At 49.8% G+C, this 57,671-nt stretch carries 50 protein-coding genes, 2 riboswitches and 1 other annotated feature (1 of these 53 running past the window's edge); of the genes, 34 read left to right on the top strand and 16 right to left on the bottom strand.

What is annotated here, in order from left to right:
- Window positions 1–28 precede the first annotated feature (28 nt).
- The 3 genes from JG50_RS0115730 to JG50_RS0115740 all read left to right on the top strand — a co-directional run bounded on the left by JG50_RS0115730 (window position 29) and on the right by JG50_RS0115740 (window position 1,461).
- Complete coding sequence (locus JG50_RS0115730; RefSeq protein WP_033102083.1) at window positions 29–706, top strand: DsbA family protein; 678 nt, start codon at window positions 29–31, stop codon at window positions 704–706.
- Window positions 707–717: 11 nt separating this feature from the next.
- Window positions 718–1,137: a disulfide oxidoreductase gene (locus JG50_RS0115735; RefSeq protein WP_033102084.1), complete on the top strand. Its 420-nt coding sequence runs from the start codon at window positions 718–720 to the stop codon at window positions 1,135–1,137.
- A gap of 93 nt (window positions 1,138–1,230) precedes the next feature.
- Window positions 1,231–1,461 carry a hypothetical protein gene (locus JG50_RS0115740; RefSeq protein ID WP_033102085.1) on the top strand — a complete coding sequence of 77 codons (231 nt, stop codon included), beginning with the start codon at window positions 1,231–1,233 and terminating at the stop codon, window positions 1,459–1,461.
- A gap of 124 nt (window positions 1,462–1,585) precedes the next feature.
- Here the strand turns inward: JG50_RS0115740 and sspI are convergent, their stop codons facing one another.
- Window positions 1,586–1,798, bottom strand: a complete 213-nt coding sequence (sspI, locus tag JG50_RS0115745; protein WP_033102086.1) for a small acid-soluble spore protein SspI — start codon at window positions 1,796–1,798, stop codon at window positions 1,586–1,588.
- Window positions 1,799–2,045: 247 nt separating this feature from the next.
- Here sspI and JG50_RS0115750 point away from each other — a divergent pair, with 247 nt between their 5' ends.
- From JG50_RS0115750 to JG50_RS0115790, 8 genes are all read left to right on the top strand, one after another.
- Window positions 2,046–2,855: a TrmH family RNA methyltransferase gene (locus JG50_RS0115750; RefSeq protein WP_052154400.1), complete on the top strand. Its 810-nt coding sequence runs from the start codon at window positions 2,046–2,048 to the stop codon at window positions 2,853–2,855.
- 67 nt (window positions 2,856–2,922) lie between these two features.
- Window positions 2,923–3,163 (top strand) — a binding site (T-box leader).
- 152 nt (window positions 3,164–3,315) lie between these two features.
- Entirely contained in the window at window positions 3,316–4,317 is a 1,002-nt protein-coding gene (gene pheS, locus JG50_RS0115760; RefSeq protein WP_033102088.1) for a phenylalanine--tRNA ligase subunit alpha, read from the top strand.
- 18 nt (window positions 4,318–4,335) lie between these two features.
- Window positions 4,336–6,756 (top strand): phenylalanine--tRNA ligase subunit beta, encoded by a 2,421-nt coding sequence (gene pheT, locus JG50_RS0115765; RefSeq protein WP_033102089.1) that lies wholly within the window; start codon window positions 4,336–4,338, stop codon window positions 6,754–6,756.
- Window positions 6,757–6,820: 64 nt separating this feature from the next.
- Window positions 6,821–7,069 carry a cell division protein ZapA gene (gene zapA, locus JG50_RS0115770; RefSeq protein WP_033102090.1) on the top strand — a complete coding sequence of 83 codons (249 nt, stop codon included), beginning with the start codon at window positions 6,821–6,823 and terminating at the stop codon, window positions 7,067–7,069.
- 13 nt (window positions 7,070–7,082) lie between these two features.
- A complete protein-coding gene (locus tag JG50_RS0115775) occupies window positions 7,083–7,619 on the top strand; it encodes a CvpA family protein (RefSeq protein ID WP_033102091.1) in 537 nt (178 codons plus the stop codon).
- Between the two features lie 52 nt (window positions 7,620–7,671).
- Window positions 7,672–9,426 (top strand): DNA polymerase/3'-5' exonuclease PolX, encoded by a 1,755-nt coding sequence (polX, locus tag JG50_RS0115780; RefSeq protein ID WP_033102092.1) that lies wholly within the window; start codon window positions 7,672–7,674, stop codon window positions 9,424–9,426.
- A gap of 201 nt (window positions 9,427–9,627) precedes the next feature.
- Complete coding sequence (gene sleB / locus JG50_RS21135; protein ID WP_038020990.1) at window positions 9,628–10,626, top strand: spore cortex-lytic enzyme; 999 nt, start codon at window positions 9,628–9,630, stop codon at window positions 10,624–10,626.
- Window positions 10,627–10,714: 88 nt separating this feature from the next.
- Entirely contained in the window at window positions 10,715–13,075 is a 2,361-nt protein-coding gene (locus JG50_RS0115790; protein ID WP_033102093.1) for an endonuclease MutS2, read from the top strand.
- Window positions 13,076–13,262: 187 nt separating this feature from the next.
- Here JG50_RS0115790 and JG50_RS0115795 read toward each other — a convergent pair whose 3' ends face one another.
- Both JG50_RS0115795 and JG50_RS0115800 read right to left on the bottom strand, forming a co-directional pair.
- On the bottom strand, window positions 13,263–14,387 hold the full coding sequence (locus JG50_RS0115795; protein ID WP_370589259.1) for a S8 family peptidase: 1,125 nt from the start codon (window positions 14,385–14,387) through the stop codon (window positions 13,263–13,265).
- Between the two features lie 576 nt (window positions 14,388–14,963).
- Entirely contained in the window at window positions 14,964–15,167 is a 204-nt protein-coding gene (locus JG50_RS0115800; protein ID WP_033102095.1) for a hypothetical protein, read from the bottom strand.
- A gap of 169 nt (window positions 15,168–15,336) precedes the next feature.
- Between JG50_RS0115800 and JG50_RS0115805 the strand changes: the two genes are divergently transcribed.
- The gene (locus JG50_RS0115805) at window positions 15,337–16,356 is read left to right on the top strand and encodes an aromatic acid exporter family protein (protein ID WP_081943988.1); all 1,020 of its coding nucleotides are present in this window, start codon (window positions 15,337–15,339) and stop codon (window positions 16,354–16,356) included.
- Window positions 16,357–16,499: 143 nt separating this feature from the next.
- Complete coding sequence (locus tag JG50_RS0115810; protein ID WP_033102135.1) at window positions 16,500–17,987, top strand: M36 family metallopeptidase; 1,488 nt, start codon at window positions 16,500–16,502, stop codon at window positions 17,985–17,987.
- Window positions 17,988–17,996: 9 nt separating this feature from the next.
- Here JG50_RS0115810 and JG50_RS0115815 read toward each other — a convergent pair whose 3' ends face one another.
- A complete protein-coding gene (locus JG50_RS0115815) occupies window positions 17,997–18,215 on the bottom strand; it encodes a hypothetical protein (RefSeq protein ID WP_033102096.1) in 219 nt (72 codons plus the stop codon).
- A gap of 98 nt (window positions 18,216–18,313) precedes the next feature.
- Window positions 18,314–19,705: an RsmF rRNA methyltransferase first C-terminal domain-containing protein gene (locus JG50_RS0115820; protein WP_033102097.1), complete on the bottom strand. Its 1,392-nt coding sequence runs from the start codon at window positions 19,703–19,705 to the stop codon at window positions 18,314–18,316.
- A 112-nt stretch (window positions 19,706–19,817) separates the two neighbouring features.
- On the opposite strand from JG50_RS0115820, the gene JG50_RS0115825 reads away from it, so the two are divergent.
- Window positions 19,818–20,516 (top strand): YdcF family protein, encoded by a 699-nt coding sequence (locus JG50_RS0115825; RefSeq protein WP_052154401.1) that lies wholly within the window; start codon window positions 19,818–19,820, stop codon window positions 20,514–20,516.
- A 5-nt stretch (window positions 20,517–20,521) separates the two neighbouring features.
- On the opposite strand, the gene JG50_RS0115830 is transcribed toward JG50_RS0115825, so the two are convergent.
- The 4 genes from JG50_RS0115830 to JG50_RS0115850 all read right to left on the bottom strand — a co-directional run bounded on the left by JG50_RS0115830 (window position 20,522) and on the right by JG50_RS0115850 (window position 25,047).
- Complete coding sequence (locus JG50_RS0115830) at window positions 20,522–21,850, bottom strand: helix-turn-helix domain-containing protein (protein ID WP_033102098.1); 1,329 nt, start codon at window positions 21,848–21,850, stop codon at window positions 20,522–20,524.
- 414 nt (window positions 21,851–22,264) lie between these two features.
- On the bottom strand, window positions 22,265–22,696 hold the full coding sequence (locus JG50_RS0115840) for a hypothetical protein (protein ID WP_033102100.1): 432 nt from the start codon (window positions 22,694–22,696) through the stop codon (window positions 22,265–22,267).
- Between the two features lie 153 nt (window positions 22,697–22,849).
- Complete coding sequence (locus JG50_RS0115845; RefSeq protein ID WP_033102101.1) at window positions 22,850–24,133, bottom strand: BaiN/RdsA family NAD(P)/FAD-dependent oxidoreductase; 1,284 nt, start codon at window positions 24,131–24,133, stop codon at window positions 22,850–22,852.
- Between the two features lie 230 nt (window positions 24,134–24,363).
- Window positions 24,364–25,047 carry a hypothetical protein gene (locus JG50_RS0115850; RefSeq protein WP_033102102.1) on the bottom strand — a complete coding sequence of 228 codons (684 nt, stop codon included), beginning with the start codon at window positions 25,045–25,047 and terminating at the stop codon, window positions 24,364–24,366.
- A gap of 332 nt (window positions 25,048–25,379) precedes the next feature.
- Between JG50_RS0115850 and JG50_RS0115855 the strand changes: the two genes are divergently transcribed.
- The 5 genes from JG50_RS0115855 (at window position 25,380) to trxA (ending at window position 30,131) form a co-directional block, all read left to right on the top strand.
- Window positions 25,380–27,071, top strand: a complete 1,692-nt coding sequence (locus JG50_RS0115855; protein ID WP_033102103.1) for an AMP-binding protein — start codon at window positions 25,380–25,382, stop codon at window positions 27,069–27,071.
- Between the two features lie 150 nt (window positions 27,072–27,221).
- A complete protein-coding gene (locus tag JG50_RS0115860; protein WP_033102104.1) occupies window positions 27,222–27,806 on the top strand; it encodes a TetR/AcrR family transcriptional regulator in 585 nt (194 codons plus the stop codon).
- A gap of 36 nt (window positions 27,807–27,842) precedes the next feature.
- On the top strand, window positions 27,843–28,622 hold the full coding sequence (locus JG50_RS0115865; protein ID WP_033102105.1) for an electron transfer flavoprotein subunit beta/FixA family protein: 780 nt from the start codon (window positions 27,843–27,845) through the stop codon (window positions 28,620–28,622).
- A 20-nt stretch (window positions 28,623–28,642) separates the two neighbouring features.
- On the top strand, window positions 28,643–29,626 hold the full coding sequence (locus tag JG50_RS0115870) for an electron transfer flavoprotein subunit alpha/FixB family protein (protein ID WP_033102106.1): 984 nt from the start codon (window positions 28,643–28,645) through the stop codon (window positions 29,624–29,626).
- A 181-nt stretch (window positions 29,627–29,807) separates the two neighbouring features.
- Window positions 29,808–30,131 carry a thioredoxin gene (trxA, locus tag JG50_RS0115875; protein WP_033102107.1) on the top strand — a complete coding sequence of 108 codons (324 nt, stop codon included), beginning with the start codon at window positions 29,808–29,810 and terminating at the stop codon, window positions 30,129–30,131.
- A gap of 193 nt (window positions 30,132–30,324) precedes the next feature.
- Here trxA and JG50_RS0115880 read toward each other — a convergent pair whose 3' ends face one another.
- Window positions 30,325–31,179, bottom strand: a complete 855-nt coding sequence (locus tag JG50_RS0115880) for a hypothetical protein (RefSeq protein WP_033102108.1) — start codon at window positions 31,177–31,179, stop codon at window positions 30,325–30,327.
- A 105-nt stretch (window positions 31,180–31,284) separates the two neighbouring features.
- Between JG50_RS0115880 and uvrC the strand changes: the two genes are divergently transcribed.
- The 11 genes from uvrC (at window position 31,285) to sdhB (ending at window position 45,075) form a co-directional block, all read left to right on the top strand.
- Window positions 31,285–33,060 (top strand): excinuclease ABC subunit UvrC, encoded by a 1,776-nt coding sequence (gene uvrC / locus JG50_RS0115885; protein WP_033102109.1) that lies wholly within the window; start codon window positions 31,285–31,287, stop codon window positions 33,058–33,060.
- Between the two features lie 186 nt (window positions 33,061–33,246).
- Entirely contained in the window at window positions 33,247–33,738 is a 492-nt protein-coding gene (locus tag JG50_RS0115890) for a replication initiation and membrane attachment family protein (RefSeq protein WP_033102110.1), read from the top strand.
- A 171-nt stretch (window positions 33,739–33,909) separates the two neighbouring features.
- Window positions 33,910–35,385: a phytoene desaturase family protein gene (locus JG50_RS0115895; RefSeq protein WP_052154402.1), complete on the top strand. Its 1,476-nt coding sequence runs from the start codon at window positions 33,910–33,912 to the stop codon at window positions 35,383–35,385.
- A gap of 337 nt (window positions 35,386–35,722) precedes the next feature.
- Window positions 35,723–35,906, top strand: a riboswitch (Lysine riboswitch).
- Between the two features lie 124 nt (window positions 35,907–36,030).
- A complete protein-coding gene (locus JG50_RS0115900) occupies window positions 36,031–37,275 on the top strand; it encodes an aspartate kinase (RefSeq protein ID WP_033102111.1) in 1,245 nt (414 codons plus the stop codon).
- 159 nt (window positions 37,276–37,434) lie between these two features.
- A complete protein-coding gene (locus tag JG50_RS0115905) occupies window positions 37,435–38,394 on the top strand; it encodes an ABC transporter permease (protein WP_052154403.1) in 960 nt (319 codons plus the stop codon).
- 1 nt (window position 38,395) lies between these two features.
- Entirely contained in the window at window positions 38,396–39,322 is a 927-nt protein-coding gene (locus JG50_RS0115910) for an ABC transporter permease (RefSeq protein ID WP_033102112.1), read from the top strand.
- A gap of 14 nt (window positions 39,323–39,336) precedes the next feature.
- On the top strand, window positions 39,337–40,353 hold the full coding sequence (locus JG50_RS0115915; RefSeq protein ID WP_033102113.1) for an ABC transporter ATP-binding protein: 1,017 nt from the start codon (window positions 39,337–39,339) through the stop codon (window positions 40,351–40,353).
- A gap of 106 nt (window positions 40,354–40,459) precedes the next feature.
- A riboswitch (SAM riboswitch) is annotated at window positions 40,460–40,573 on the top strand.
- A gap of 107 nt (window positions 40,574–40,680) precedes the next feature.
- On the top strand, window positions 40,681–41,754 hold the full coding sequence (gene metX / locus JG50_RS0115920; protein ID WP_052154404.1) for a homoserine O-acetyltransferase MetX: 1,074 nt from the start codon (window positions 40,681–40,683) through the stop codon (window positions 41,752–41,754).
- Window positions 41,755–41,898: 144 nt separating this feature from the next.
- Complete coding sequence (locus tag JG50_RS0115925; protein ID WP_033102115.1) at window positions 41,899–42,549, top strand: succinate dehydrogenase cytochrome b558 subunit; 651 nt, start codon at window positions 41,899–41,901, stop codon at window positions 42,547–42,549.
- 16 nt (window positions 42,550–42,565) lie between these two features.
- A complete protein-coding gene (gene sdhA, locus JG50_RS0115930; RefSeq protein WP_033102116.1) occupies window positions 42,566–44,326 on the top strand; it encodes a succinate dehydrogenase flavoprotein subunit in 1,761 nt (586 codons plus the stop codon).
- Window positions 44,323–45,075, top strand: coding sequence for a succinate dehydrogenase iron-sulfur subunit (gene sdhB, locus JG50_RS0115935; protein WP_033102117.1), 753 nt, complete (start codon window positions 44,323–44,325; stop codon window positions 45,073–45,075). Before sdhA ends, sdhB begins: the two co-directional genes overlap by 4 nt.
- An 81-nt stretch (window positions 45,076–45,156) precedes the next feature.
- On the opposite strand, the gene JG50_RS0115940 is transcribed toward sdhB, so the two are convergent.
- The 6 genes from JG50_RS0115940 to JG50_RS0115965 form a co-directional block, all read right to left on the bottom strand.
- Window positions 45,157–46,071, bottom strand: coding sequence for a DUF1002 domain-containing protein (locus JG50_RS0115940; RefSeq protein ID WP_033102118.1), 915 nt, complete (start codon window positions 46,069–46,071; stop codon window positions 45,157–45,159).
- Between the two features lie 393 nt (window positions 46,072–46,464).
- On the bottom strand, window positions 46,465–47,997 hold the full coding sequence (locus JG50_RS0115945) for a fumarate hydratase (RefSeq protein ID WP_033102119.1): 1,533 nt from the start codon (window positions 47,995–47,997) through the stop codon (window positions 46,465–46,467).
- A gap of 113 nt (window positions 47,998–48,110) precedes the next feature.
- Window positions 48,111–48,353 carry a hypothetical protein gene (locus JG50_RS0115950; protein WP_033102120.1) on the bottom strand — a complete coding sequence of 81 codons (243 nt, stop codon included), beginning with the start codon at window positions 48,351–48,353 and terminating at the stop codon, window positions 48,111–48,113.
- A 21-nt stretch (window positions 48,354–48,374) separates the two neighbouring features.
- Window positions 48,375–48,719: a winged helix-turn-helix transcriptional regulator gene (locus JG50_RS0115955; RefSeq protein ID WP_033102121.1), complete on the bottom strand. Its 345-nt coding sequence runs from the start codon at window positions 48,717–48,719 to the stop codon at window positions 48,375–48,377.
- Between the two features lie 307 nt (window positions 48,720–49,026).
- The gene (locus tag JG50_RS0115960; protein WP_033102122.1) at window positions 49,027–49,797 is read right to left on the bottom strand and encodes a hypothetical protein; all 771 of its coding nucleotides are present in this window, start codon (window positions 49,795–49,797) and stop codon (window positions 49,027–49,029) included.
- Window positions 49,798–49,907: 110 nt separating this feature from the next.
- Complete coding sequence (locus JG50_RS0115965; protein ID WP_033102123.1) at window positions 49,908–51,476, bottom strand: alkaline phosphatase family protein; 1,569 nt, start codon at window positions 51,474–51,476, stop codon at window positions 49,908–49,910.
- Between the two features lie 154 nt (window positions 51,477–51,630).
- Here JG50_RS0115965 and JG50_RS0115970 point away from each other — a divergent pair, with 154 nt between their 5' ends.
- From JG50_RS0115970 to JG50_RS18400, 4 genes are all read left to right on the top strand, one after another.
- Entirely contained in the window at window positions 51,631–52,830 is a 1,200-nt protein-coding gene (locus JG50_RS0115970; RefSeq protein WP_033102124.1) for a M24 family metallopeptidase, read from the top strand.
- 268 nt (window positions 52,831–53,098) lie between these two features.
- Window positions 53,099–53,317, top strand: a complete 219-nt coding sequence (locus tag JG50_RS0115975; RefSeq protein ID WP_033102125.1) for a helix-turn-helix domain-containing protein — start codon at window positions 53,099–53,101, stop codon at window positions 53,315–53,317.
- A gap of 358 nt (window positions 53,318–53,675) precedes the next feature.
- On the top strand, window positions 53,676–55,214 hold the full coding sequence (locus JG50_RS19055) for a DNRLRE domain-containing protein (RefSeq protein WP_081943990.1): 1,539 nt from the start codon (window positions 53,676–53,678) through the stop codon (window positions 55,212–55,214).
- A gap of 2 nt (window positions 55,215–55,216) precedes the next feature.
- Window positions 55,217–57,671: the 5' portion of an RHS repeat-associated core domain-containing protein gene (locus JG50_RS18400; RefSeq protein ID WP_052154406.1), read on the top strand. The gene runs 1,385 nt beyond the window's last position; only the first 2,455 of its 3,840 coding nucleotides appear in the window; its start codon is at window positions 55,217–55,219; its stop codon lies beyond the right edge, outside the window.

Consider the following 57,671-nt stretch of genomic DNA (forward strand, 5'->3'; position numbering starts at 1 on the left):
CTTAATTTATTGAGGGAGGTGTGAGGAAATGGCTAATCAGCATAAAAAGAAGAGTTCAGCAAGTACCATCACCATGATTACGATTTTGGTTCTTTTTCTCGCTGTGGGGATTTACGCGATTGTCGCGCCTTTGCTAAGTGACAAAGAGGATAAGGCGGCTGCGATTACATACACCGGAATGCCGCGGATCGGAAGTGCCCAGGCACCGGTGAAAATCATGGAATTCGGCGACTTTAACTGCCCGGTCTGCAAGCAGTTTCATGATGTGATCTATCCGCAGTTGAAAAAAGAATATATTGATACGGGAAAAGCGCAAATGTATTTTACCAGCCTCGAATTCCTCGGCCCCAATTCCGAGATAACGAGCCAAGCGGCAGAATCCGTTTACCGGCAAAACCCCGACGCTTTTTGGAAATTTTATGACGCTGTTTACTCAAATCAGGGAAAAGAAGATCAGAATTGGGCCACTCCCGACTTTATCGTCTCTTTGATCAAACAGAACATCCCTGAAGTGAACGCGGAACAGGTAAGGAAAGATCTGCAAAATAAAACATATGCGCAGCAGGTGAGAGCCCATAACCAATTTGCGCAAAAATTGGGATTCAATTCGGTTCCGACCATTTTCATCAATGGAAAAATGGTGGAAAATCCCTTTGACTACAACGACCTGAAAAAATTGATCAACGATGAACTGAACCAAAAGTGAGTGGGAAAAAGATGAAGAGGTTGTTAAATACGTACGGTATTTATTTTGCTTGGATAGTGGCGATTGTGGCAACCGGAGGTAGCCTCTTCTTCAGTGAAGTGCTTGGTTTCATCCCCTGTACATTGTGCTGGGTGCAACGAATTTTTATGTACCCGCTGGTGATTCTGCTGGGAATTGCCTCCTATCGCACGGACCGGAATATCATTCCATATGTTTTGCCATTAACCATCATCGGTGGGTGTGTTTCCCTGTATCATTATCTGGAGCAAAAAGTGCCGGCTCTGGCGAAAGTGGCCTCCTGTCAGGTCGGAGTCCCTTGCACCCAGGAGTGGATTAACTGGCTTGGATTTATTACGATTCCGTTTTTGGCGCTCATCGCATTTATCCTGATTACTCTGTTTCTTTCCTTTGCCAGAACAGAAAGCGAATAATTGGGTGATGGGGGTTACCATCTGTCCAACCATCCAACCATTTTCTACATACATTAGTAGTGAACTGGATAAGAAAGGAGACAGATCGGTGCCATGAACAAACCCAAACTCAGGGATAAAAACCGCCAGATTACCCCGGTCCAGGCGTTGGATGCGAACCGCAACAAGCCAAAAACCAAGTTGACCAGCGTCTTTTTCGGCGGGTTTGGTTGGGCTTGGTGGATTGTAATCGCCGTTCTGGTGATTATTTTCTTGTTCTTTATCTTCTGGTGGTGGGGATTTGGCGGATTTGGCTGGGGAGGATTTGGCGGGGGATTTTGGTAAAAGATGGGCGGTATCATTTCTTGAGCCTTGTTCTTTTAAAAGGACGGGCTTTTTTTATTGGTTGAGTTTTGGGAAGAAGTGAGCTCGGCAGCCAGGATTTGAACTCACTTCTTGCTTTTCGCATTCAACTTTTGGGCAGGGAATTGTGCAGGGTTTGGATCATCGCTTTCCGGTCATTGGGGTTGCTGTTTTTCCAGATCACTTCAAAGAGAACCCCGAGCCCGGGCAGCAGTTTTTCCTCACCGCGCTGAATGGAATCAACCACAAGCTCTTGCAGTTCTTGTGTATTCATGGTATGAATGTTGTGGATTACTGCACCGCGAATGTCAAAATTCATCATCTGACCTCCTTTTTTAACTAGGATGTGCGGAAAAAAGGACTTTATCCGGAAATTGGATATGTTAGTTAAGGCTGATCGCAAAAATTGGCAGGCGATGCCGTTGATCGTCAGCGGCTGTGCCGGGAAACATTTTGATATGGCCCGGTGTGAGCACAAGGAGCGGTTTGGTTGTACGAGGGAATGGGCAAGGCCCGGGAGAATTTGAAGAAAAATCATAAAACAGGAAGGAACAAGGCGCAGAAGAATGACAAAAATCCGGTTGATTACTTCACAGGCAAATGAACAGGTGAAACAATGGCAAAAGTTGAAAACAAAAAAAGGGAGATTACAGCAAGGGGCTTTGCTGATCGAGGGCGAACATTTAATGGAGGAAGCGCTTAAGGCCGGAATTCCCTTTTTCGCGGTGCTGCTGGAGCAGGGAAAAACCGGTATCACAGAGCCGCTTCTTCACCGTTTTCCGGAACGGGTTCCCGTCTATGAATTGGCTCCTCCCCTTTTTCGCCGCTTGGTTGAAACGGAAACCCCCCAGGGGATTGCCGCGGTTATTCGTCTTCCCGAGTGGTCGCCGGATGAGCTCTTAGCCCGGCAAAAGCAAGAGGCCACCTATCTGCTCCTCGATGCGATCCAGGATCCGGGCAACTTGGGAACGATCATCCGTACGGCCAAAGCGGCGGGAGTCGATGGGATTCTGCTGGGCAAAGGAACGGTTGATCCTTTTAACTCCAAAGCGGTTCGTGCCGCCATGGGCTCCATCTTTCGCATTCCGCTGGTGCAGGCGGATCTGGCTGAGGCGATTGGTATGCTTGGCGAACAGGGGGTGACGGTCGTGGGGACGACACCGCATGCCGGTGTGTATCATTTCGATTATCCCTATTCCAAACGGGTGGCGATTTTATTGGGCAACGAAGGCCGTGGAGTTCACCCTGATTTGCTGGCCCGTGCCGATGTGCAAGTCAAAATCCCCATGCCAGGGCAAACGGAATCGTTAAATGTCTCCTCTGTGGGAGCGATTCTCCTTTTTGAACGCGTGCGTCAGCAATATCAGCATAAGTAGAGGTTGCTGGCTCGCATATGTTCGCTTATAATAATAAAATAATTTTCAGATGGATAATTATTATATTGGCATGGCGATGATGGAGAGGAGTAAGCAGTACGTCCTTGACCAGGGAGAAAGTGCCGTGACTGGAAGCACTTTCAGGAAACGGCTGCCGAAGTTCGCTCTGGAGCTGTCCTTTGAACCAGACGGAATGTCTACAGTAGAGGGAACCGGTGTTGACCGTTATTTCAGTCCAAGAGGAAAAGGAAGGGACTTTCCCTTTTCTTTTCAACAAGGGTGGTACCGCGGAATCTCTCGTCCCTTATGGGAACGGGATTTTTTTATTTTTTGAATCGCATGTCAGGTCGTGGGCCCCCTGGTTTTACTTAACTTTCAGCCTTGGGATGTGAAAATGCAGCTTTGTGTCCCGGGGTTGTGCCGAAAAAAATGAGAGTTTGATGAGAAAGGAGCGTTTTTCATGCGCGAGCGATTGGAAGCTTTGAGCAGTGAGGCGGCTCTGGCGATTCAACAGGTGACTACGCTGGAAGAATTGCGGGAGCTGAAGGTGAAGTATTTGGGAAAAAAAGGGGAACTGACCGGCGTGTTGCGCGGGATGGGCAGTTTGTCGCCCGAAGAGCGCCCGGTGATCGGGAGTTTGGCCAACGAAATCCGCAATCACCTGGATCAGTTGATAACGGGAAAAGAAGCGGCTTTGCAGGCGGCAGCCCTTGAAGAGCAACTGGCAAAAGAGACAATCGACGTCACGCTTCCGGGCGTGAAACGAAATGTTGGTTCGCTTCATCCCCTTCATTTGATCATTGAAAAAATTGAGGATATTTTTGTCGGCATGGGATTTGAAGTCGCTGAAGGACCCGAAGTGGAAACGGATAAATACAACTTTGAAGCATTGAACATGCCGCAGGAACACCCGGCACGCGACATGCAGGATTCATTCTACATCACGCCGGAACTGCTGCTGCGCACGCACACTTCCTCAGTTCAGGTGAGGACCTTGGAAAAGAAAGAAGGATATGTTCCGGTGCGGATCATCTGCCCGGGCAAAGTGTATCGCCGCGATGACGATGATGCCACCCACTCTCACCAATTTACCCAGATCGAGGGTCTGGTTGTTGACCGCGGGGTTTCGATGAGTGAGCTCAATGGCGTCCTGTTGTCGTTTATTGAAAAAATCTTTGGCGAAGGAACCGAAATGCGCTTGCGCCCGAGCTATTTCCCGTTTACCGAACCAAGCGTGGAAGTGGATATCTATCACCCGGAAAAAGGATGGATCGAAATTCTGGGTGCCGGAATGGTTCATCCGCGCGTCCTGGAAAAAGCGGGGTACAACCCGGAACGCTATTCCGGTTTTGCCTTTGGCATGGGAGTTGAGCGAATTGCCATGCTGAAGTACGACATTGATGATATTCGCCATTTTTACAACAATGATTTGCGTTTCCTGCGTCAATTCAAAACGGTGTGAGAGGAGTGTTCAAGTATCATGCTTGTATCTTATGAATGGCTGTCCCAGTATGTGGATCTGGAAGGCATTACGCCGGAGGATATTGCAGAAGAATTGAACCGTACCGGGATCGAAGTGGAAGTGATCTATACGCGTGATCCCGGAGTCAGCGGTGTGGTCATCGGAGAGGTTTTATCCGTCGAGCCCCATCCCCATGCGGACCGCCTCAAAGTCTGCATGGTGAATGTCGGCAAAGGGCAGATATTGCAAATTGTCTGCGGGGCGAAAAACGTCGCAGCCGGACAACGCGTTCCCGTCGCCCTCGTCGGTGCGAAATTGCCGGGCGGTGTTCATATTAAAAAAGCAGAGTTGCGCGGAATCGAATCGAACGGGATGATCTGCTCAGCGAAGGAACTGGGCTTCCCGGAAAAAGTGCTGATGAAAGAGCAGACGGAAGGAATTCTTGTCCTGGAAAAAGAAGCACCGGTCGGCGGGGATATTAAAGAGTACTTGGGCATGAATGACCAGGTGATCGAATTGCAGCTGACGCCCAATCGTTCCGATTGTCTCGGGATGGTCGGTGTCGCCTATGAAATCGCCGCCATCTTTGACCGGGAACTGCGCCTGCCGATGATTACCGAAACGGCGCCGCAGTATGACTCTCCCGTGAATGTTTACATTGAATCGGAAGAAGACTGCCCGTTTTATGCCGTCCAGGTTGTGCATAATCTGCAGGTGGGCCCGTCCCCGCAGTGGATGCAGAACCGGCTCATCTCTGCCGGAATCCGTCCGATCAACAACATTGTCGACATCACCAACTATGTGATGCTGGAAATGGGGCAGCCGCTTCATGCTTTTGATTATGACCGGATCGGCGGAGGCCAGATTGTGGTCCGGCGCGCACAGGAAGGGGAGCAAATCACCACGCTGGATGGAACGGTGAGAACCTGCGACCCGGAAATGCTTCTGATCACCAATGGGGAAGAGCCGCTGGCCGTTGCCGGTGTAATGGGCGGAGAGTCTTCGGAAGTGACCGGGCAGACCGTTTCCGTCCTCATTGAATCAGCTTTCTTCGACCCGATGCTGGTCCGCCAGGGAGCGCGCAAATTAGCCATGCGCACGGAGGCGAGCGCCCGGTTTGAAAAAGGGGTTGACCCGGAACAAATCGTGCCGGCCCTCAATCGTGCCGTCCAGTTGTTGTGCCAGTTGGCCGGAGGCGTTGCCGGTTCGGAGCCGGTTGTGCACAAAGTGGGTGACATCGATGACATTATTGTCGAATTGAGGCACGAGCGGCTGGTCAACCTGCTGGGAGTGCAAATCAGCCAGCCCGAGGTGTTGGATATTTTCCGCCGCTTGCGTTTCCCTGTACGTATGGATGACGGGCTGTATGAGGTTCAGGTGCCGACCCGACGCCCTGATGTGATGATCGAAGTCGATCTGATTGAAGAAGTGGCGAGGATTTTCGGGTATGATCGGATCCCGACCACTTTGCCGTGGGGACAGCAACCGCCGGGCGGTTTGACCAGGGAGCAAAAATTGCGCCGCACCATCCGCCATACGCTCCGCAACATGGGGCTTCATGAGGTCTTGACCTACAGCTTGACCTCCGAGCAAACGGAAGCGGAAGTGGAATCGCTCGAGCCGCAAGCACGGCCGATTCATTTGGCGATGCCGATGAGCAGCGAGCATGCGATTTTGCGTACGACTTTGCTTCCGCAACTGATTGAAACGGCTGCCTACAATATCAATCGCGGAAATGACCGGGTTTCCATCTTTGAATTGGGCCGGACCTATCTCACGTCAGAAGAGCAATTGGAGCAACTCCCGCTGGAACGCTATGAACTGGCCGGCGTGGTTACGGGCAAAAAAGAGCCGTCCATCTGGAAAGAGAAAGAGCTTCCCGCCGGAGATTTCTATGAAGTGAAAGGGATGCTGGAAGCATTGTTCACCCGTCTCGGCGTTTACGGAGTTGAATTCCGCGCTGCCCGGCCAAAAGGGTTCCACCCCGGCAGAACGGCAGAAATGGTGATCGAGGAGCAGGTGATCGGGATTTTGGGTGAAATCCATCCACAGCTGGCCCGGAAATATGATCTCGAACATCCGGTCGCCTTCCAGATTGATGTGGAAAAACTGCTGTCGGCCATTGATGAAGAAATCATCTATGAACCGATTCCCCGTTATCCGGCAGTAACCCGTGATTTGGCTGTCATCGTTGACGAAAACGTGCCCGTAGGGGAGCTGGAAGAAGGAATTTGGGAAGAGGCTGGAGAACTTCTTAAATCTGTATCCTTGTTTGATGTGTTTACAGGAGAGCAAATTGGGGAAGGAAAGAAAAGTGTAGCCTTTTCATTGGTGTACCGCGCTTCAAACCGAACATTGACCGATGAAGAAGTAAATCGGGTGCATGATTCGGTTGTCGCGTTCCTCTCTTCTGCATTTGGTGCAAAGCTGAGACAATAACATCGAAGGGCTGTCGATTCCTGCCCTGACCGTAACCTTCACTCGGTGAGGGAGGCGCTGCAAAATGAAAAACAAATTGACTGTGGAGATTTACGGTCAGCAGTATCATTTGACCGGAAAAGCGAGCCCTGGTCATATGCGCCAGGTGGCTGGCCATGTTGATGAAAAGATGAGGCAGATCGCCGATAACAATCCGCGTCTGGATGCCACGAAACTGGCTGTTTTGTCTGCCGTCAATATTGCGGATGATTATCTTAAGCTGAAACAAGAATATGATGAAATCATGCATCTGATTGAAGATGAGCAACCTTGAGGAGGACTTGTCATTGAACTTGTTTGATTGGATCTTAATACTCCTTCTCATCGGTGCGTTATTTCAGGGGTATCAGCGGGGGCTGGTATTGCAGCTGGCCTCGCTGATCACCTATTTTGCATCTTTGTGGGTGGCGTACAAATTTACCGATGAGCTGGCACCTGAATTGAGCAAATTGTGGCAGATGCCCGATTCGGTTCATAACGGGTGGCTTTCGCTCCTGCCGATGGAAAAAATGATTTACTCTGCCATGGCATTTTTCCTTTTGTTCGTGGGAACGAAATTCGTTTTGTCCATCGCGGTTTCCGTGATCAATCAAGTGGCGAAATTGCCGGTTCTGTCTCTGTTCAACCGTTCCGGCGGAGTATTGTTCGCTTTTGTAAAAACGTTCGTTGTCATCGTGGTGGTCGTGAATATTCTTCATGTCCTGCCATGGGCACCGGGGCAGAATGCCGTCAAATCATCGGCCCTGGCCCAAACCTGTTTGAAGATCACACCGGATTTGACAAAAGAAGTGCAGAATTTGCTGCATGGTTCCCATCAGACGTGAAAAATCGGGGCTACGGAAAACGTAGCCTCTTTTTTGTGAGGAGCGTGATGCAATGCATAACAAACAAATAGCCGCCGCTTTGCTTGAACTGGCCGACCTGCTGGAAATCAGCGGGGAGAATGCCTTCAAGGTGAATGCCTACCGCCGTGCCTCCCGAACGGTGGAAAACTGCCGGTTTCCGATTGCAAAACAATTGGATCGCCTGGAAGAACTGCCGGGGATTGGAAAAGGGACGGCCGGGGTGATTGAGGAACTGGTTGCCGCCGGATCGATCGGCATGCTTGAAGAGCTGAAAAGCACATTGCCGCCAGGTCTTCCGGAACTTCTCAAACTTCCGGGGCTCGGCCCGCGATCGGTTCACACGCTTTATAAGGAACTGGACATTAAAAACATGGACGAATTGAAAGAAGCGGCGGAAAAGCAAAAAATTCGTTCTCTGCCGGGATTCGGCCCTAAAAAGGAGCAGAAGATCCTGGAGGCGATCGCCCAGGTGCAGAACAGGCCGGAACGCCGTTTGCTGCATGAGGCGCTCTTTGTTGCCAGCCATTTGGCCGAACAGCTCAAGGATGAGGAAGAAGTCCTGCAAATGGAACTGGCGGGGAGCCTCCGCCGGAGAAAAGAGACAATCAAGGATATCGATTTTGTCATCGCCACCGTCTCTCCCGTGGAACTGGGGAGGAAAATCGTCCGCTTGCCCGTCGTGACAGAGATCATCGGTCAGGGAGAAACCAAGGTGAGCGTGCGGGTAAATGTGGAGGGAATCGAGATGGGAGCCGATTTCCGGCTGGTGACACCGGCTCAATTTGCCAGCGCCCTTCATCATTTTACCGGTTCCAAAGAACACAATGTCCGCATTCGCCAACGGGCCAAAAAATATGGCCTGAAAGTGAGCGAATACGGGATTTTTAACAGCGAAACGGATGAAACGATGACGTTTGCCGACGAGCGGGAGTTTTTTGCCGCCCTGGATCTGCCCTGGATCGCCCCGGAACTGCGCGAGGACCGGGGCGAGATGGAGCGGGCTGAGCAGGACAATCTGCCCGGGCTGATCCGTCCGGAAGAGATTCGCGGGGATTTGCATATGCACACCCTGTACAGCGACGGAGCCGACAGCATTAAAAACATGGCGTTGGCAGCCAAGGCGAGAGGATACGAGTATATTGCCATCACCGACCATTCAGTATCGCTGAAAGTGGCCGGCGGGCTGTCGGTGGAGGAATTGATGGAACAGTGGGCGGAGATTGAGCGGATCAATGCCGAACTGGAGGGCATCGTGATATTAAAAGGGGTGGAAATGGATATTTTACCGGATGGGCGTCTTGATTATCCTGATGAAATCCTGGCCCGGATGGATTTTGTCATTGCCTCGATCCACAGCCGGTTTAACCAGGACGAGGAAGCAATGACCAAACGCATCATCCAGGCCATGGAAAATCCGTACGTCAACATGATCGCCCATCCGACGGGGCGCCTTCTCCTGCGGCGCGACCCTTATTCCGTGGATGTCGACCGCATTTTTCAGGCGGCAAAGGAGACAGGCACGATTTTGGAACTGAACAGCAACCCGCACCGCCTCGATTTAAACGACGAGCTTATAAAAAAAGCAAAAGAAGAGTACGGACTCACCTTTGCCATTAACACCGATGCCCATTCCACCGCAGAGCTGGGCAATATCGCCTATGGAGTGGCCACCGCCCGGCGGGGTTGGCTGGAACCGAAAGATGTGCTGAACACGTTGCCGTTACATGAACTCTTGCAACGCTTGAAACAAAAGACAGGGAAATCGAAAGCCGAAAATGGGAAGTAGCTGATCATGTCCCGCTTGGGATGACCCCGGTTAAAAAGGGATGGACGATTTAATGTTGTGTTTTCATGGCAGTCTCACATGTCACTGATCATCGGAAACCGTCCACGGGCGTCGTTCCTTATCAAAGGGTTTCCGTATGATTTGCGGGAAAGGTAAGCATAATAACGGAAAATACCAACCTGGAAAGGGTTGTTTTTCCGTATGCGAAACCGAACTTTTATCAAAATCGCGCTCCTTCTTTTGGCGGTCGTTTTGGTGGCGGTTACCGGCATCCACACGGATCTGTGGGCGCAGACGGCCGCCAAGGCAAATCCGGTTCCAGCCTTTGGCTCCGGGATTTTGAAGCAGGGTTCTTCCGGAAAAGATGTACTGGAACTGCAGGGCCGTTTGAAATTGCTGGGCTACTATACGGGCCCGGTGGATGGCGTGTTTGGTAACCGAACCTACCGGGCCGTCCGTCTGTTCCAGTATGCCTTTGGCATGAAAATCGACGGGATCGTCGGCCCCAAAACGAAACTTCGCCTGTGGAAGGCAACCAAGCATTGGACACCGGAGATGACGAAAGAGAAGCCCAAAGGGCCGGTGCTCAAACGCGGGGCGCGCGGCGGGGGAGTCTGGGAACTGCAAGGGCGACTCGGGTTTCTCGGCTTTTATACAGGGAAAATTGACGGTGTTTACGGCAATCGGACTTATCACGCCGTTCGCCTGTTTCAATACCGTTTTGGGATGAAAATCGACGGGATCGCCGGTCCGGAAACGATGGCGAAGCTGCGCAAGGCAACCAGGAACTATGCTCCGAAAAAAGCCAGGAAAGCGTTCACGCTGCCCAAAAGCAGTCACGGATTTAGTAAGAGCGACATCAATCTGTTGGCACGGGCCGTTTACGCCGAAGGCCGGGGCGAGCCTTATGTCGGCCAGGTGGCGATTGCCGCGGTTATTTTAAACCGGGTTGACAGCTCCCAATTTCCCAATACGGTTCCGGGGATTATTTATCAGCCGTTGGCATTTGAGTCAGTGGCTGACGGGCAGATCTGGATGGAACCGGATGAAACCGCACGCAAGGCTGTAATGGATGCGATCAATGGCTGGGATCCCTCGGGCGGAGCTTTGTATTATTTCAACCCTGCTCGTTCCACATCCAAATGGATTTGGAGCCGGCCGATCATCAAGAGAATCGGAAAACATGTCTTCTGCAAATAACCGAATCCTTCCCGCAGGGATTCGGTTTTTCCGTTTGCAGTCGTGCTATAATAGAAAGGGATTTTTTTATTAAAGAGGAGATGTCGGCGTGGAACAATGGACGCTGAATTCGTTGGAATATGATGAAGTAAAAGAGATTGTTAAAAGCCATGCGGCGACGAGCCTCGGCAAGGCAAAAGTCGAGGCGATGGTTCCCTCGGATCAATGGGAAGAAGTGAAGTGCCGTTTGGCGGAGACGCAGGAGGGGATGGATCTTCTCCGTTTAAAAGGGGATATTCCGCTCGGCGGTGTGCGCGACATTCGTGCCAGTTTGCGCCGTGCGGCTCTGGGCGGATTGTTGAATGAAGCGGAGTGCCTGGAGATTGCCAGCACGGTTTCCGCCGGAAGAAAAGTGAAGTCGCTGTTGCGGCAACTGGAAGAGGAAACGGCCGAACTCCCTTTGCTCAGGGAACTGACGGAGAGCATAGAAAGCTTGGATCATTTGGAAAAGGAAATCCTCGCCTGCATTGATGATCAGGGGATGGTGAAGGATCAGGCCAGCCCGGAGTTGCGGAGAATCCGTCAGCAGATGGGGGACGTGCGCGGGCAAATTCAGTCGACGTTAAATAACATGATCCGAAGTGCCCACTATCAGAAAATGATGCAGGAACCGATCATCACTCAGCGCTTTGATCGCTATGTGATTCCGGTGAAGCAGGAGTACCGGGCGCAATTTGGCGGGATTATCCATGATCAATCAGCTTCCGGAGCCACGCTGTTCATTGAGCCGGAAGCGGTGGTGAAATTGAACAACCGCTTGCGTGAACTGGAGTTGTCGGAGCAGAAAGAAGTGGATCGCGTGCTCGGTCTCCTGACAGCCAAGGTGCAGGAAGAGGCTGAGCATCTGCAGGCGAATGTGGCCGCCCTGGCTGAACTTGACTTGATCGCGGCCCGGGCCCGGTTCGGTTATCAGATGAAAGCGGTCTGTCCGCAGCTTTCGACCGATCAGACGTTGCGCCTGAAAAAAGCGCGCCACCCCTTGATTTCGCCGGAAGAGGTCGTTCCGATCGATATTGAGATGGGGAAACGATACCGGTCTGTCATCATTACGGGACCGAACACCGGCGGGAAAACAGTGACGCTGAAAACGGTAGGCTTGTTTGCGCTGATGGTGCAGTCGGGAATTCCGATTCCGGCGGAAGAAGAGAGCACGATGCCCGTCTTCAGCGGAGTATTTGCCGATATCGGAGACGAACAAAGCATTGAGCAAAGCTTGAGCACCTTTTCGGGACACCTGCGGAATATTATCCGCATTTTAAAGCGAATCGATGAGGGAAGTTTGGTCTTATTTGACGAACTGGGAGCAGGGACCGACCCGACCGAAGGGGCTGCACTGGCCATTGCCATTCTGGAGCATGTCATTTCCCGTGGCTCTTTGGTCATTGCCACCACCCATTACAGCGAATTGAAATTGTTTGCCCATACGCATCCGCAAGCAGTCAATGCCAGCGTTGAATTTGATGTGGAGACATTGAGGCCGACTTACCGTCTGCTCGTCGGTGTTCCCGGGCGAAGCAATGCGTTTCTGATCTCAAAACGGCTCGGATTGCCGGAAGAATTGATCCAAGTGGCGAAACAGCATCTTTCCAGCGAAGAAAACCGGCTGGAAGAGATGATCAGCAGCCTCACCGCGGAAAGAAAAGCAGCGGAAGAGGAACGGATCAAAGCCGCGGAGTTGCACCGGGAAGCGGAAGCGCTGTATGAGGATATGCGCCGGCAGCTGGATCAGTGGGAAGAAGAGAAGGCGAAAATCAAGGAGAAAGCGCGCATGGAGGCGCGGGAAATCGTGCGCACGGCCCAGCGCGAAGCAGAAGCGGTGTTGAAAGAGTTGCGCGAATGGGCGAAACAGAAACCGCAAGATATCAAGGAACATCAATTGATTGAAGCGAAAAAAAGGCTGGATCAGGCTGTTCCGGACTGGGAGTTGCCCAAAAAAACGAAGAAGGCAGCCGGAAAATCCCGAAAAATCGAGGTCGGTGACGAGGTGACGGTGCTCTCGATCAATCAGACCGGAACAGTGGTGGAAGTGCTGGATAACGATGAATTTCAGGTGCAGATCGGCTTTTTGAAAATGAAAATTCACCGCGACGGCCTCGAGAAGCGGGCGTCAGCCAAACCCGCTCCCGCTGTCAAAATCAAATCAACCGTGAAACGCTCAAGAACCGATGTAAAACCGGAACTTGATTTGCGCGGGAAAATGGTGGAAGAAGCCATCCTGGAAATTGACAGCTATCTGGATAAAGCCCTCCTCGCAGGATATAAACAGGTTTCGCTGATTCACGGGAAAGGGACCGGCGCACTTCGCACCGGCGTACAGGAGTTTTTGCGGAAACATCGCAGTGTGAAAGGATTCCGCCTCGGAGCCCACGGCGAAGGAGGTTCGGGCGTAACCATCGTGGAATTGCGCTGACTACCGGTGAGCAGTGGAGGTTTTCTATGCAATATCTGCCGCGGATTTTAGGAACGATCGCCGTACTGTTTTTTGTGGTCGGACTTGTCTGGTTTCTGCTTTATGCCAGGTGATTTTCGTTTATCATAAAAAAACCAGCCGCCCGGGTTCAAGCGGGGGCTGGTTTTTTTGCGGGCAATTTTTTGGATTAATAATTTACAGCTTTATAAGCATTGATTCTGCCGTAGGTAAAGTAAGTACCCGTGCCGGAGATCCGGTCGGCGGTGTTTTCAATGGCTGCGCGGATTTGCGAATTGCTTCTGCCTTGGGAGGCGAGCAGACCAGCAAGACCAGCCACATGGGGGGTGGCCATCGAAGTGCCGCTCAGGGTTTGATAAGTGCTGCCGAGATAGGTTGAGAAGATGCTGGAGCCGGGAGCGGCAACATCAACCCAGCTGCCGTAGTTGGAGAAATAAGAGAGTCTGTCGGAGGAATCGGTCGATGCTACGGCGATGGCATTGCTGTAGTAAGCCGGGTAGCTCGGAGCAGAAGTGCTTTCATTACCGGCCGCAGCCACGACAACGGCTCCTTTGCTCCAAGCATAGTTCACCGCATTTTGCAAAGTGGAGGTACCGGCAGAACCGCCAAGGCTCAGGCTGATGACTTTTGCTCCTTGATCGGCAGCATATTGGATTCCGTTGGCGACATTGGCCAATGTGCCGCTGCCGTTAGCATCCAGAACACGAACTGCCAGAATGCTCACATTGGGCGCGATACCGGCAATCCCTCTGCTGTTGTTGGTTACAGCGGCGGCAATCCCGGCGCAGTGGGTTCCGTGCCCGTTTTGGTCATAAGGATCAGAATCGTTATTGACAAAGTCATATCCTTTGATCACCTTGCCGCTCAAATCTGGATGGTCGTATTGCACTCCGGTGTCAACGATAGCGATTTTTACGGAGCTGCTGCCTCTGGTGACATCCCAGGCTTGCGGAGCCTGAATTTTTTGCGGGCCCCATTGCTGGCTGCTGAAATAGGTGTCATTCGGAGTCCATTCTGCATGGAAATAGTAGTTTGGTTCTGCATATTGTACATTGGGGTTTGCTTTATATTTTTTGATCATGTCCTGAATGGAGGTATTTTTGTCGAACTTGACAACTTGCCAGCCGTATTTTGATGATTCGACCACTTTTGCTCCAAGCTGGTCACTGAGCGATTCGACGGAAGCGGTATTTACGCCCGGCTTGAATTTGACGATTAACTCCCCGGGAACATAATTTGTCGGATGGGCAGGGCTTGCGAAAATAGACGAAGGAACAATGAGCAGCGCCAACATCAACAAAGCTGCCACTACACTCAAGATGCGTTTCATACGGCACTCTCCTTTTTGATGAATTCAACGCCAATTCCGATCATTCAGCATATAACAGTAAGATACTTTATTCTTATCCGGCAACCCTCCTTTTGCATGATCTATTTATTCATTCTCTTTTCAAATGAAAATTCCTCCCTTATTTCTTAAATAAATTTCAAACTAAACAAAAATAATTCATCATTATAAATGTAGAATTTTGATCCGAATCCGTATATCATATGAAGAGTGGATTGCCAGTTTATTGATTATTTTCCATTAAGAAGGGAAATTTTCTTGATGGCTGATCCTGCGACCGTCGGTGTTCGTTTTCTGAAATTACAGGATGAGAATAGAAGTTATTACCGGTGAAATCAGCTGTTTTTCATTTTTCATTAGTGTTGCAGGATTTTATGAAGAGGTTTTTGAAAGCGATTGGAATTTGTTTTCTGTCATGCAAGGCGGGCAAAAGTCCGGTGGCAGGGGGATGAAAAAAAGAAGCCTTTCCGGGAAAAAGGTTTCGGCATGCGCTCGTTACTTCCTATCCTTTTTATGGCTCAGTCATTGCGGATCTATTTTTAATTTTCTCATTTCGTTTTGCAGATGTGTGAGATAAGCCAGTGTATCCCTCTTTCGCTCGGGGGTATACTTCTCAGGATGGGAATTCATTTCATCCAAAAGGCGCTTGGCGCGGTCAAAACTGGCTTCAAGCAAACGATAGTAACTTTTTTTGGCAGGAATGCCGGCCGAAGTGATCGTGCTCATATATATCGCTCCCTGATTCAGACAGTTCTCACATCTAATATCATACCAAACTTGTTAGGGAATCGTGCTGTTAATAAAACATTCACGAATGCCCGCTGCTTTTTCCGGTTTACAAAGCCGGGGGTTGCGTTATAATGGGCAATGATTATTAGAAGAAGAGTGAGGCCCCATGAAGATTGGATATCGTGTGATCAAAACAGTAATCGGGATGCCTTTGGCGATGGGGTTGGCGGAATGGATGGGACTTCAATTTTATGTTTCCGCCGGCATGCTGACCATCCTCTGTATCCAGCCGACCAAGAAGCGTTCGTACCAAACGGCATGGGAACGGCTGGCGGCATGTTTTATCGCCATGGGCTTGTCGTTTGCCATCTTTGAGACCATCGGCTACCATCTGTTCAGTTTGTCTGTTCTCCTGTTTATCCTGATCCCGTTGCTCGTCTTTCTCAACCTGAAGGATGGGATTACCACCAGCATGGTCATCATTTTGCATTTTTTTCTGTTAAAGAATATCGATCTCAAAACAATTTTTAATGAAACCATGCTCCTGATCATCGGGATCGGAACAGCAGTTTTGGTAAATATGCACATGCCCAATGTCGAGAAGGATCTTGAGCGCATCCGCAAAGAGATTGAGCAGAACTTTAAAACGATTTTAAAGGAATTTGCCAGTTATTTGCGTAACGGCAACAGCGACTGGGACGGAAAAGAGATTACCGAAACATCCGATATGCTCAAACAAGCGAAAGAATTGGCCTTGAAGGATATTGAAAATCGCCTGAACGATGCTAACTACAGTTATTACCGTTACTTTGAAATGCGCGGAAAGCAATTTGAGATTTTGGAGCGGATCGCGCCTACGGTTTCTTCCTTAAACACCTGCTGTGTCCAGGGGTATATCATCGCCCATTTCCTCGATAAACTCTCCGATGCAGTGCACCCGGGGAATACGGCGCATCTCTTTTTGGAAGAGCTTGAACAGATGCGCGCGGAATTTAAAAAGTCCCCTTTGCCCGTCACCCGGGAAGAATTTGAAACGCGCGCTGCTTTGTTGCACTTTCTCAATGAGATGCGACGCTATTTGCTCATCAAGCGGGATCTGCACAAGGAAGCATTAAAACCTTCAGGACGGAAAGGGAAGCCTTTTATGCTGCGGAAACTGTTGCCTCGATGGCTCAAGAGCGGATGAACCAAGCGGGAGCGGAAAAATGCTCCTGCTTTTTTATATAAAAACGGTGGACGCATACGGGTCCGAATAATAAAATATTTTTGAATATGATTAAATTGGGGGATGAATGATTGGTTAAATCGAAAAAGCTTCGCTTGTGGGCGATGGTCGCGTTTCTGTCGGTGTTCATGTTGAGCATTCCGCTGGCGATGGCTGAACCCGGGCATCAACCGGAAATGTTAACCGTTTCGGTTGCCAAACAAATTGCTGATCAATATTTAAAAGAACACGCAAGTTCGTATCATCTGAAGTCAGATTTATCCGAATTGAAATATTCAACCACGATTACAACCCCTTTGGCGGATTATGTCAGATACCAACAGGTCATCGGCAACCATCCTGTGTTTACGAACCAGGTGGTAGTGACGGTCAGCCGGGCGGGCAAAGTGCAACTGGTCGTATCCGATTTTAAACCGGCGCGGGAAGTGCAAAAAATCCCGTCCAAGCAAATTTCCCAGGAAGAAAGAACAGACCGGGCGTTTGAACAGATCGGTGCCAAAGATAAAGAAACCTGGGGACCGACGAAACAAGAATTCGGCTATCTCGTGCAAGACGGACAGGCGATTCCGGTTTACCGCGTCGTCGTCCATTCCGTCAACCCGTTTGGAGCATGGGAGACCTATTTGCGAGCCGGCGACGGCAAGCTGTTGGCAAAAAGGGATTTGAACCGGCATGCCACCGGCTCCGGCAAAGTTTTTCTGCCCAACCCGGTAGAGACAGCGCGGTCCGTTTCCGGTCTTTCTGATCGGAACGATGCCGACTCCCCGGCGCTGGATGCACAATTGAAACCCGTGATTCTCCAGGGGCTGGACGGATCCGGCAACTTAAAAGGCCAGTTTGTGAACATTCAATCGCGATCAAAAACATTTTCTCAAACTCTTACCTTTAATTATACCCGGAATCAAAACAGCTTTGAGGATGTGATGGCTTACTACCATCTGGATACGATAATCCGGTATATTCACGGGCTTGGCTTTACCAATGTGATGAACGGAACGATCACGGCCAATGTGGATACCTATAAAGAGGATAATTCCTTTTATTCGCCGACGAAAAAAGATCTTACCTTTGGCACCGGTGGCGTGGATGACGCAGAGGATGCCGGTGTGATTGTTCATGAGTTGGGTCATGCGATCCAAGACAATCAGGTTCCCGGCTTTGGAAACAGCGAAGAAGGAGGAGCGATGGGCGAAGGTTTTGGCGATTACATGGGAGCCACCTACGAGGATGCCCTGACGCAGGATGATTTCGGAAAAGCCTGTGTGGCGGAGTGGGATTCGACCGCGTATTCCTCGGGCAACCCGCCTTGCTTGCGCCGTCTCGATACCAACAAAGTATATCCGGACGATCTGCAGGGAGAGGTTCATGCCGACGGGGAAATTTGGTCCCAGGGGTTGTATGAGATGGCTCAGGCATTTGGGCGGGATGTGGCCACCAAGATCATTTTGCAATCGCATTGGTCATTAACGCCAAACGCGACTTTCCACGATGGTGCAAAAGCGATCAAACAAGCGGATGTGATCTTGTTCGGAGGGATGCACGGGGCGAAAATTGACCAAATCTGGGCGGCGCGAGGAATCTCCACTCAATAGGATGGAAATCTATTTGCGTGAACGAAAATTGATCTGGATTTCCTTTATGGATGACCTGAGGGGAAGGGATGGGACGGGAGAGACGGAAGCATCTGTGTCATTCTCTGCTTCATTCTCCGGTTCTTCATTTTCAAACAGATGGCCCATAAACAGCCATTCCGGATGAATCATTCCCATGGCAACGGGCAAATAGCGGGTCCAATATGTTTTTTCGTCCGGCTTGCTCATGGGAATCCCTCCTTCGGCTCTTACCATAAGATATGCGGTTGAACGCTTGAATTATGAGAAGAGGAAAAAAATGGGCGACCCTTTGGCGGGCCGCCTTTTTAATCGTTTTTGTCGAAGCGAAGCCATTTGGGATAGTGATTTTTTAACAGCCCTCCGGACACTTTTCCCCAACCCAGCGGGAAATGGTCGACTGTGACGAGCGTCCATCCCTTGCTTTGAGCGGAGGGAAGGGTTTCACCTTGAAGGTAGCGCAGCAAGTCGGGGTCATCGACGGTGAAGTTGCATTGCCTTTTCACCATCTGCGGATCCAGCGACAAAGCCAAGGCGTGAGAAGGGACAAAGTGATTCTTTTTGGCCTGTCCCAGGTAGCGCCCAGGGCGTTCCACCCGGAGTCCTTTCAGCGAAGGGATGTCAACAGGAACGTAATATAAGTGTTCACCGTACAGGGTGAAAGTGCCATTTGACAAAAAGTTTGTATCCGTCAACGTTTCACTGGCGAACCGTTCCCACAGCTTTCGGGCTTGTGCATGGACGGGAGGCCATTTGCCGGGGCGTTTTTTACTTCCTTCCGCTGTTGTCTCTTTTTGCAATACAGCGACAAAATGCCCTTCTCCACGAAGGTGATGCGGCCAGAGGCGGGCGGCTTTGACCAGTTTATTGTCTGCCTCCCTGATCCAATCGGGCCTGCCGGAACGATAATATTGCCGCTGTGGAACCGGAATCAGTTTAAAATCAGGATGAAGCTGGAGAAACCGCCAAATCAGCTCTTCATTTTCACGGGGGTTAAATGTGCATGTCGAATAGACAAGACGTCCCCCGGGGCGAAGCATCGGTGCGGCCGCCTCAAGAATTTCCAGTTGCAGGTCGGCGCACTTTTCCGTCGCCCGAATGCTCCAGCGCTCACATGCATCGGCGTCCTTGCGGAACATTCCTTCACCGGAACAGGGGGCATCGACCAAAATCCGGTCGAAATAACCGGAAAATCGCTCCGATAAATGGCCGGGATTCTCATTCAGCACGACCGCATTGGTCACACCGCAGCGCTCCAGATTTTCCACCAGCGCCTTAATTCGTTTTGCGTCTATTTCATTGGCGACGAGGATCCCTTTCCCTTTCATTTTGGCGGCAATCTGTGTTGTCTTGCCTCCTGGAGCGGCACAAAGATCCAAAATGTTTTCCCCGGGCTGGGGTTCAAGGGCTTCTGCCGGTGCCATTGCGCTGGCATCCTGGATATAATAAAGACCTGCAGCATGATAGACGTGTTTGCCCGGCCGGTCAAGCTCGTGATTGTAATAAAATCCTTCCGGGCACCAGGGAACGGATTCAAGATGGAAAGGCACCCGTACTTTCAGTTGCTCCGGAGATGTTTTCAAGATGTTGACACGCAAGCTGCGGGTAGGCGGCTCTTCATAGGTATGGTAAAAAGATGGGTATTCCTCTTGTAACAGTTGTTTCATTTGTTCCAGATAATCAACAGGGAGTGAAACCATTGTTGTCCTCCTTTGGGCAGTACCCAAAAATGGTCGGGAACATTTCGCATTCAAGCTTGTGCCATTATACCACAAATGGATTCCAAACATTAGTGGCGGGAGGGAAGCCGAAATGGATATTCCAAAATTTCCGGAACTGCCTCCTTTGACGCAGGAGCAGATGGAGGAAATCACGAAATTGACATTTCTGCATCGTGACCGCTTTGACTATGAAAAACCGTTTGATTTGCTTTTTGTCTTCGGCGGTTCCTATCCGATGATCTGGGAGACGGCGAAGAAGGCTTACGATCAGGGGTTGGCACCGTTGATTCTAGTGACGGGAGGATATAAGGAGGGAGCGACCAGACACGAAAGCTGGACTTACGGCAAAACTCCCGAATCCCACGTGATCAGGCAGAAGTTAATGGAGCTCGGGGTACCGGGCGAATGCATTTTCATCGAGGACCGGTCGGCCAATTCCTTGGAAAACGTGCTGTTTGCCAAGGAGATATTCGATTTTACCCGAATCCGGCGGCTTCTGTTTGTGTGCAAGGCTTATGCTGCCGGACGGCAATGGCGGACCCTGCGTCGGCATCTGCCCGGCGATCTGTATTGCGCCCCGTATCCGGCTTATACTTCGATCAATCAGGAGGCTGTGACTGAAACGGGTTGGATGAACCGGCCTGATCACCGGCAGATCGTCTATGGAGAGTATTTGCGGATTTTGTACTATGGCCGAAAAGGGGATATTATCCCGGTTGAGCAATCCATTCCGGGATTGCCTCTTCCCGGTGAGGACGGGAGGGGAGAACAGAAGAAGGATTGGCCTTGACAGTGTCAAGTTTCCAACCCTTCTTGTTCGCGAAGACGGAGTTCGGATTGCAACTCGTCGAGCAGGGCAACATATTTTTCTGTATTCCCCATCTTCTTCCAACATTCTGACAGATTGAGCAGTGATTTTTCCTTTTGCCGGGAGAAATTATATTGTGTGCTTATTTCCAGAGCCTCTTCATAGGGGGTGATCGCCTTGGCATATTCGTCTGTTTCCAGATAATAATCGCCCAGTGCCATTAACGATTCGCAGAAGCGGTGTGCATCATTATATTTTCTTCCCCTGTTCACCGCCATATTCAAACAGTTGAACGATTGTTCCCATTCTCCCCTTTTTCCGTACAGTTTGCCCAGTTGGGTCAAGGTGGAGACGAGAACATATTTCTTATCCTTCAATTTATTCTCCAACCGGAGCGCCAGTTGATAACAGTTTTCCGCCGTTTGCAGATCACCGGCATTCTGCAGGATATTGCCCCATACCGTCAACAGGCGGACCGCTTGTTCATGCGTTCCGTTTGCCCTGGCGATGTATAAGCCTTCTTTGGCAAAGGTGAGGGCGGTTTGAAATTTTTTCTTCTGGTTTAACAATGTCGCTCTCAGTTCATACATATTGAGTTTGACATCCAGGCGATTTATATTTTGGATCGAGGCCCATAGTTCATCGAGGGTTTGCAAAGCTTCATCCGTGCGGTACAATTTTTCCAGATAGGAAACTTTTCCAATTAATAATTCATATTGCAATTCTTGGCGGTCTCCGCTCTTGATGAACACGTTCAGCCCTTTATTAACAAAATCGAGTGCTTTATTCAGGTTATTATCCCGCAAATAGTAGATTCGCCCCAGTTCGTTGAAACAGGCAGCTTTAATATTATTTTCGTTCATGGTGCCTTTCCCGGAATCAATCAATTCGATTGCTTGGTTTATATATTTTTCTGCTGCTTTTAAGTTATTTTTCTTCATGTAACATAAACCTTTTAAGTAAAGGATGATATCCATAAACTGCCCCTTGCTCTCTTGTTGCAACATGCGCAACCGTTCCAGGGCACCGTCGCAATCGAGATTGATGCAGGTTTCGATCAGAAACAACAGGTTTTCGATCTGGCTTCGGTTTTCCCGTTCTTTATTGATGAGTGAAGGAAGATCCTCAATATCAAACCCGAGTTTTTGGCAGTAGTAAATGCGATTTTGCGGTTTGACTGTTGGAACACCGCGTTCAATGCTGCTGATGGTGGCGAAGGAGATGCGATGATCTTCCAAGTCCTTGAGACGGAACCCTTTTTCCTTTCGGATTCTTCGGAGAGCTTCGCCCAAGGATTTCAAATCTTGTGCATTCACTTAAAATCACCTCTCCGCTTTTATCATATTGGTTCCTGTTTCGTTTGTCTATATTTTAGACGAAAAAGAGGTTCAAATTTGATGTTTTTAAAAAAAATGAATTTAAAAATCCGTATTTAATCAAATTGCACAGGTATGAACGGTAAGATTTAAAAAAAGAGAGGGAGGTTTAAGACAACGATTCGATTGGAAGAAACAGGAAACGATGAAATTGCAAGAAGAGATTTAATATTTTTCCGCTTGCAGTATCTAAAAAGGAAGGCATTGCAGGGAGAAAATGAAAAGGGGAGGATTATCGCAGATTGGCCTTCATTAATGAAAAGGAAGAGGGATAACGGCATCGGCAGTTTCCCATGCTTCCTTTTTACGGCCAAACGCTGATCATCCTCCCAGGGGAAATGTTACGGGGATTGGTTAATAGTTAACCCAGCCCATGCCCAGGCCGGTTGTCCGTTTTACCATGATCCGGTATTTTCCTGCCTTGAGTTTGGGATAAAAGTTGTAGCCGACAAAATCACTCCCGCCTGGATTTGGCGGTTCTGTGGCCAGCTTGTGATGGGTGCGCACCAAGTTTCCGTGCTCATCATAAATGTCAAAAATGACTTCGGCCACTCCCTCTTTGTTGAAAAAGAGTTTTCCGGTGATGTTGTCGTCTTTACCGTCAAAATCGAAATATTTTCCTCCGTTGATCCATCCGCTGGTACCCTCAAACTGAATCTCGTCACTGTGCGGATTTACATACTCTGCCGCAGCATGTGCATCAGAGATTGAACCAAAAGCCAGAGTCAAAGATAAACCGGCGGCTGCCAAACAGAAACCGCAACGTTTCAACCAAGTTGTTTTCACTTCCATTCACTCCTGCCATTGATGAGTGCTTCTCTATTATTATATGAGAGCCCGTTTCAGGAAAAAAGGGAAAAGGACTCTTCCATTTGTCTCCTTTTTCGTGATAGCGGATGCCTGGTCAGAGGAGGCGGATTTCTTCGGTTTCATGTCAAGTCATGATAGGGATGCCCGCTGCCCGATCACCTGCTCCGCGGCGCTTTTTCCGGCGACATATCCCGTGCAGGTGGCAGCTGTGATGTTATAACCGCCGGTATAGCCATGAATGTCCAGAATTTCGCCGCAAAAATATAAGCCTTGCATTTTTTTGGATTGCATCGTTTTGGGATCAATTTCTTTTACATGGACGCCGCCCCCGGTGACAAATGCTTTTTCCAGGGACAATGTTCCGTTGATGGCCAGGGTAAAATGCCGGGCTGTCTGGCAGAGTTTTTCCAGCTGTTCACGGGAGAGATGGGAGCAGGTCAAGTCCCCGGAAATCTCCGCCCGCTCGGTGAGCACAGGGATCATCCGGTCGGGAAGAAAGGGTTTCAGGGCGTTGCGCACGGTTTTTTTGGGCTGTTTTCGGCAAACTTTTCCCCATTCTTGTTCCAGTTGATCAGGTCTGACATCCGGAAAAAGATTGATTGCCAAAGGGATGGAAGGCGTTCCGAATTTCTTCAGTGCTTTCACGACAAACTGGCTGCAGCGAAGCGCGGCGGGACCGGAGAGCCCGAAATGGGTGAAGAGGACATCACCGCGATGTTCGACCAGTTTTTTTCCCTTTGGGTTGTAGACGGTTAACACTACATCGCGAAGGGACAAGCCCTGCAATATTTTGTTTTTAATCAGGGGTTCCGCGGACGTAAGCGGGACTTCAGTGGGAAAAAGTTCGGTAATCGTGTGGCCCGCTTCGGTTGCCCACGCATATCCGTCACCGGTCGAACCGGTATGGGAGGCGGCTTTCCCGCCTGTCGCCACGATGACGGCAGGGGCAAAAAAAGATTGCCCGTTCCGGCATTCAACGCCTTTTACTTTCCCCCCTTCATAAAGGATGCGCTTGACCGGCAGATTGACGCGAATTTCCGTGCCGACGGCTTTCACTTTTTTGATAAAAGCCTGGACTACCGATTTGGCGCTGTCTGTGACCGGAAACATCCGCCCGTTGTCCTCCTCTTTCAGACTGACCCCCAAATCTTCAAAAAAGCGGATGATGTCACGGTTGTTAAAAATGGAAAAGACGCTGTACAAAAAGCGCCCGTTTCCGGGAATATTCCGGATCAGTTCATCAATTTCTTTATTGTTTGTCACATTGCACCGCCCGCCACCGGAAATGGCCAGCTTTTTACCCAGTTTTTCGCCTTTATCCAACAGCAGGACCCTGGCCCCGTGCATTCCAGCCGAGGCGCTTGCCATCAAACCGGCGGGGCCGCCGCCAATGACAATAACATCGTAGTTCATATCATAGCTCCTTTTAATTCAGCTTAAGGTATGGATTAGAAAGTTGGAACGAAGCAGGTGCCCCTGTCAAAAATCGCTTCCTTGGAAGTTGCCATCTGCTGAGTTCATTTCGTTGTTTCGGCTACAGGATTCAGTTTAACACAGAACGAGGCAACGCTATGCGAAACTTCCCGGTTATGAGAGACTTCGGATTCCCGCGCCGGTTTGGCATTTGCCTTGCGATCGTCATTTCAGACGCCTTTGCTCCTGTCGGATGCTTGCCTGGTCAGAACGGAGACAGACGCTTCTGAGGTTGGAATTTGTAAATCTGACCGTATGTGAAGAAAGAGGAGTCCGATCTTTTCGTGCAAGGAATGGAGATCATTTTTTAACTCTTCTGACATCTCATTTGTTTGTGCGGAGGCAGGATCGTGCAGTTTCAGATCAATGGAGTGCAACATCTGCCGGATGTCCAGGACATCTTGGAGGATCTGGTCAGGCAGAAGCCAGAGGTGATCATGAATGAACCGTTCCCATTTCAGGCTGTTCATGAGGATATATTTTGCATGCCTGTTTTGGTTGGATTCGTTGATGATCCGGGTGTTAAAGTAGAGACCGATGACAAAGGTTAAAGCGGTGACAATCGCGGAAATGACCGAAGCAATCACTTCTCCATCCGGCTTGATTAAAAGTAATGAAATGATTAACAAAGAGATCGTGGCAATTCTTTCGATATGGGAATGGAACTGAGGAAAGCGCTGCCCAAACAGGCTGAAATAGACCAAAGCACAGCCGATCAAGCCCAAAATTAACATATCATAACTCAGTTTTTGCAATACTTCAGGGTCATGACTGACGAGAAATAAGATGGCAGCGATGCATACAGCCATAATCATAATGAGATATCCCAGCCATTTTAAAATTTTGAAATACATCTCTTTCCCCCGTTTTCTTAAAAATTGGTTTCAGATCGGCGCGTGGTGCACTCGCTCCCTGATCAATGCTTAAGTTTTCATTCCGGGATTGAGCCGGCATTCTTGATCGTGTCCCGGCATTTCAAGCATATCATTGGATGGATTGCAAACATATAGTGGTGAAGACGGAATATCGCATGCAAATCCCTTTTTCATTTTCGGCAGAACATAAAATTGAGGTTTAAAAAAGCGGGAAAATTAGATAAAATAATTTTGAGTGATCATAAAATATATTCTAAATAGTTATACCCCATTCTTGAATGACTGTTCAGTCAGCAAAGGAGGGCGTTCTCATGGCTGGGACAGAAAGAATTTGGCTCAAGCATTATCCTCCAGAGGTGCCGGCTAAACTGAATTATCCCGATATCCCCATTACCCGCTTCTTAATTGACGCGGCTAAGGATTTTCCTGATCGCGATGCAGTTATTTTTTTGGGAAAACGCCTCACTTTCAGTCAGCTGCTCGACCAGGTATACCGCTTTGCAAATGCCTTGAAATCATTGGGGGTTAAAAGAGGAGAGCGGGTCGGCATCATGCTTCCCAATTCACCCCAGGCGATTATCGCCTATTATGCGACGCTTTTTTTGGGAGCAGTCGTCGTCCAGATCAACCCGCTCTATATGCGAAAAGAGTTGGAGCATCAATTAAAGGATTCTGGGACCGAAACGATTGTTTGTCTTGATGCCGTCCTGCCGAAGGTCAGGGAAGTAGAACCGGTCACTGAACTGAAAAGAATCATTGTGACCGGGATCAAAGATTATCTTCCGTTCCCGAAAAATTGGCTGTTTGCGTTAAAATCAAAAATAGATGGGACATCGGTCAAGGTGGAATACAACGATCACGTTCATTCTTTTGTCAGGCTGCTAAAGAAAGCGCTTCCCAAGCCGGTTGATGCCGTGTACGAGTCGGGGGACGACCTGGCCCTGTTGCAATATACCGGCGGAACGACGGGCTTGGCCAAAGGCGCCATGCTGACCCATCGCAATTTGGTCGTCAATTGTTTACAGGCGGAAGCATGGCTGTACAAAGCGAAAAGGGGAAAGGACAAGATCCTGGGCGCTTTGCCGTTCTTTCATGTCTATGGCATGACGGTGGTGATGAATTTTGCAATTCGGCTGGCATCCACCATTATTTTGGTGCCCAAGTTTGACAGAGATTTGATTTTGCAATTAATTAACAAATACCGACCTACATATTTTCCCGGGGCACCAACCATGTATGTGGGGCTGATCAATCATCCCTCAATTGATCAGTACGATCTGTCGTCGATCGAGGCATGTCTCAGCGGGTCTGCCCCACTGCCGGTCGAAGTGCAGGAACAGTTTGAAAAGCTGACCGGAGGAAGGCTGCTGGAAGGTTACGGAATGACGGAAACTTCACCTGTGACCCATTCCAATCTCGTCTGGGAACGCGTGAAAAATTCGACGATCGGGTTGCCATGGCCGGATACGGATGCGCGCATTGTAGATCCCGAGACTGGCGAGGTGCTGCGGCCCGGAGAAGTGGGAGAGTTGCAAGTGAAAGGGCCTCAGGTGATGAAAGGATATTGGAACCGGCCGGAAGAGACAAAGCAAGTATTGAAAGACGGCTGGTTAAGCACGGGAGATATCGGGCGCATGGATGAAGACGGCTACTTTTATATTATCGACCGGAAGAAGGATACGATCATTGCCGGCGGCTTCAATATCTATCCGCGCGAAGTGGAGGAAATCCTGTTTGAGCATCCGGCGATTGAAGAGGCGTCGGTTGTCGGTGTGCCCGACCCGTATCGGGGGGAGACGGTGAAAGCTTTCATCGTGCTGAAAAAAGGACAGCAGGTGACGGAAGATGAGCTGAACCAGTTTTGCCGGGCCCGACTTGCCAGTTACAAGGTTCCGCGTTTGTATGAATTCCGCGATGAACTGCCCAAATCTTCCGTTGGCAAAGTATTGCGCCGCGTTTTGGTTGAAGAGGAAAAAGTGAAGTTGCAACAAAAAGCGCAGTAATTCCAGAAAATGCCAGAAGGAAAAGTCAAATAATACGTTTAATTATAACCTGTAAAATGTGTATAAATGCATTGACAATTGAGAAGTATTAACCTAAACTTAAATTGAATGAATAGTCATTCATCGTAAAATACTGAGAGGATTTGAGCCATGGCTAAACGGACCGGAGAAAAGTATGAAGCGATCATTGAGGCTGCCATTCGCGTGATCGCGAAATATGGCTATCACAATGCACAGGTGTCAAAGATCGCCCGTGAAGCCAAGGTGGCAGACGGTACCATTTACTTATACTTTGAAAACAAAGATGATGTACTGATCTCTTTGTTCAGTGAAAAAATGGGTTCTTTCATCACCAAGGTTGAAGAGGAGCTCAAACAGATTAAATCCCCCTCAGATCAGCTCTATAAACTGATTCAACTTCATTTTCAGCATTTGGAGCGGGATCATGAGCTCGCCCTTGTCACCCAGATCGAATTGAGGCAGTCCAATCCTGAAGTGCGCAAGGGGATTGGGGAGATCTTGAAAAGGTATTTGAATGTGATTGACCAGATCATCGAGCGTGGTATCGAAACAGGCATTTTCCGCAGCGATCTCGATGTGCGCATCACAAGGAAAATGATTTTCGGGACGTTGGATGAGACGGTGACATCATGGATTATGAACAACCATAAATACAGTTTGCTCGATCAAGTGGATGAGATTCACCGTTTGTTCATCTCTGGTATGGGGGATTAAAGAAAATCTTCGCGTAAGGTTAGGGGGAGAGTAACCATGAACATCCTTGTTTGCCTCAAACAGACTTTTGACACCGAAGAGCGCATTACCATTGAGAATGGCCGCATCAGCGAAGACGGGGTGGAGTTTGTCATCAACCCTTATGATGAATATGCCGTGGAAGAAGCCATTCGCCTCAAGGAGAAGCACGGCGGCGAGGTGACGGTGATCACGATCGGGCCGGAGCGCGCGGAACAAGCTTTGCGCACGGCGATGGCGATGGGTGCTGACAAAGGGGTGATCGTGGACATCGAAGAATTGGAAGAAGAGCCGGATGAACATACCATTGCAAAAATCCTGGCTGCCACCATCAAGGAAGAGGATCTCGCCTTCGATATTATCCTGTGCGGTTATATGGCCGTGGATGACGGCTCGGCACAAGTGGGGCCGCGTTTGGCAGAGCTTTTGGAAATCCCCCATATTTCCACTATTACCAAGCTGGATATCGATGGGAACAAAGTGTCGGTGGAAAAAGATGTGGAGGGGGATGTCGAGCTGATTGACTCCAGTCTTCCGATCCTGGTCACGGCCCAACAGGGGCTGAACGACCCGCGTTATCCTTCGCTTCCGGGTATTATGAAAGCAAAAAAGAAACCGCTTACGCGCTTGGAATTGGATGATCTCGATCTGGACGAAGAAGAGATCGCTGCCAAAACGGAAACGATCGATGTCTTCCTTCCGCCGAAAAAACAAGCGGGGAAAATCCTGCAAGGGGATATTAAAGACCAAGCAAAAGAACTGGTTCAACTGCTTAGGAACGAAGCGAAAGTGATTTAACAGCGAGGGGGAACGAATTCATGAGCAGAAACGTACTTGTGTTGGCCGATGTCCGCGATGGCAAATTGCGCAACGTGAGTCTGGAATCCCTGGCGGCAGCCCGTAAAGTGGCAGAAGGAGGGAGCGTGACAGCCGCCGTGTTTGGCAGCTTTGCCAAAGACCTGGTTGATCCGCTTGCCGAGCATGGGGCTGACAAAGTACTCGTCGTTACCAATCATGAATTGGATCAGTATACGACCGATGGTTATTTCGCCGCCTTTAAAAAGGTGATTGAACATATAAACCCGGATGTGATCTTCACCGGGCATACCGCCGTCGGCAAAGATCTGTCCCCGCGAATTGCGGCACGCTTGGGATTGGGGCTTGTTTCCGACGTGACCAGAGTTGAGCTTGAAGAAGGACGAATCGTCTTTACCCGGCCGATCTATGCCGGAAAAGCGTTTGTGAAGAAAGTGTTCAAAGAAGGTACGGTTTTTGCCACGCTTCGGCCCAACAATATTGAAAAGGGAGAAGCGGATTCAGGGCGCAAGGCCAACGTTGAGGAATTGCGAGTAGATGTACCGGCTGATCTCTTGCGCACCATTGTAAAAGATGTGGTTAAAAAATCGACTGACGGAGTCGATCTTTCCGAAGCGAGAATCATTGTTTCCGGCGGGCGCGGTGTCAAAAGCGCAGACGGTTTCAAGCCGCTGGAGGAATTGGCCAGCCTTCTCGGAGGTGCTGTCGGGGCTTCGCGCGGTGCCTGCGATTCCGGTTATTGTGATTATGCCCTGCAGATCGGGCAGACCGGGAAAGTGGTTACACCTGATTTGTACATTGCATGCGGAATTTCCGGGGCGATTCAGCATCTGGCGGGCATGTCAAACTCCAAAGTGATCGTGGCCATCAACAAAGATCCGGAAGCACCGATATTCCAGGTGGCTGATTACGGGATCGTCGGCGATTTGTTTGAAGTGGTCCCTCTGTTGACAGAGGAGTTTAAAAAACTGCTCGCCCAGAATTAAAAATCATCAGCAATCATTCGCAAGCTGGAGCACAATATGATTATTGTGCTCTTTGCTGTATTGTCACCGTCTGGAATGGTTGTAACTTTTTTTTTTCAAGTGGTATACTATCTCTGTAGAACAGTCTATATGGCTTGTTCGGTTTGCAGGTTTGCAACAGATTATGAGGAGGATTTTTCAAATGGCTATTGTAGAAATTACAGATCAAACTTTTAATAAAGAAGTCGAATCTGCTGATGCCGGTTCGGTATTGGTCGATTTTTGGGCACCATGGTGCGGTCCGTGCCGCATGTTGGCTCCGATCCTGGAAGAAGTGGACGGTGAAATGGGCGATCAGGTGAAAATCGTAAAAGTGAATGTGGATAACAGCCCGGAAACAGCCGGCAAGTTCGGGGTAATGAGCATTCCGACCCTGATGCTCTTCAAAAACGGCGAAATGGTTTCCAAAGCCGTCGGGCTGCAACCGAAAGAACAACTGGTTGCCTGGATTAAAGAGCACATCTAAACCGGAACAAAAGCGATTTATAAGAAAAAATGCCACCAGAGCCAAGCTGGTGGCATTTTACTATTCATCGTCTTTGCGCTCGGTTGACGGGGAATCCGGATCAGATTTCTTAATGGAAAAGGAAACATCCGCATCGTCTGTTGCCGGGGCGGCAGGTTCGGCCTCCACATTGACAATCAATGGGCGCAAATATTTATGATATCGATAGGCGATCATCAAAGTGATGATCATCATGATGAACGGAGTGATTGCGATCTGGAGCAGGAACTGAATCAGCTCCATCACAGCGAGCACACCCTGATTTCCCGAATTTCCGAGAAAGACGAAGACAAAGCTGACCAGTAAGTAAACAACCACGATTGCAACAGTCAACAACATGGCGAAGAAGAAACTTCCAAACACCCGGCCGAACGCTTTGGTGAAAAGCCGGAAGGATTTTTTGAGTGATAAGATCATCAGTATCTTCGCTGATCAGAATATAGGGAGCATGCATGAAGGCCAGGCCCAAAATGAAGAAACCGATCAGTCCGATCAGAATCAATAATGCGCCGATGACAGGCGAATTCATCCCGGCTGCGATAATTCCGATTAACAGCAGCAAGCCTGGCACGAGATATGCTAAACTAGACAAGAGGTATACGAGAAAGGCTTTCAGCATGTATTTGAAGCCTTTGCTGAAATATGTAGAGATGTCTGATTTGTTTTCCGCGACAGCCTGGACGGCGACGCTGATCGACCCGGCGTTTTGAAATGCTTCGAGAAGCAAGTACAAAATCCCGCCGATGAGCAGAAACAGGAGCAGGATCAATAACGTGCCGGACGAGAAAAAGGAATCGAGCATCGGGATGATCTCGTCACCGGTCATGGTGTCCAGACTGATTCCCGATGGCAGTGATCCGACCAGGAGAGCACCGCCGACAATCATGAGCGCAAAGAAGAAGAGAACAAAAATAAAGGCTCCAACAATGCCGACCGCAAGCGATCCGACCAGGTTGGAGAGCCATACTTTGACTCCGTGCTGACGCAGAATATCGGAAAAACGTAACACGAAGAAAATTCCTCCTTTAGTTAAGATAAGATAAATATACCATGTTTGCATATCTAGATAACCAATAATATTTTAAAGTTTTTTATATGTTGAAAGAGGGGTATCATGGGACTGATTCAGGATAAGCTGGCTCTTTTGCCCGAGCAACCGGGATGCTACCTGATGAAAAATAAAGATGGGGAAATTATTTATGTCGGCAAGGCAAAGAGCTTGAAAAACCGGGTTCGTTCTTACTTTACCGGCAGTCATGACGGAAAAACGCAACGATTGGTCATGGATATCGCCGATTTTGAATATATCGTGACCGGCAGCCCTCTGGAAGCTCTCATCTTGGAGTGCAATCTGATCAAGAAGCACCGGCCGCGTTACAATATCATGCTGAAGGATGACAAGTCTTACCCTTACCTGCGCCTGACCAAGGAGCGTCACCCGCGCCTGGAAGTGACGCGAAATCTGAAGAAAGACGGTTCACGGTATTTTGGCCCTTATCCCCATGCAGGGGCGGCGCAGCACACCAAAAAATTACTTGATCGCTTGTTTCCGCTCAGAAAGTGCAAAACGATTCCCAAACGCGTTTGTTTGTATTACCATATGGGGCAATGCTTGGCTCCCTGTGAATTTGAAGTGAATAAAGAGGAGTATGAAGCGATCACTCAAAAGATTACCCGCTTTTTGAACGGCGGTTATCCGGAACTGAAGCGGGAGCTGAAGAAAAAGATGGAAGAAGCAGCCGAAAGGCTGGAGTTTGAGCGGGCCAAAGAGTACCGGGATCTGCTCCGGGATATTGAGGCGACGATGGAGAAGCAAAACATTGTCTTTCAGGATCAAATTGATCGTGACGTGTTTGGTTATGCGGCCGAAAAGGGGCTTATGTGTGTTCAGGTCTTTTTCGTGCGCCAGGGGAAATTGATCGAGCGCGAAGTTTCCATTTTCCCTCACCATCAAGAGCCGGAAGAGGATTTTTTGACGTTTGTCGCCCAGTTTTACCACGAAATGCCCGGCCTGCCGAAGGAGATTCACCTGCCACAGGGAATCGATCTCGAACTGTTACAGGGTCTTTTGCCCGAGGTTCACGTGCAGATTCCGCAGCGCGGGGTGAAGGCAAATCTGGTGAACATGGCGATGGAAAATGCACGGATCGCTCTCAAGGAGCGGTTCCAACTGATGGAAAGAGACGAAGAGAAAACCGTCCGCGCCCTGGAGAATTTGGCAGAAGTTCTTGGCATCGGATTGCCGCGCCGCATTGAAGCTTTTGACAACTCCAACATTCAGGGAACCGATCCCGTTTCAGCGATGGTGTGCTTCATTGACGGAAAACCGGCGAAAAAGGAGTACCGAAAGTTTAAAATCCGCACAGTCGACCAGCCGGATGATGTGAAAACGATGCGGGAAGTGATCCGGCGGCGCTATACCCGCGTGTTGAAGGAAAATCTTCCGTTGCCGGATCTGATTCTGGTCGATGGCGGAAAGGGACAGATCAACGCGGCGCGTGATGTGCTTGAAAACGAGCTCGGCCTTTATATTCCGTTGGCCGGTATGGTAAAAGACGACAAACACCGGACGGCGGGGCTAATCGCCGGGGATCCGCCGCAAAATGTGAATTTAAAGCGGGGGAGTCAAGAATTTTATCTGATCGGGCGCATTCAGGAAGAGGTTCACCGCTTTGCCATCACCTTCCACCGGCAGACGAGGGGGAAACACCTGCTCGAATCGGCACTGGACAAGATTCCCGGAATTGGGCCCAAGCGGAAGCAGCAACTGTATCGTCATTTTGGCTCCATCGCTAAAATGAGGGAAGCATCCGTCGAGGAGTTTCGCAAAGCGGGAATCGGGGATAAGCTGGCGCATACGATCAAGGAATCACTGCGCAATACAGAGTAACCTGCTCTTTGCATCGCAAGGGGCGGGACTTTTTTATTTCAAACATTTTATGATTATTTTTTTGATAACTTGTATCATTTTTACATTTGCTATATCTTTTTTTTAGGGGATCAATTTCAATTTCTGAAACTTTTTCCTTTTGCCCGCTGGTATAATAGAATTAAACCATTTTGCCGGGAGGTTGCCATGACAGGATCAGATAAGCAGCTACATAAACTGGAGACGATGGATCCGCTTGAATTTTTGGGCCAGTTCACAGGCGGACAGCCTGTTGCCAAACCGCTGGGCCAGTTGGTTTATGACCTGAAAAAAAATTATGCTTTCTCCAATGGTGTGATCAATGCTTTGTTTCAGGTATGCCTGGAGGAAAATGATTATAAAATCGTTCGTTCCCATGTGATGAACATGGCAGAGCGGCTGGGGACGGCAATGGTGCGAACCGCGCAGGATGTTTTTGCTTATCTGCAGGCAGATTCCAGGCAAAGCAAAACCGGGAACAGACAGAAAACGCGAAATTTCGACAGTTTTAACTCTGAATATGTGGAGACCAATATCGCCCTGATTGCCAGACAACTTCATGAAGTGCGCCAGGAAGTGAATATCCGGTTCCAGCAGATTCAAAAACAGCTGGACCGCATCGAAAGCCAGTTGGGGCAATTGACAGATTTGTTTAAATAACGGAAAGCCAAATCCAACGATCGTTATGTTCAACTTTGCATAGCGGTCTTTTTTGCTTTATGGAGAGGGTTGCCCAGGCGAAGGTTTTTTTTGCTTTTTGCAGAACGCCATAAGAGGATATAGAAATTTTCTATCTTGAACTCATCGACTATGCAGGAAAGGAAGGAAAGAATGATGAGAACGGGAGTGGTGATCGGAGGGGGAGTAGCGGGACTTGTTACGGCCATCCAGTTAGCCGCCCGCGGAGTAAAAGTGACGCTCTTTGAAAAAGAAGCGGCCTTGGGCGGGAGATTTCGCTCTGTGCAGGCGGGGGATTACTTTTTCGATACGGGTTCCTCAACGGTTCTGATGCCCTGGGTTTTTGAACGCTTCATGCGTCAGTCAGGAGAGTCTGAGCCATTGCCCTTTGTTCCGCTTGAGGTCAACAGCCGCCATTTTTTTTATAACAAAACCATTGTTGATTTATCGGCAGACCCTGATATTATGGCTGAACAGCTGGACGGGTTTTCACCGGAGGACCGGCAGGGGTTTCTCGATTATCTCACAGAAACAGGCCGGCTCTATGAGACGGTGGAAGAGTGGATGCTGGAAGAGAGCGGAGGGCAGGGCGGTAAACGGTTTTCGGCGAAGTGGCTCAAAGCGTGGTTTTCCATTCATCCTTTTGTTTCCCTCGACTCGTTTCATCGCCGCTTTTTCTCAGATCCCCGTTTGATTGCCATGATGAATCGCTTGGTGACCGGCGGCCGGGTTTCACCCTATGAAGCCCCTTCGTTTCTTTCCTTTATCGCTTATTTGCATCTGGTGCAAGGAACCTGTTTTGTGGAAGGGGGGAGCGGCCGGTTGATTGAGCTGTTGGAGAAACGGGCCAGATCGCTGGGGGTTGCGATTCATCTGAACTGTCCGGTGGAAAGGATTCTTGTCTCCGGCAGCCATGTGGCAGGGGTCCGGGCAAAAGAAGAGAACTGGAGCGCGCAATTGGTGGTTTCCGCCGTTGACAATATACAGACACAAACGGAATTGCTCGAACGAACGAAGGTCAAGCACTCAGACCAGCCGGGCAGTTCCGCTTTTCTCTGCCTGTGGGGCGTCAAGCAGCCGTTTCCTTTTTTGCACCATCACAATTATTTTTATCCGAGCGATTACTGGCGGCATGATATTGACTTGTTTGATCAGCAAAGATGGACGGAGTCGCCCATTATCTATGTGGGGAATCCATCTGCTTCCGGACAGGGGAGAGTGGCGACGGAAAGCCGTTTGCATGTGAAGGTGAACGTGCCGCTTCGGAAGATGGACAATGAGAAGCCGTCTTACACCGCTTATCGCGATCTTTTGCTTTTTCTGCTGGAAAAGGTGTGGGGGTTGAAAGGATTGGAGGAATCCTTGGAAGTGGAAGAGGTATATGGGCCGGATGAGTTGGATTTACGGATTGGTACGCAGGAGGCGGTATCGCCCGGGAAAATGGTCCGTCGTTTCCGGCCCCGGTTCCACGATCCGATCCGGGACCGGCAGATAAAAGGGCTTTACTATACGAGTTCTGTGGCCGATTTTGCCGAAGATCCTTCCTTTGCCGCATTGGGTGGTATTCGGACGGCAAAGCGGATCGAGGAGGATTGGAAGGGGGAAATGAGAGCCGGAGCAGTCAGGTGAGTGCAGCTTTTATAAGATGATGTGCATGATTATTCATTTTTGCTGAGGATCACTCGTGGACACACATGCTGCCGGAAAAAATCGAGCGCCGGTGATTGGAGGCGGCCCTGAAACCGGAACCGAAAGTTGCTTTCATGGAAAAGCATCTTGCAAAATCGCTTGAGACTTGCCCCGATCCAAACATTCTGCGGTGATATTTGCTGCCGTTTGCACGTGAGCGCCGCTGATGGGATCGACAGGGAAAAGGAAATAAATGAGACCAAAATTCTATTATTGCGTATAAATATTGGATATGTTATCATCTGAACAACAATTGAAATGAAATGACTCGCTGATCATGTGGAATAGAGGTGCGGCTTTTATCAGTACTTGTCTGGAGTTCGGGGACGAGGAAGGACAGGGAAAGGAAAATGCCGCCGAAGTTTGTTTTGGGTTGCCGGCCCGAAGCAGGCTGGTACCGTGCCCGAACAGGGGCGGTATTGTCACAGAAGCCACTGCTTTTGTGGAGCGCTAATCCGCAGGGAACGAGCGAACTGGAGCATTGGTAGGTACAAGGCGACAGCTAGCGACTCTCTGCTGTGGCCTTCTGTTTTTTTTTCAGGAGAGTAGTGGATGAGCGAGTACCGAGCAGAGAGGAGAGGAACAATGAGCATCGTCGTGCAAAAATTTGGCGGCACCTCAGTCGGCAGCATCGAGCGCATTCGTGCCGTGGCAGAGATCGTTGCGAAAACGGCGGCAAAAGGACACCAGTGCGTAGTCGTGGTTTCGGCCATGGGGAAATCAACAGACCAGCTTGTCGCAATGGCGAAAGAAATCAGTGAAAATCCTTCACCTAGGGAGATGGACATGCTCTTGACGACGGGGGAGCAAGTGAGCATCGCCTTGCTGTCGATGGCACTGCAGGAAAAGGGGCTGAAGGCCCGTTCGATGACGGGATGGCAGGCCGGGATTGAAACCGATCACGTTCACGGGAAAGCGATGGTTCGCCATGTGAACACGGATGCGATTCTGAACTGCCTGAATCGGGGCGAAGTGGTTGTCGTGGCCGGTTTCCAGGGGCTCTCCCCAAACAGCGAGATCACGACGCTCGGGCGCGGAGGTTCCGACACGACCGCGGTGGTCTTGGCGGCGGCCCTGAAAGCAGAGTATTGCGAGATTTATACTGATGTCACCGGCGTCTTTACGGCTGATCCCCGGATTGTTCCCAGCGCGAGAAAGATGGAAGAGATCTCGTATGAAGAGATGCTGGAGCTGGCGCATTTGGGCGCGGGGGTGCTGCATCCCCGTTCCGTCGAGGCAGCGCTCATCAATCAGGTTGATCTGATCGTGCGCTCCAGCTTTGTCGATGAACCGGGAACTTGGGTGAAGGAGGAAAGCACAATGGAACAGGAATTAAATGTGAGAGGGATCGCTCACGATCTCAATGTGGCCAGGATTAAAGTATTGGGATTGCCCAACCATGAACATACATTAACCCGGTTGTTCAGTCTTCTGGCCGACGCGCACATCAATGTGGATATTATCGTGCAAAGTGAACATGATCAGGAAACCATCGATGTCGCCTTCAGCGTCGCCGAAAACGAGGGAGCGGAAGCAGAGCGGGTTCTGCAAAGCGCCAAAGAGGAGCTGAACTTTGTCAAAATTTTGGCGGAGTCCGGTTTGGCCAAGGTATCGGCGGTAGGGGTAGGCATGATGACCAAGCCGGGGGTTGCCGCCAAAATGTTTTCCTGCTTGAGTGAAGCCGGAGTCCGGGTCAAAATGGTTTCCACATCTGAAATCAAAATCTCGTGCGTAATTGACCGTGAACTTGCAAAAACGGCGGTTCAGCGGCTTCACACTGCGTTTGGGCTGGATGGGCACGAGGAAACGGCGTCGGGAAAAAAGAATTAAACCCTTCCGTTGTGTAAAGATCATTTGACCGGCATTCACCTGGTTGCAGGTGAACCTGCCGGTTTTTTTATGGAATCGGCTTGACTGAAAACAATTGTTTAAGGGATGATTAAAATGATTAAGAAATTGCATTATATATGAAAATATTTTTTTATTCAGATGCCCGTTGCCTTGGAGGTGGAAAGCTTGCTGCGCTACATTTTGGGCCGCATTGTTCAGATGGTGGTTACGCTGTGGGTGATTGCGACCATCACCTTTCTCATGATGAAAGCGATTCCGGGAGACCCTTTTTCAAGCGATAAAAAACTTCCGGAAGAAGTGCTTCACAACCTGCGGGCGTACTATCACCTGGATGAACCCGTTTCGGTTCAATATTTGGTGTATATGAAGGATTTACTCACCTTTGATTTGGGATTTTCGATAAAAGATCAGACCCGGACGGTGAATGACATTATTGCCGACGGTTTTCCGGTTTCCGCGCAACTGGGAGCACAAGCGCTGGTCGTGGCCATCATTGCCGGCGTCATTCTCGGCGCAGTGGCCGCCCTTCGGCAAAATCGCCTGACGGACTATGCGGCAATGGTTATGGCCGTCCTGGGGATTTCGATTCCCAGTTTTGTGTTGGCTCCCCTGCTCCAGAAGTATCTGGGAGTCGAATGGGAATTGCTGCCCGTGGCCAGATGGGAGGGATTCACCTCGACCATCATGCCGACCATCACCCTGGCGGCCTTACCGCTGGCGACCATAACGCGGTTAATGCGCGCGAGCATGGTGGAAGTGCTGACCCAGGATTATATCCGGACCGCCCGGGCCAAAGGGCTGCCACCCGGCCGGGTGATTTTGCGGCATACCCTGCGCAATTCCATCTTGCCGGTGGTGACAATTCTCGGCCCGATTTCCGTAGGGGTATTGACAGGCAGCTTTGTAATTGAAAACATTTTTTCCATGCCGGGAATCGGCCGGTATTTTGTCGACAGCATTTCCAATCGCGATTATCCGATGATCATGGGCATCACCCTGTTTTATTCCGCCTTGCTCATCTTTGTCAACTTTCTGGTGGATCTCGCTTACGGCTGGATTGATCCGCGGATTCAGATCACGAAAAAGGGGGAGAGGTAAAGTGGAACCGGCAACCGATCAAACGCGTTTTCTTCCCTCTGTCCGGTCGCGTACCGAACTGGAAAAGATCAGCCGCCCGCATACAACCTATTGGCAGGATGTTTGGCGGAGGCTGAGAAAAAACATTCTGGCGATGACCGGACTTGTCCTGATATTGCTGATCGCCCTGATGTCTATTTTCGGTCCGATGATCTCCCCTTATGATTACAGTGATCAAAACTTGAAAGACGGCATCAATCTGGAACCTTCCGGCGAGCATTGGTTCGGGACGGACGATTTGGGGCGGGATGTTTTTGTCCGCGTCTGCGAAGGGGGACGAATCTCCCTGACGATCGGGCTGATGGCCGCATTGATCGATCTGCTGATCGGGGTGATCTATGGAGGGATTGCCGGTTATCGGGGAGGGAGAACCGATGAAGTGATGATGCGAATCGTTGATATTTTATGGGGACTGCCTTATTTATTGACGGTCATTTTGCTCATGGTGGTCATGCCGCCGGGGTTGGGAACGATTATTCTCGCGCTGACCGTGACCGGATGGCTGAATATGGCCCGCTTGGTAAGGGGACAGGTTCTTCAGTTGAAAGAACAGGAGTTTGTGCTGGCCGCCCGGACTCTCGGAGCCGGTACAAAACGGATTTTGTTCAAGCATCTGATTCCGAATGCCATGGGCCCGATCATCATCATGCTCACCTTGACCGTCCCGTCGGCCATCTTTGCCGAAGCGTTTTTAAGTTTTTTGGGATTGGGTGTCCAGGCACCGATTGCCAGCTGGGGAACGATGATCAACGATTCACTGATCACGATTCTTTCCGGTGAATGGTGGCGCCTCTTTTTTCCCTCGTTGTTCCTCTGTATCACAATGCTTGCTTTTAACGCCCTCGGTGACGGACTGCGTGACGCGCTTGATCCGAAGATGCGCAAATAGAAAGGAAGAGAAAAATGGGGACGAATCCGCTTTTGGAGGTAAGCGATTTGCACATTTCGTTTCAGGTGGACGGCGGGGAAGTGCAGGCGGTCCGCGGTGTTACTTTTGCCTTGCACAAAGGGGAGATGCTGGCGGTAGTCGGTGAATCGGGCAGCGGCAAAAGCGTCACCGCCTTGTCGCTGATGCGGCTCATCCCTGATCCCCCGGGCCGGATCAAGCAGGGGAAAATCATGTTTGACGGCAAGGATTTGACAAAACTCTCCGAGCGGGAAATGTTTCAAATCCGTGGCTCAAAGATCGCGATGATTTTTCAGGATCCGATGACTTCCTTAAATCCGACCATGACCGTGGGAAGACAGATTATTGAAGGGATCCGCTGGCATCAGCAGACGGGCGTGACCGAAGCGAAAGAAAAAGCGGTGGAAATGCTGAAATTGGTCGGAATTCCCAATCCGGAAAAAAGATTGACGCAATACCCGCACGAATTTAGCGGCGGAATGCGCCAGCGGGTGATGATCGCCATGGCCCTCGCTTGCAATCCGCAAGTCCTGATCGCCGACGAACCGACGACGGCACTGGATGTTACGATTCAGGCCCAGATCCTGGAGCTGATGAAAAAACTTCAGCGGGAAACGGATACGGCGATTATTCTCATCACGCATGATCTGGGGGTTGTCGCGGAAACCGCAGATCGCGTTGCGGTGATGTACGGGGGACGGCTGGTGGAAACCGGCGGGGTGGAAGAAATATTTGCGGATGCGCGCCATCCCTACACCTGGGGATTACTTGATTCCATGCCGCGCTTGGATCTGCCGCGTGACCGGCATCTGGAACCGATTCCCGGCTCGCCCCCCGACTTGTTCTCTCCTCCAGCCGGTTGTCCATTTGCCGACCGCTGTCCTCATGCCATGAATATCTGTCATGAAGAAATGCCGCCGGTCACCCAGATTACCTCCACCCATCAGGTTTTTTGCTGGCTGGAAGATCCGGCTGCGCCATCGGTAGAGAGGAAAAAGCGAATCATCGGCTGAGTTTCCCGAAAAGGCAGTGCATTTCTCCGATTGAGAGACAGCAGCTTGACACCCGGGCAGTTTGGCGATATGATCAGAATGATGAATGAAGAAAAATTGAAAATTCTTCTTATCCAGAGTGGCGGAGGGACTGGCCCGATGAAGCCCGGCAACCTCGCTATGATCATTAGCGGTTGGTGCCAATTCCTGCAGAACGCAGAATCGTTCTGAGAGATGAGAAGAGGCTTGAAGATAAATAGCGTGAGCAAAGAAGCCCTCTTCTTTTTGAAGAGGGTTTTCTGTTTTCATGACATAGGTCTTTTACCTAAAATCATTGGAGGAATGAGGATGTTGACACGGGCCATCAGCCGGAAAAATACAGAAAAAATCGGTTCGCTGCAATTGGAGTCCGGTGAAAAACTCGCTGAGGTGGAAGTGGCGTACGAGCTGGCGGGAAAATGGACGCTTGAAAAGGATAACGTGATTGTCGTTTGTCATGCATTGACGGGGGATACTCACACCGTCGGGGATGAACAGTCACCGGGCTGGTGGGACGGCTTGATCGGGCCTGGAGGCTATATCGACACGCAGCGGTATGCAGTGATCACCATGAACACGCTCGGCGGGTGCAACGGGAGCACGGGGCCTTCCTCACCCCATCCGGAGACAGGCACTCCTTATGGAAGCCGTTTTCCCAAAGTGACCATCCGGGATATGGTCAAGGCCCAATACATTTGCCTTGAAAAATTGGGGATCAGACACGTGAAAGCGGTGATCGGGGGATCGATGGGAGGCATGCTGGCCCTCGAATGGGCGGTGATGTACCCCGACTTTATGGACGCCTGCATTCCGATTGCGACCGGGGCAACCTTGTCCTCGCTGTCGATGGCTCATAACGAAATCGGGCGCCGGGCGATCATGCTGGATCCGCAGTGGCAAGGCGGGGATTATTACCCGGGTTCCGGCCCCCTCAACGGGTTATCGACGGCACGCATGGTGGGCATGGTCACTTACCGGACCGAAGATTTATTTGAACGGCGCTTCCGCCGGGAGGGAGAAGAAAATCCTTATTTGCAGGTTGAGAGCTATTTGCGGTACCAAGGTGAAAAACTGGTCAGCCGGTTTGATGCCAATTCCTATCTCCTGTTTCTTTCCGCAATGGACGGGCATGATATCGGGCGGGGACGCGGTGGAATCGAGAAAGCAGTCGAGATGATCCGCGCCAGGATCTTAACGATCGGGATTACGGAAGATATGTATTTTCCGGTCAGGCAGCAGCGTTCCTTTCATCAGCTTTGTTTAAATAAAGGGAAAAACGCAGTTTACCATGAATTTTCATCATATTACGGACATGATGCCTTTTTGGTGGAATTTAACCAATTTGGCTCCAAAATACGGCAATTTTTGGAGGTAAGCGGCTAGTTTCCCCCCCTTGATGGTTCCTTGACGGTACTTCCATTTCGGGAGTAAAATAAATACCGAGTTGAAACCCTTTTCTATTATTGTTATTTTGGAAGAGTTTTCAATTCTCTTTACTGCGATTATGACCTGGATTGGAGGCAAAAGATGAGCACGCAACGCAGTTTTTTCAACCGTCGGATACACTCGTTGCTGGGCGTAATACCGGTGGGCTTTTTTTTACTTGAACACTTGTATACCAACTATTACGCCACCAAAGGGGCAGGCGCTTTTGTAGAGCAGGTTAAGTGGCTTTGGCATATTCCCATCTTAACTGTTCTGGAAATCGTTTTTATTTTCTTGCCTCTTTTGTATCACGGGATTTACGGTTTGTATATCGCTTTTCGGGCGAAAAACAATGTGGGGAACTTTGGTACATTCCGCAACTGGATGTTCCTTCTGCAACGGGTTACCGGCGTGATCACGTTGATTTTCGTCATTTGGCACGTCTGGGAAACGCGGGTTCATGTGGCGCTGGATCATTTGACAGCGGAACAACTGGCGGAACTCATGGCAACGATCCTGCAAAATCCGGTTTTCCTGACCCTGTACCTGATCGGATTGATCTCCGCCGTCTTCCACTTCAGCAATGGAATGTGGGCGTTTCTCGTCAGCTGGGGGGTAACGGTCGGACCGCGCGCACAAAGGGTATCCACCTGGGTCTGGGGCGTTGTTTTCGTGATCGTTTCCTACATGGGTGTGTCTTCGCTGTTAGCATTTGCAAGACCAGAATTCATCCAACAATTGGCACAGCATTAGAAGGGAGCACATGCCAATGAATGAAAAAATCATTGTTGTAGGCGGCGGGCTGGCCGGTTTAATGGCTACGCTCAAGGCGGCTGAAGCAGGCGCCGATGTTCAACTCTTTTCCCTTGTCCCCGTAAAGCGCTCTCACTCCGTGTGTGCACAGGGAGGCATCAATGGTGCTGTGAATACCAAAGGAGAAGGGGACTCCCCGTGGGAACACTTCGATGATACGATCTACGGCGGCGACTTTTTGGCAAACCAACCGCCGGTAAAAGCGATGTGCGAAGCGGCACCGGGAATCATTTATCTGATGGACCGGATGGGTGTGCCATTCAACCGCACACCGGAAGGGTTGATCGATTTCCGTCGCTTTGGCGGAACCAAACACCACCGTACTGCCTACGCGGGTGCAACCACCGGGCAGCAGCTTTTGTATGCGCTTGATGAACAAGTGCGCCGCTACGAAGTGGAAGGACGCGTTACTAAATATGAGTATTGGGAGTTTCTGAGAATTTTGCAGGATGACGCAGGAGTATGTCGGGGGATTGTTGCGCAAAATTTAAGAAGCAGTGAAATTGTGGCATTCCCGGCAGATGCGGTCATTCTGGCGACCGGCGGACCGGGAATTATCTTTGGTAAATCGACCAACTCCATGATCAATACCGGTACGGCGGCGAGCGCTGTTTATCAGCAAGGGGCTTATTATGCCAACGGCGAGTTTATCCAGATTCACCCGACAGCGATTCCGGGAGATGACAAACTTCGCCTGATGTCGGAATCGGCCCGGGGAGAAGGCGGACGCGTCTGGACCTATAAGGACGGAAAACCGTGGTATTTCCTCGAAGAGTGGTATCCAGCCTATGGAAACCTGGTACCGCGTGACATTGCCACACGCGCCATTTTTAAAGTGTGTGTGGATATGAAACTGGGGATCAACGGCGAAAACATGGTCTATCTGGACCTCTCGCACAAAGATCCGAAAGAATTGGATATCAAACTCGGCGGTATTATTGAGATTTATGAGAAATTCATGGGAGAGGACCCGCGCAAAGTCCCGATGAAAATTTTCCCTGCCGTTCACTACTCGATGGGCGGATTGTGGGTTGATTATAACCAAATGACCAACATCCCCGGCCTGTTTGCAGCCGGCGAATGCGATTATCAGTATCACGGGGCGAACCGTCTGGGCGCAAACTCGCTCCTGTCCAGCATTTTCGGCGGAATGGTGGCTGGCCCGAAAGCGATCGAATATGTGCGTGGCCTTGACAAACACATTGATTCAATTGATGCCAGCCAGTTTGAGTCCCAAGTGAAAGCCGAAGAGGAAAAATACGAAAACATCCTCAAAATGGACGGGACCGAGAATGCATATGTTCTGCACAAGGAACTGGGCGAATGGATGACCAACAACGTGACCATCGTGCGTTACAACGACCGCTTGAAGAAAACGGATGAAAAGATCCAGGAACTGATGGAGCGCTATCAGAATATCAGCATGGTTGATACCAGCAAATGGAGCAACAGCGCAGCATCGTTTACCCGCCAGCTGTGGAACATGCTGCAACTGGCCCGCGTCATCACCATTGGTGCCTACAACCGGAATGAAAGCCGCGGGGCTCACTATAAACCTGATTTCCCTGATCGTAACGATGAAGAGTGGCTGAAAACAACCAAGGCGAAATTCACTCCGGAAGGTCCTGAATTTGAGTATGAACCGGTCGACATTTCTCTGATCAAGCCTCGTCCGCGTCGCTATGATGTGGATAAGGGAGGGAACAAAAAACAATGAGCGAACAACAATTTGTACACCTCATCGTCACACGGCAGGACGGTCCGGATGGAAAGCCGTACAAAGAAGAGTTTAAAATCCCTTATCGAAAAAACATGAATCTTATTTCTGCGTTAATGGAAATTCAGCGCAATCCGGTCAATTCCAAAGGCGAAAAAGTGTCTCCGGTACAGTGGGAATCCAACTGTTTGGAAGAAGTTTGCGGTGCGTGCTCCATGGTGATCAACGGCAAACCCCGTCAGGCGTGCACGGCTTTGATCGATAAACTGGAACAGCCGATTCGCGTTGAACCGATGAAAACTTTCCCGGTCGTACGCGATTTGGTTGTCGACCGCAGCCGCATGTTTAACGCGCTGAAACGCGTAAAAGCGTGGATTCCGATCGACGGGACGTATGATCTTGGTCCGGGGCCGCGCATTGCGGAAAACGAGCGGCAATGGCGTTATGAGTTGTCCAAGTGCATGACCTGCGGCGTCTGTCTGGAAGCTTGTCCAAACGTCAATACGAAATCTGATTTTATCGGTCCGTTTGTCGTCGGACAAGTCCAGCTCTTCAACTCCCACCCGACAGGGGCCATGAACAAGGAAGAGCGCCTTGAGGCATTGCTGGGCGAAGGCGGTTTGCAAGAATGCGGAAACTCACAAAACTGCGTTCGTGCCTGTCCCAAAGGCATCCCGCTTACCACTGCGATTGCCAAGTCCAACCGCGATGCAACCAAACACATGTTTAAAAAATGGTTGTCTTTCTAAGAAAGTGGCCGTCAGCGACATGCTGGCGGTTTTTTCTGTATAAAAAAGGAACCACTGATTCGTGGTTCCCGTTCATTTCGATTAATTCTTTTTGTCCGAAGCGTTGGTGAAAAATTCTCCGATCGAGCTGAAGAAATCTCCCAGCCATTCAAAGATCGTATCGATAATTCCCTGTGTCGTATCCGAGTTCAGGATATCCTTAATGTCGCCGCGCAGGCTTTGCAATTGGCTGCTGATTTGATCCCAGTCGATTCCAAGTTTGTTGAAGTTCTGTGCGTATTGAACAAGGTTATTGATGGTTTCCTGGTTCAGGTTAATATTGAAATCGTTCGATACATTAACGATAATGTCACGATAATCCTGCGGGGTTTCCGGTTTTTGATCGGAGACCTCTTCTTTTACTTTATTGATGAACTGCACTGCTTTGTTCGGATCTTTGATCTGGTCAGCCAGCTGGGAGGTGACGACGATTTCTTCGTTGGCCACTTCTTTTTTGTTTTCATCGATTTTTTGCCCGGTTGCCGTTTCAAATGCTTTGATGATCCCGGTCAGACCAGCTGTTCCCGATACACGGAACGGAGCTGTCACATAAATATCAGCATCTTTGATACCTGCGGTGATCGCGGCATTTGCATACATGCTGGGTGTGATATTGGTGATGTTTTTTGTTTTGACCGAGATGCCTCCGGAGTTGTTTATCGTGATTTTAGCGGAGGAAATCGCTTTGGTTCCGATGACATTATCACTTAAGTATTTCCCTAAATATTGGTGTTCTTCCTGGTTGGTCACATCGACGATCCGCACATTGCCGGAATTTTCATCGACACCCATTTCTGCCAAGATATTGTCACGTTGCGTACCTGTCAAGTCTTTACCCAAAGTGACAACGGTCTGCGCTTCAATGGCATCAGCAGAGGCAAGCGAAGGTAGCAACATCGTCATGGCCGTGATGAAGGAAAGAGTCAAAATACTAAATTTCTTCCAGTGTTTTTTCATGTGAAATGAAATCCCCCTTTTCATAAGAGAAAACGAGAAAAGTAAAAGATGGGTTTCGCCATTTCCGCTGCACACCCGGATGTTTTTTCACGGCGAAAATGGGAAAATCCGGTGAGCAAAAAGCGGCTCAAATCTAATTGTAGCGTGTTCCGCGTCATCTGTGAACAAGAAAAAAGTAGGGAACTTTATATTTATCAATAAAAAAAGCTGCTTCCCCAGGGGGAGACAGCAAGGGAGCAGTATTCAGGCAATGAAATCCAAGTGCATTGCGGGCAAGGGGAGCGGTACCCTGCCAACCTTTCTGTGTTTCTGATGGGCGGTCAGTCGGGCTCCACTCCCTTCCCGATTTTGTTTTACGTTGATCTTCGGGTTGTTCAAACAATCAGGATTGTGTTATTTGAAAACCGGTTCTTTCAGTTCCGCCAATTTTTCAAGCGAACTTTTTTCGATGTCGGCGTGAAGGCTGTTGCCATGTGAATCCATTGTCACAATCGCGGCAAATCCTTTTACCTGCAAATGCCACATCGCTTCCGGAATTCCGAACTCCATAAAGTCGACTCCATCAACATGGGTGATGCAATAGGCATAGTACTGCGCTGCGCCGCCAATCGCATTGAGGTAAACGGCTCCATGTTCCTGAAGCGCTTTCAACGTCTTTTGTCCCATACCGCCTTTGCCGATGACAGCTCGAACGCCGAATTTTTTGATGATATCCCCTTGATACGGCTCTTCGCGAATGCTGGTGGTGGGACCGGCCGCTTTCACTTCCCAATTGCCGTCTTTGTCTTTAAGCATCACGGGACCGCAGTGGTAGATGACGCCGCCTTGCAAATCGACGGGTGAATCATGGTCAATCAGATATTTATGAAGCGCATCCCGCCCGGTGTGAATGGGACCGTTTAAAATCACGATGTCCCCCACTCTCAGCTGACGGATTTGCTCTTCGGTAATGGGCGCGGACAGTTCCACCTTGCGGCCGCTTGCAACCGGGTTTGTCTTTTCCTCAGCCTGAACGGATGGCTTTTTGCCGGTATCTTTATAAATCCAGTTCTTGATCTCTCCGGTATTGGCATCAAGGTAAACGCCCTGGCGGCGGAAAGCCCAACAGTTATAGGCCACGGATACATAAAAGCTGGCGGGAATACGGTTGATCGCTCCGATTTTGCATCCCAGCAGTGTGGCATTTCCACCGAATCCCATCGTTCCGATGCTGAGGGTGTTGGCTTTTTCCATGATATAGTCTTCCAGTTGGGCCAGCGAGGGATTGGGATTGGTGTCATCCAGCCTGCGGAACAGCTGCTTTTTGGCCAGTTCATAACCGGTGGTCCGGTCTCCGCCGATTCCCACTCCGATAAAACCGGCGCTGCATCCTTGCCCCTGTGCCTGGTAGACGGCATGCAAGATGCATTTGCGGATTCCGTCCAAATCACGGCCGGCGCGTCCAAGCCCCTCCAATTCGCAAGGCAGGCTGTATTGGATGTTTTTGTTTTCGCAGCCGCCTCCCTTCAGAATCAGACGGACTTCGATGTCATCCTTTTCCCACTGTTCATATTGAATCACAGGGGTGCCTTCACCAAGGTTGTCACCGCTGTTTTCGCCTGTTAAAGAATCAACCGAATTGGGGCGTAATTTCCCCAATTTTGTCGCTTCCTTCACCGCTTCGCGTATTTGTTCACTCATTTTCAGTTGATTTACTCCAACCGGAACCTTGATTTTAAAGGTGAGCATCCCGGTGTCCTGGCAAATGGGGGAAACGTTTTCTTCTGCCATTTTGATATTCTGGTCGATGGTGGCCAGCGCGAGTGCGGAGCGGGTGCCGGCGTTCTCTTTTTCGCGCGCGGAGCGGATGGCTTCCCTGACATCCGGTGGCAAATTGGTTGATGTTTCGGTAATCAGTTTCAGAATGGATTCTTTTAAAGCGTGCATGAATAACCCCTCTTTGCTCCCATTTTTTATCCATCCTCTATTATATCGCTCCTTAAAAGATGAAAAAAACCCCTGATCATCAAAACGATGACCGGGGGATGGATAAAAGCAGGTTAATTCAAGCTTCGCAGGGCATTTTTAATAAAAAGTTCCTCCGAATCAATCATTCCGCATACTCCGCATTGCACACGGTATTGTTCACCATGGTAGCGGTATTGAAAGGGATCCTGGTCAGAGACGTGTTCAATGATCTCCCCTGTTTGCGCATCTTTTTTGACAGGGGTGACCACTTGTTCAATCAGGTTAAACCGGCTGCGGTTATTGCCGCAATGGGGGCAAAGATAAGGAAACGGCATTGGAAATAACCACCTCCAACATTACGTTTCCCGTCTAGTCATGCTCTCATGCAATTCTGCCCCGATCCATTGCTCAGCCCAGTCTTGGATGGAATCGAGTACGGGGGCAAGTGCTTTCCCTTTTTCAGTCAAATCATATTCGATACGGACAGGCGTTTCTGGATAAACGCGCCGCTCGACTATACCGTGCGCTTCCAGTTCTTTTAATCTCTCTGCCAGCATCCGCTCGCTCATTAAAGGAATTTGTTCACGAATATCACGAAAACGTCTGGTTTTTTCCATTAAAACGCGAATAATCAAACCGGTCCATTTTTTGGAGAGTATTTCAATTGCCGCTTCAAACTTCGGGCATATGCAACGTTCCATTCCTCTCACCTCACTTATTATCTTAGCAGATGTTTGCAGGCTTGGCATCTTTCGCTGTTTGTTTGAAGCGGGTTGTTTGATTCGGCTTGAAGAATTGTTAAATCCAGGGTGTTGGCAATACGCGTTGCATTTCCCGGGGAATAAAACGGAAAGCATTCGTCTCTGGTCAAGATGAAAGTCAGACGGGGCAGTCCGTTTGAACCGAAGGGAGATCAGGACTGCTTGGCCCAATCCGGCACAAAAAAATCCCGCTTGATGCCGGTCAGGTCGCTGCGGAAATACACTCATCCACTCCCGTGGATCTTTGTTACATTATTTTCTCCGTCGGCAGTGGTTCATCTTGAGGATCGTGGGGGCCTTCCTGTTTTTTTGCCTCCTCCAGCAAGGAATCGATGGTGGATTTATACCTTCCGAAATACTCGCGGATCTGTCCGTTGCTCCATCCTTTGTTTTTGAATGTTAATAAATGGTCCAAAAGCAGGGGGGACCACAATAATCCCAAAACCGTTTGCGTAAAGGTGTGGGCCGCGATCTCACGTAAACACTGCAAAGGTTTTTTAATGGCAAAAGGCCCTTTTTGCTTCACCGTCACTTTGGGCAAAACTTTGTCCGTCCGCCCGTATTTCGTTTCTTCCAAATGATGAAACCACTCATGATATAAATGCAGTAACCAAATTTCCTCTTCCGGCACTTCCTCACCGTTTCTTTGAAAAAACTGACGGATCTGTTTGAGGGAATGGCGGTAAATGGCAATGGTGGGCGGCTTTTTTATATACTGGGCCCGGATGGACGGATCAGCAGAATGTTTCTCCAGGAATTTGATTCGCACTTTTTGTTTCAACAGATGGTTGATAAAACTTCCCAGCGGGCGTTTTTTCCCATGGAGTGAGGCGATCCGTTCGCCTGTTGCGATTGCTTGTTCGATGAGAGCAGGAACTTGTTCCTTGGAAAGGTATGGATATAATTCGTCCTGTTCCATTTCCGCAAAAAAAAGATAAAAAGGGGGGAGTTGGGGACAATCGTCCAACGTTACTTCATGGAGGTGTTTCCGCCTGATTGAGGGTGTAGTTTTATTCACATTTTCCCTCCATTCCTGCCGTTTTTATAAAGTTGTATGATTGATATGGCTTGACCCATTCCTCACGGAAAAAACACGGCGGCCAGCTTCTTCCCTCCAGTGCCCCGTCATTATTGTTTTTGGCTTAACATGTCAATGATCCATTTTTTCAGATCAATGATGCGAAAATGGTCCGGCGAAGAGTCAGTTCCGCAAACAATCATCGGTACGATGGAATCCAGATGATGGAGTGAACCGTGGCATGCCCCTTTGTGCGTCGGGGAACTGTCACCGATCAACTCATAGCCTGGAGCAGCCGTAACGACGATAACCCGTTCCCCCGTATCCATCACATTGCAAAGGCGAAACAAGACATCGGGGAAGATGCCGAACTCCAATATTTGATTTTCCTGGATTCGGATGTCCAATATGGACAAATCTCCGCTGATCTCCCAGGCCTGTCCATACGTATCCGTATATCCTCCGCCTGGTTTGAACTGCAATTTTCCCTCGGTACTTCCGCTGACCACGTAAACCCAGTCCTGTTCCCGCCAAGCGATCACATCCAGTCTTGTCTCTTCCTTTAAAACATGAATCACTTGTTCCACCGTCAGCGTTTCATCGATCAAATAAATGTAAGCCATCCGCTCGTTGACGCACAGCACCAGCTGATCCCGGGCACTTGGTTTCTTTCTTTTTGTTGGCATAATCTGAAACGGATGCAGCAGTTTGGTCAAATCGATGTAAGCCTCTTGCTTGTTGGGAAGCATTGCTGTTTGTCCGCTGTCTCCGATCACAATAAAAGTCGCCTTGCGAATCGCTTCTTCCCATGAACCAAAAGCGCTTAGAACCTTCTGCAGTTCGACGTCGGCCTTTGCAATCCCTTTGATCTCCTGGGGGCCTTTTTTGTGAACCGCATCATCGTTGGATGGGAAATAAGCGATGGTAAACAAGGGCAATTGACCATTCTGTATGAGCGAAGCCAATTCAGCGCTGCTGTAGCGGTCATTAAAGCCGTAGCGAAAAAAACCGCTGGCCGGTCTGCTTGTACGGAAGAGGCGGGCCATGGCCCCGAAAGAGAAGAAAGCCGGCGCCTTCGCGGCAATGGTGCGGGGCAGCAAGCCCAACAAAGTCGCGATCCATGGTACGGTCAGGGTTTGCTCATGCGGCCCGCGCATAATGATGGCATTGACCGAAGCTGTCGGTACCGCCAGCTCTTCATGAATCGTTTTGACCTCTTTATTGATAAAATGCTGGTTCAAGTTGAGCAAGCCATCTTTTAACACGTTTTTCAACCCGATCGTGAAGGTTTCTTTCAGACCGGTACCGAAGTTGACGACCCGCCCTTCCTGTTTGTGAAAATAGGTGAGTCCGAATATATGGTGCCGACTCGGAGGCATTCCTGTGAGCAGCGTGGTGTCAATGCACGCCGACATGGTTGGAAAAGAAGAGATCACCCGTGGATAATAATGACCGTTATCCCGCAGGTATTTTAGTGCGGGTGCTTTTCCCGCCTGGATCGTTTCCCTGAGCGGAGCGTCCATCAGAGAATCGATCACGATTAAAATCACCGGGCGGGTTGAAGCGCCCAGGTCCGTTTTTTCTTCCGGGCGATTTCCTGCACCTGCGGGCGGCTTTGCAGCCAACAGCAAGACAATGACAATTAGCGCGAGAATAAGGAAAAACCAGGTTAAGAGCATTTGGATTTCATCCTCTGTTCATAAGATAGTTCTAGTCTTTTCACGGGGACGTGATGTTATACGGTTTTTTGGGTCATCGCTTTTTCCGTTCTCTGTTATACTTAATAGTAGGTTCGATTCCCCGCCAATTCATTTGGAAAGGAATGTTGCCGTCATGCATCCATTGCCCAAAGTACCGGAAACCGAAATCAAAACCAGAGTCCGGCGTTTTCAAAATACTTTGAGTGCCCTTGCGATAGACGGAGCACTGATTACCCAGAATATCGACATTTTTTACTTAACCGGCACCATGCAAAATGGCCTTCTGTATGTCCCACAATCGGGTGAACCGTTATTTTATGCGAAGAAAAGCATTGACCGCGCCAGCTTTGAATCCGTGATCCCTGTTGTCGAAATGGGGCGGCAACGGGAATTGGGACAGAAAATCGCCAGCCGGTTTGGCCAGCCGAAAAAAATAGGACTGGAAATGGATGTGTTGCCGTACGGACTGGCGAAACGATATCTCAGCCTCTTTCCCGGAGCCGAAGCGGCAGATATCGCCTTTGCTCTGCGCCAGATTCGCGCAGTGAAATCGGAATATGAACTGAAACACATTCGCGAAGCGGGAAAACATTTAAATGAGATCATCGCGTCACTTCCCGGTATCATTGCGCCGGGGATGACCGAATTGGAGCTTTCCGCCAAAATTGAATATGCCTTGCGCCTGAAAGGAAATATCGGGATTTTTCGGATGCGCGGATATAACCAGGAGCTTTGCCTGGGCATGGTTTCGTCCGGATCGGCTGCGGCAACGCCTACCTATTTTGACGGCCCGGCCGGCGGTTTGGGGCTGTCAATCGCCAGTCCGCAAAGCGCCAGCCGCAAAAAGCTTCAGGCTGGTGAACCGATTCTGGTAGATATCAGTAACGTGGTTGAAGGATATCTGATCGACCAAACCCGCATGGCCGTAATCGGTGACCTCGATCCCGAATTGGAACGTGCCTATCAGATCGCAGTTGGCATCATTCGCGAAGCCGAGCGGATGGGCGTACCCGGGACTCCCTGGCAAGCGCTCTACCAGCGTGCACTGGAAATGGCCGCAGAAGCGGGACTGAGTGAAAACTTCATGGGCTACGGCAGAGACCAGGTCAAATTTTTGGGCCACGGCGTCGGGCTGGAAATGGACGAACTGCCAATTCTGGCACGCGGATTTGATCAACCGCTTGAAGAAGGCATGGTCATCGCCATCGAACCCAAATTCACCTTCCCCGGCCGCGGCGTCATCGGCATTGAAAATACCTACGTCGTCACCGCAGAAGGATTGAAAGCGCTCACCATCGCTCCGGAAGAGATCATCCGCATTCCTGAAAAATAAGAACATGGTAAAGAGCATGGGGGGGGAGGGAGAACCTCCTCCATGCTTTTTTGCGGATCACGTCGTTACCCGCTTGTCATCCCCGTAACATCCCCCCCTCCCGGGGCATAAGATAAGGAGAAATTAACAGCAGTACTGAGAATAACAAAGGGATTTAGCCTAAATTTTCAGTAACGCTTCACGACAACAAATACACGCTCATAATATAACTTGACTGGTCCCTGACCCCTTGTATTCCAAGTGCTCGAGCAAGGAAGGGTGGCATCATTTGACTAACCAACAAGGCAAACCCTTATTAACAAACCGGGAGAGGGAAGTTTTTGAGCTGCTGGTACAAGACAAGACCACCAAAGAAATAGCCCAACAACTCTTCATCAGCGAAAAAACAGTACGTAACCATATCAGCAACGTTATGCAAAAGTTGAATGTGAAAGGACGATCCCAAGCCGTAGTGGAGTTGGTAAGACTGGGCGAATTAAAGATATAGTCTGCATGTGACCCTGCCGCATTTGCAAAGAAGGCAGGGGTTTTTGTTGTATGGATTATTTGGGGAAAGGGGGATTCAAGCCCCTTTTTCCCCTCAAGACAGATAAAAATGCTGATTTACGATAGGGATGAGTAGGAAGGATCACCGATATTTTCCAATAAATACAATCGAATAAATACTATATTTTATATCTAAAGTAAAATTACCCATTTATAAGGAATATTTATTTAAAATATAAAGTTTGTAATATAAATTTAATATAAACTATCTTGCAATTTCGGTGTGGCAGAGGTAAATTTATTTCGTAAATCTGAAAATATTGTTACAAAAGAAAGGCGATTCTTTGAAGAAAAGAGGGATGAGTTTGCAGTTCTTCTATTCCGGGCGTTACTTGCCTCATCGCAGAATGGTCTTTCTGGCCGTCATTCTCACCCTGATCCTCACCTTGTGGCCAGACTGGGTTTACCAGGCATTGGCTGCACCGGATCCCAAACCGGTGGAAATCGAAGCGTTGCGCACGGAAAATTCCAAAACATTCCTCAAGCCAGACCAAAAGACCTATGTATTGCAGGAATATTTGCAACCGATCCACTATAAGCAAAACGGCAAATGGGTGGATATTAATAACAACGTCCAATCAGCAGGAAAAAGTGCCCTTGACTCCGATCTTCCCTATATTAATGGTGGCAACCGGTTCCGTGTCGGATTTGCCAACCATAGCCGCGGAAAAAAAGTGGTGCGCTTCCGCCTGGGTCAGGCTGAAGTGGATTTCGGCCTGATTGGCGGAGCAAACACCACGGCAAAGAAAAAAGAGAATCAGGTTACCTATCCCGATGTGTACCCGGACACCGATCTCACCTACACCGTCACCAACACCGGTGTCAAAGAAGCGTGGGTACTGCACAAATATACGGGACAATTGTTTTATACCCTTTCTGTCAAGACAAAAAACGTTAAAGCGGAAGAACAAAAAGACGGCTCGATCGCGTTTGTCGATGCCAAGGGAAAAACGTTGTTTTCTATTCCGCGTCCCTGCATGTACGATGCGAAAGATGGGATATCAAACAATGTGAAATTTGTATTAAGAACCGAAGGAAACGAAACGTATATCGATTTGAAGCCGGACGATGCCTGGCTCAAAGATCCAAGCCGCGCTTTCCCGGTGACAATTGACCCGTCCATTTCGGTACAGGGCGCAACCAACACCTATGATGCCACGGTCGGCAGTGGGAATGCACAGAACGTCAACTTTGGTACCAACTCGTATTTGCTCACGGGTACCTACACCGACCCAACCTATGGCACGGGAGTATACCGCTCTTACATCAAGTTTGGACTCGCTCCCCTATTGAGCTCAGCTAATATTACATCCGCCAAACTTACGTTGTACCAATACGCAACGACCCAATCGGAACAAGTTGACCTCTACTCTGTAGCAAGCGATTGGCAATCGACTGGGATCAAATGGAGCCAATTGCCTTCAACCGGGTCCTTGATCACCAGCACCACGGTTTCTGATGTGGGTTTCTATGATTTTGACATTACATCTTTGGTCAAACAGTGGTATGGTGGGACCACCTCCAACTATGGCATGATGCTCCGCTTGAATCAGGAAAGCGATAACTGGAAAGGGTTCCGTTCGAGTGACTATCCGGACAACAATTCACAAAAGCCGATGCTGACCATCACCTACACCATCGACCCGATCGGGGTGGAAAGCTTCTGGACTTCCGCCGTCACCAATATCAACACCTATAACGGCAACTTTTACCTGGAAGATTCCGATGTCAGCATCGATGGGCGCGGCACCGGGCTGTCCATCGAACGCTCCTACAACAGCCGGTCGACTGCCAGCGGGATTTTTATGGCTGGACGTCTAACCTGGAACAAAGCCTGAAGATGAGCTATAGCGGACCGGTCGTCTATACGGATGCGGATGGCACCACCCATACATTTGCGCCGGAGTATGGAACAGGAGGGACACCCACAGGGACGTATAAGGCTCCCGGAGGAGTCAATCTCACCCTGGTGAAAAACGGGGATGGCACCTTTACCCTCATCACACCGGACCAGACCAAGTACAACTTCAATACATCGAAAAAACTGGCCTCGATCGTGGACTCCAATGGGAATACCACGACTCTGACGTATACCGGCTCAGTGCCCACAACGATCACGGATCCGTCCGGGCGGACCCTGACGCTGACCTATGATGCCAACAACCGGGTCAGCAAAGTGACAGACCCGACCAATCGGACGGTGGAGTATACTTATGACGCGAGCGGCAACCTGACCGTGGTCACCCACAAAGATGCGGCCGGAACCGTTCTGTCCACGGAAACATTTGCATATGACAGCAACCATAACTTGACATCGATCACCGATCCCAACCACCATACGAAAACGATCGGTTACGATACGGCGAACGACCGGGCCACCTCCGTTTCCTATCCGATCACGGTCGACGGCTCAGTGCAAACGGCCACGACCACAATCGATTACGATCCGGCCAACAACATCACCACGGTGACCGATCCCAAAGGCACGAAAACGATTTATACCCATAACGCCTATGGGAATGTCATCCAAACGACGCAGGACCCAACCGGATTCAATATTAAAAACACGTTTACCTATGACGACAAAAACCAATTGATCAGCCAAAAGGATGGCAATGCCAACGCCAATAACAGCTCGGCCACGTACAACTATACGTATGACAGCAACGGCAACCTGACCAGAGTCAGCACGCCGCTCAAAAACACCAGCAGTGCGACTTATGACAGCAACAACAATCCGGTCACCGAAACGGATGCGAACGGAAACACGACCAAGAATCAATATGATGATAAAGACAATCAAACGTCCACAACGGATGCCGCCGAGAAATCATCGGCGACTGCCTATGATTCGTACGGCAATCCCGTGTCCGAAACCTCCGAGATGAGTCCGGGCAACAACCTGGCCATCAACGGCAGCGTTGAAATCGACCGCGATGGCGACAGCTGGCCGGATAACTGGACCAAGGTTCCCAGCGGATCTTCCAATATTACCTGGGATTCGTCAGGGCTGACGACGGCGGATGGGATTACGCTCGGAAACAAAAGCATCAAAATCTCCATTCCCAGCGATTCAACCGGAGCGGCCGCCATCGCCAGCGACAAGATTCCGTACGACCCAAACAAAACGTATGTCTTGAGCGGGTATATCAAAACCAGCGGCGCCACCGGGCGCGGTGCCATCTACGCCTTTGGGTTCAACTCGCAGACCGGTGCCTACACCTATATCGCCGGAGCGGGCATCACCGGGACGCAAGGCACCACCCGCATCCACTTGTCCTTGGATCCGGGAGCATTACAAGGCTATGACCAATTGCAAATTCGCGGATATATTACAGGCATCAACGGTCACTATGCGGGCACCTATTGGTTTGACGGATTGCAGATCGAAGAAGGGTATTACGGCGCATACAACGTGGTCGAAAACAGCGATTTTGAACGGGATAACGACCCGGCGGGGGACAAAATTCCGGACCGCTGGTATTTGTCAGGAAATACGGCAGCAGGAGACGGCCTGGACACCACCGAAAAGTATAACGGCAACAACTCCGTCAAACTGGTGGGCGATTCGAGCACGTACAAGTCGATCTACCAGGACGTAAACTTAACGGGCGGCGCCGGTTCGGTCCTGACCGTATCCGGTTTCTCCAAAGTGCAAAACCCGAACCCGGGCGGAGGCATTTACGGGCTGATCGTGGAAACATACAGCGGCTCGACCAAGGAAGAAACGTTCACCTACAACTTTGACAAAAGCAAATCGCACGACTGGCAGCATATCGCCAATGAAATCAAGACCAGCCAGCCGTTTGACCGGATTCGCGTCTACTACGAATACAGCAATCAGGCGGGAACGGCCTGGTTTGACACGATCAAAGTGGTGCCGGACGCTATCACGATGTACCATACCTATGACAGCAATGGCAACTACGAAACGAAGACCACCGATCCGGAAGGGCGTGTCACGCAACATACCTATGACACTGTCGGCAATCCAACCAGTGAAACCGTCGGCTCCGACACCACCCAATATGCCTATGACGGGTTGAACCGCCTAACCAAAGTGACGGATGCCAAAAACAACGTTACGCAGTACCAGTACGATGCGAACGGCAACAAAACCAAGGTGACCAATGCCCGCGGGAAGGAAACCACCTACACTTACAACGAATTAAATCAGGTGCAAACGGTCACGGATGCCAACGGGAAAACCACGAGCTACGATTACGACATCAATGGCAACCAGACCAAGGTCAGCCAGCCCAACGGCAACACGGTCGAAACCGGATATGACAGCG

The organism is Thermoactinomyces daqus, assembly GCF_000763315.1.
Taxonomy (GTDB): domain Bacteria; phylum Bacillota; class Bacilli; order Thermoactinomycetales; family Thermoactinomycetaceae; genus Thermoactinomyces_A; species Thermoactinomyces_A daqus.

Bases quoted from the DNA above. Each gene is read 5' to 3' on its own strand.
- JG50_RS0115730 (WP_033102083.1), top strand. From the start codon at position 29: ATGGCTAATCAGCATAAAAAGAAGAGTTCAGCAAGTACCATCACCATG.
- JG50_RS0115735 (WP_033102084.1), top strand. From the start codon at position 718: ATGAAGAGGTTGTTAAATACGTACGGTATTTATTTTGCTTGGATAGTG.
- JG50_RS0115740 (WP_033102085.1), top strand. From the start codon at position 1,231: ATGAACAAACCCAAACTCAGGGATAAAAACCGCCAGATTACCCCGGTC.
- sspI (WP_033102086.1), bottom strand. From the start codon at position 1,798: ATGAATTTTGACATTCGCGGTGCAGTAATCCACAACATTCATACCATG.
- JG50_RS0115750 (WP_052154400.1), top strand. From the start codon at position 2,046: ATGACAAAAATCCGGTTGATTACTTCACAGGCAAATGAACAGGTGAAA.
- pheS (WP_033102088.1), top strand. From the start codon at position 3,316: ATGCGCGAGCGATTGGAAGCTTTGAGCAGTGAGGCGGCTCTGGCGATT.
- pheT (WP_033102089.1), top strand. From the start codon at position 4,336: ATGCTTGTATCTTATGAATGGCTGTCCCAGTATGTGGATCTGGAAGGC.
- zapA (WP_033102090.1), top strand. From the start codon at position 6,821: ATGAAAAACAAATTGACTGTGGAGATTTACGGTCAGCAGTATCATTTG.
- polX (WP_033102092.1), top strand. From the start codon at position 7,672: ATGCATAACAAACAAATAGCCGCCGCTTTGCTTGAACTGGCCGACCTG.
- sleB (WP_038020990.1), top strand. From the start codon at position 9,628: ATGCGAAACCGAACTTTTATCAAAATCGCGCTCCTTCTTTTGGCGGTC.
- JG50_RS0115795 (WP_370589259.1), bottom strand. From the start codon at position 14,387: ATGTTGGCGCTGCTCATTGTTCCTTCGTCTATTTTCGCAAGCCCTGCC.
- JG50_RS0115800 (WP_033102095.1), bottom strand. From the start codon at position 15,167: ATGAGCACGATCACTTCGGCCGGCATTCCTGCCAAAAAAAGTTACTAT.
- JG50_RS0115805 (WP_081943988.1), top strand. From the start codon at position 15,337: ATGAAGATTGGATATCGTGTGATCAAAACAGTAATCGGGATGCCTTTG.
- JG50_RS0115810 (WP_033102135.1), top strand. From the start codon at position 16,500: ATGGTCGCGTTTCTGTCGGTGTTCATGTTGAGCATTCCGCTGGCGATG.
- JG50_RS0115815 (WP_033102096.1), bottom strand. From the start codon at position 18,215: ATGAGCAAGCCGGACGAAAAAACATATTGGACCCGCTATTTGCCCGTT.
- JG50_RS0115820 (WP_033102097.1), bottom strand. From the start codon at position 19,705: ATGGTTTCACTCCCTGTTGATTATCTGGAACAAATGAAACAACTGTTA.
- JG50_RS0115825 (WP_052154401.1), top strand. From the start codon at position 19,818: ATGGATATTCCAAAATTTCCGGAACTGCCTCCTTTGACGCAGGAGCAG.
- JG50_RS0115845 (WP_033102101.1), bottom strand. From the start codon at position 24,133: ATGAACTACGATGTTATTGTCATTGGCGGCGGCCCCGCCGGTTTGATG.
- JG50_RS0115850 (WP_033102102.1), bottom strand. From the start codon at position 25,047: ATGTATTTCAAAATTTTAAAATGGCTGGGATATCTCATTATGATTATG.
- JG50_RS0115855 (WP_033102103.1), top strand. From the start codon at position 25,380: ATGGCTGGGACAGAAAGAATTTGGCTCAAGCATTATCCTCCAGAGGTG.
- JG50_RS0115860 (WP_033102104.1), top strand. From the start codon at position 27,222: ATGGCTAAACGGACCGGAGAAAAGTATGAAGCGATCATTGAGGCTGCC.
- JG50_RS0115865 (WP_033102105.1), top strand. From the start codon at position 27,843: ATGAACATCCTTGTTTGCCTCAAACAGACTTTTGACACCGAAGAGCGC.
- JG50_RS0115870 (WP_033102106.1), top strand. From the start codon at position 28,643: ATGAGCAGAAACGTACTTGTGTTGGCCGATGTCCGCGATGGCAAATTG.
- trxA (WP_033102107.1), top strand. From the start codon at position 29,808: ATGGCTATTGTAGAAATTACAGATCAAACTTTTAATAAAGAAGTCGAA.
- uvrC (WP_033102109.1), top strand. From the start codon at position 31,285: ATGGGACTGATTCAGGATAAGCTGGCTCTTTTGCCCGAGCAACCGGGA.
- JG50_RS0115890 (WP_033102110.1), top strand. From the start codon at position 33,247: ATGACAGGATCAGATAAGCAGCTACATAAACTGGAGACGATGGATCCG.
- JG50_RS0115895 (WP_052154402.1), top strand. From the start codon at position 33,910: ATGATGAGAACGGGAGTGGTGATCGGAGGGGGAGTAGCGGGACTTGTT.
- JG50_RS0115900 (WP_033102111.1), top strand. From the start codon at position 36,031: ATGAGCATCGTCGTGCAAAAATTTGGCGGCACCTCAGTCGGCAGCATC.
- JG50_RS0115905 (WP_052154403.1), top strand. From the start codon at position 37,435: ATGCCCGTTGCCTTGGAGGTGGAAAGCTTGCTGCGCTACATTTTGGGC.
- JG50_RS0115915 (WP_033102113.1), top strand. From the start codon at position 39,337: ATGGGGACGAATCCGCTTTTGGAGGTAAGCGATTTGCACATTTCGTTT.
- metX (WP_052154404.1), top strand. From the start codon at position 40,681: ATGTTGACACGGGCCATCAGCCGGAAAAATACAGAAAAAATCGGTTCG.
- JG50_RS0115925 (WP_033102115.1), top strand. From the start codon at position 41,899: ATGAGCACGCAACGCAGTTTTTTCAACCGTCGGATACACTCGTTGCTG.
- sdhA (WP_033102116.1), top strand. From the start codon at position 42,566: ATGAATGAAAAAATCATTGTTGTAGGCGGCGGGCTGGCCGGTTTAATG.
- sdhB (WP_033102117.1), top strand. From the start codon at position 44,323: ATGAGCGAACAACAATTTGTACACCTCATCGTCACACGGCAGGACGGT.
- JG50_RS0115940 (WP_033102118.1), bottom strand. From the start codon at position 46,071: ATGAAAAAACACTGGAAGAAATTTAGTATTTTGACTCTTTCCTTCATC.
- JG50_RS0115945 (WP_033102119.1), bottom strand. From the start codon at position 47,997: ATGCACGCTTTAAAAGAATCCATTCTGAAACTGATTACCGAAACATCA.
- JG50_RS0115950 (WP_033102120.1), bottom strand. From the start codon at position 48,353: ATGCCGTTTCCTTATCTTTGCCCCCATTGCGGCAATAACCGCAGCCGG.
- JG50_RS0115955 (WP_033102121.1), bottom strand. From the start codon at position 48,719: ATGGAACGTTGCATATGCCCGAAGTTTGAAGCGGCAATTGAAATACTC.
- JG50_RS0115965 (WP_033102123.1), bottom strand. From the start codon at position 51,476: ATGCTCTTAACCTGGTTTTTCCTTATTCTCGCGCTAATTGTCATTGTC.
- JG50_RS0115970 (WP_033102124.1), top strand. From the start codon at position 51,631: ATGCATCCATTGCCCAAAGTACCGGAAACCGAAATCAAAACCAGAGTC.
- JG50_RS19055 (WP_081943990.1), top strand. From the start codon at position 53,676: ATGAGTTTGCAGTTCTTCTATTCCGGGCGTTACTTGCCTCATCGCAGA.